The 55,424-nt window shown below is 74.8% G+C and carries 48 protein-coding genes and 1 pseudogene (2 of these 49 running past the window's edge); 22 read left to right on the plus strand and 27 right to left on the minus strand.

Going from position 1 to position 55,424, the window contains the following annotated elements:
- A protein-coding gene (locus tag ACIQ9P_RS17950) for a MaoC family dehydratase (RefSeq protein WP_030311871.1) crosses the window boundary here: on the plus strand, window positions 1–257 show its 3' portion. The gene continues 196 nt to the left of window position 1, outside the view; only the last 257 of its 453 coding nucleotides appear in the window; the start codon falls outside the window, past its left edge; its stop codon occupies window positions 255–257.
- Window positions 258–513: 256 nt separating this feature from the next.
- Window positions 514–1,728, plus strand: a complete 1,215-nt coding sequence (locus tag ACIQ9P_RS17955; RefSeq protein WP_402357006.1) for an MBL fold metallo-hydrolase — start codon at window positions 514–516, stop codon at window positions 1,726–1,728.
- 25 nt (window positions 1,729–1,753) lie between these two features.
- Here the strand turns inward: ACIQ9P_RS17955 and ACIQ9P_RS17960 are convergent, their stop codons facing one another.
- From ACIQ9P_RS17960 to ACIQ9P_RS17970, 3 genes are all read right to left on the minus strand, one after another.
- Window positions 1,754–2,713, minus strand: coding sequence for a DUF389 domain-containing protein (locus tag ACIQ9P_RS17960; protein WP_402357009.1), 960 nt, complete (start codon window positions 2,711–2,713; stop codon window positions 1,754–1,756).
- 180 nt (window positions 2,714–2,893) lie between these two features.
- On the minus strand, window positions 2,894–5,710 hold the full coding sequence (locus ACIQ9P_RS17965) for a DUF6493 family protein (RefSeq protein ID WP_402356264.1): 2,817 nt from the start codon (window positions 5,708–5,710) through the stop codon (window positions 2,894–2,896).
- Window positions 5,707–7,146, minus strand: a complete 1,440-nt coding sequence (locus ACIQ9P_RS17970; RefSeq protein ID WP_402356267.1) for an SWIM zinc finger family protein — start codon at window positions 7,144–7,146, stop codon at window positions 5,707–5,709. The genes ACIQ9P_RS17965 and ACIQ9P_RS17970 overlap by 4 nt, the downstream gene beginning before the upstream one ends.
- 204 nt (window positions 7,147–7,350) lie before the next feature.
- Here ACIQ9P_RS17970 and ACIQ9P_RS17975 point away from each other — a divergent pair, with 204 nt between their 5' ends.
- From ACIQ9P_RS17975 to ACIQ9P_RS18000, 6 genes are all read left to right on the plus strand, one after another.
- A complete protein-coding gene (locus tag ACIQ9P_RS17975; protein WP_402356270.1) occupies window positions 7,351–8,259 on the plus strand; it encodes an acyl-CoA thioesterase in 909 nt (302 codons plus the stop codon).
- 159 nt (window positions 8,260–8,418) lie between these two features.
- Window positions 8,419–9,072, plus strand: coding sequence for a TetR/AcrR family transcriptional regulator (locus ACIQ9P_RS17980; RefSeq protein WP_402356273.1), 654 nt, complete (start codon window positions 8,419–8,421; stop codon window positions 9,070–9,072).
- A gap of 192 nt (window positions 9,073–9,264) precedes the next feature.
- Window positions 9,265–10,089, plus strand: coding sequence for an alpha/beta fold hydrolase (locus tag ACIQ9P_RS17985; RefSeq protein WP_402356276.1), 825 nt, complete (start codon window positions 9,265–9,267; stop codon window positions 10,087–10,089).
- A gap of 111 nt (window positions 10,090–10,200) precedes the next feature.
- Window positions 10,201–10,608 carry a MerR family transcriptional regulator gene (locus ACIQ9P_RS17990; protein ID WP_402356279.1) on the plus strand — a complete coding sequence of 136 codons (408 nt, stop codon included), beginning with the start codon at window positions 10,201–10,203 and terminating at the stop codon, window positions 10,606–10,608.
- 148 nt (window positions 10,609–10,756) lie between these two features.
- Window positions 10,757–12,403 (plus strand): BCCT family transporter, encoded by a 1,647-nt coding sequence (locus tag ACIQ9P_RS17995; protein ID WP_402356282.1) that lies wholly within the window; start codon window positions 10,757–10,759, stop codon window positions 12,401–12,403.
- A 150-nt stretch (window positions 12,404–12,553) separates the two neighbouring features.
- Window positions 12,554–12,739 carry a hypothetical protein gene (locus tag ACIQ9P_RS18000; RefSeq protein WP_402356285.1) on the plus strand — a complete coding sequence of 62 codons (186 nt, stop codon included), beginning with the start codon at window positions 12,554–12,556 and terminating at the stop codon, window positions 12,737–12,739.
- 1,256 nt (window positions 12,740–13,995) lie between these two features.
- On the opposite strand, the gene ACIQ9P_RS18005 is transcribed toward ACIQ9P_RS18000, so the two are convergent.
- Window positions 13,996–15,813 carry a DUF2398 family protein gene (locus ACIQ9P_RS18005; RefSeq protein WP_402356287.1) on the minus strand — a complete coding sequence of 606 codons (1,818 nt, stop codon included), beginning with the start codon at window positions 15,811–15,813 and terminating at the stop codon, window positions 13,996–13,998.
- A 324-nt stretch (window positions 15,814–16,137) separates the two neighbouring features.
- On the opposite strand from ACIQ9P_RS18005, the gene ACIQ9P_RS18010 reads away from it, so the two are divergent.
- On the plus strand, window positions 16,138–16,911 hold the full coding sequence (locus tag ACIQ9P_RS18010; RefSeq protein ID WP_402356290.1) for a lysoplasmalogenase: 774 nt from the start codon (window positions 16,138–16,140) through the stop codon (window positions 16,909–16,911).
- A 178-nt stretch (window positions 16,912–17,089) separates the two neighbouring features.
- Here the strand turns inward: ACIQ9P_RS18010 and ACIQ9P_RS18015 are convergent, their stop codons facing one another.
- The 3 genes from ACIQ9P_RS18015 to ggt all read right to left on the minus strand — a co-directional run bounded on the left by ACIQ9P_RS18015 (window position 17,090) and on the right by ggt (window position 20,576).
- On the minus strand, window positions 17,090–17,701 hold the full coding sequence (locus tag ACIQ9P_RS18015; protein ID WP_402356293.1) for a hypothetical protein: 612 nt from the start codon (window positions 17,699–17,701) through the stop codon (window positions 17,090–17,092).
- Window positions 17,702–17,871: 170 nt separating this feature from the next.
- The gene (locus tag ACIQ9P_RS18020) at window positions 17,872–18,675 is read right to left on the minus strand and encodes an exodeoxyribonuclease III (protein ID WP_375963594.1); all 804 of its coding nucleotides are present in this window, start codon (window positions 18,673–18,675) and stop codon (window positions 17,872–17,874) included.
- Window positions 18,676–18,782: 107 nt separating this feature from the next.
- Window positions 18,783–20,576: a gamma-glutamyltransferase gene (gene ggt / locus ACIQ9P_RS18025; protein ID WP_402356297.1), complete on the minus strand. Its 1,794-nt coding sequence runs from the start codon at window positions 20,574–20,576 to the stop codon at window positions 18,783–18,785.
- Between the two features lie 350 nt (window positions 20,577–20,926).
- Here ggt and ACIQ9P_RS18030 point away from each other — a divergent pair, with 350 nt between their 5' ends.
- Both ACIQ9P_RS18030 and ACIQ9P_RS18035 read left to right on the plus strand, forming a co-directional pair.
- Entirely contained in the window at window positions 20,927–21,214 is a 288-nt protein-coding gene (locus tag ACIQ9P_RS18030) for a hypothetical protein (protein WP_402356300.1), read from the plus strand.
- Entirely contained in the window at window positions 21,214–21,537 is a 324-nt protein-coding gene (locus ACIQ9P_RS18035) for a hypothetical protein (protein WP_402356303.1), read from the plus strand. Before ACIQ9P_RS18030 ends, ACIQ9P_RS18035 begins: the two co-directional genes overlap by 1 nt.
- A gap of 83 nt (window positions 21,538–21,620) precedes the next feature.
- Here ACIQ9P_RS18035 and ACIQ9P_RS18040 read toward each other — a convergent pair whose 3' ends face one another.
- The 4 genes from ACIQ9P_RS18040 to ACIQ9P_RS18055 are packed head-to-tail and all read right to left on the minus strand — an operon-like array spanning window position 21,621 to window position 25,649.
- Window positions 21,621–22,727: an ROK family glucokinase gene (locus tag ACIQ9P_RS18040; protein WP_402356306.1), complete on the minus strand. Its 1,107-nt coding sequence runs from the start codon at window positions 22,725–22,727 to the stop codon at window positions 21,621–21,623.
- Window positions 22,724–23,590 (minus strand): ATP-binding cassette domain-containing protein, encoded by an 867-nt coding sequence (locus tag ACIQ9P_RS18045; protein ID WP_402356309.1) that lies wholly within the window; start codon window positions 23,588–23,590, stop codon window positions 22,724–22,726. Before ACIQ9P_RS18045 ends, ACIQ9P_RS18040 begins: the two co-directional genes overlap by 4 nt.
- A complete protein-coding gene (locus tag ACIQ9P_RS18050) occupies window positions 23,587–24,624 on the minus strand; it encodes an ABC transporter permease (RefSeq protein WP_402356312.1) in 1,038 nt (345 codons plus the stop codon). Before ACIQ9P_RS18050 ends, ACIQ9P_RS18045 begins: the two co-directional genes overlap by 4 nt.
- On the minus strand, window positions 24,621–25,649 hold the full coding sequence (locus ACIQ9P_RS18055; RefSeq protein ID WP_402356315.1) for a substrate-binding domain-containing protein: 1,029 nt from the start codon (window positions 25,647–25,649) through the stop codon (window positions 24,621–24,623). The genes ACIQ9P_RS18050 and ACIQ9P_RS18055 overlap by 4 nt, the downstream gene beginning before the upstream one ends.
- A gap of 312 nt (window positions 25,650–25,961) precedes the next feature.
- Here ACIQ9P_RS18055 and ACIQ9P_RS18060 point away from each other — a divergent pair, with 312 nt between their 5' ends.
- The gene (locus tag ACIQ9P_RS18060; RefSeq protein WP_402356318.1) at window positions 25,962–27,125 is read left to right on the plus strand and encodes an alpha/beta hydrolase; all 1,164 of its coding nucleotides are present in this window, start codon (window positions 25,962–25,964) and stop codon (window positions 27,123–27,125) included.
- Window positions 27,126–27,272: 147 nt separating this feature from the next.
- On the opposite strand, the gene ACIQ9P_RS18065 is transcribed toward ACIQ9P_RS18060, so the two are convergent.
- A complete protein-coding gene (locus tag ACIQ9P_RS18065; protein ID WP_402356321.1) occupies window positions 27,273–28,865 on the minus strand; it encodes a PucR family transcriptional regulator in 1,593 nt (530 codons plus the stop codon).
- A gap of 437 nt (window positions 28,866–29,302) precedes the next feature.
- Between ACIQ9P_RS18065 and ACIQ9P_RS18070 the strand changes: the two genes are divergently transcribed.
- The 5 genes from ACIQ9P_RS18070 to ACIQ9P_RS18090 all read left to right on the plus strand — a co-directional run bounded on the left by ACIQ9P_RS18070 (window position 29,303) and on the right by ACIQ9P_RS18090 (window position 36,413).
- The gene (locus ACIQ9P_RS18070) at window positions 29,303–30,190 is read left to right on the plus strand and encodes an FAD binding domain-containing protein (RefSeq protein WP_402356324.1); all 888 of its coding nucleotides are present in this window, start codon (window positions 29,303–29,305) and stop codon (window positions 30,188–30,190) included.
- Entirely contained in the window at window positions 30,187–30,684 is a 498-nt protein-coding gene (locus tag ACIQ9P_RS18075) for a (2Fe-2S)-binding protein (protein WP_402356327.1), read from the plus strand. Before ACIQ9P_RS18070 ends, ACIQ9P_RS18075 begins: the two co-directional genes overlap by 4 nt.
- The gene (gene pucD / locus ACIQ9P_RS18080; protein ID WP_402356330.1) at window positions 30,681–33,125 is read left to right on the plus strand and encodes a xanthine dehydrogenase subunit D; all 2,445 of its coding nucleotides are present in this window, start codon (window positions 30,681–30,683) and stop codon (window positions 33,123–33,125) included. The genes ACIQ9P_RS18075 and pucD overlap by 4 nt, the downstream gene beginning before the upstream one ends.
- Before the next feature lie 337 nt (window positions 33,126–33,462).
- Window positions 33,463–34,959, plus strand: coding sequence for an NCS2 family permease (locus ACIQ9P_RS18085; RefSeq protein WP_402356333.1), 1,497 nt, complete (start codon window positions 33,463–33,465; stop codon window positions 34,957–34,959).
- A gap of 239 nt (window positions 34,960–35,198) precedes the next feature.
- Window positions 35,199–36,413, plus strand: coding sequence for an XdhC family protein (locus tag ACIQ9P_RS18090; RefSeq protein ID WP_402356336.1), 1,215 nt, complete (start codon window positions 35,199–35,201; stop codon window positions 36,411–36,413).
- Window positions 36,414–36,430: 17 nt separating this feature from the next.
- On the opposite strand, the gene ACIQ9P_RS18095 is transcribed toward ACIQ9P_RS18090, so the two are convergent.
- A complete protein-coding gene (locus ACIQ9P_RS18095; protein WP_402356339.1) occupies window positions 36,431–36,727 on the minus strand; it encodes a hypothetical protein in 297 nt (98 codons plus the stop codon).
- Window positions 36,728–36,945: 218 nt separating this feature from the next.
- Between ACIQ9P_RS18095 and ACIQ9P_RS18100 the strand changes: the two genes are divergently transcribed.
- Window positions 36,946–37,248 carry a hypothetical protein gene (locus ACIQ9P_RS18100; RefSeq protein WP_402356341.1) on the plus strand — a complete coding sequence of 101 codons (303 nt, stop codon included), beginning with the start codon at window positions 36,946–36,948 and terminating at the stop codon, window positions 37,246–37,248.
- A gap of 79 nt (window positions 37,249–37,327) precedes the next feature.
- Here the strand turns inward: ACIQ9P_RS18100 and ACIQ9P_RS18105 are convergent, their stop codons facing one another.
- Together ACIQ9P_RS18105 and ACIQ9P_RS18110 are read right to left on the minus strand one after the other, a co-directional pair.
- Window positions 37,328–37,960 carry a LysE family translocator gene (locus tag ACIQ9P_RS18105; protein ID WP_402356344.1) on the minus strand — a complete coding sequence of 211 codons (633 nt, stop codon included), beginning with the start codon at window positions 37,958–37,960 and terminating at the stop codon, window positions 37,328–37,330.
- A gap of 83 nt (window positions 37,961–38,043) precedes the next feature.
- Entirely contained in the window at window positions 38,044–38,256 is a 213-nt protein-coding gene (locus ACIQ9P_RS18110; protein WP_402356347.1) for a cold-shock protein, read from the minus strand.
- A gap of 118 nt (window positions 38,257–38,374) precedes the next feature.
- On the opposite strand from ACIQ9P_RS18110, the gene ACIQ9P_RS18115 reads away from it, so the two are divergent.
- The gene (locus ACIQ9P_RS18115; RefSeq protein WP_402356350.1) at window positions 38,375–39,379 is read left to right on the plus strand and encodes a helix-turn-helix transcriptional regulator; all 1,005 of its coding nucleotides are present in this window, start codon (window positions 38,375–38,377) and stop codon (window positions 39,377–39,379) included.
- On the opposite strand, the gene ACIQ9P_RS18120 is transcribed toward ACIQ9P_RS18115, so the two are convergent.
- Complete coding sequence (locus ACIQ9P_RS18120; protein ID WP_402356353.1) at window positions 39,370–40,287, minus strand: SDR family oxidoreductase; 918 nt, start codon at window positions 40,285–40,287, stop codon at window positions 39,370–39,372. The genes ACIQ9P_RS18115 and ACIQ9P_RS18120 overlap by 10 nt on opposite strands.
- A gap of 131 nt (window positions 40,288–40,418) precedes the next feature.
- Between ACIQ9P_RS18120 and ACIQ9P_RS18125 the strand changes: the two genes are divergently transcribed.
- Both ACIQ9P_RS18125 and ACIQ9P_RS18130 read left to right on the plus strand, forming a co-directional pair.
- On the plus strand, window positions 40,419–40,697 hold the full coding sequence (locus tag ACIQ9P_RS18125; protein WP_402356356.1) for a CopG family transcriptional regulator: 279 nt from the start codon (window positions 40,419–40,421) through the stop codon (window positions 40,695–40,697).
- Window positions 40,694–41,134: a PIN domain-containing protein gene (locus ACIQ9P_RS18130; RefSeq protein WP_093859568.1), complete on the plus strand. Its 441-nt coding sequence runs from the start codon at window positions 40,694–40,696 to the stop codon at window positions 41,132–41,134. The genes ACIQ9P_RS18125 and ACIQ9P_RS18130 overlap by 4 nt, the downstream gene beginning before the upstream one ends.
- A 57-nt stretch (window positions 41,135–41,191) precedes the next feature.
- Here the strand turns inward: ACIQ9P_RS18130 and ACIQ9P_RS18135 are convergent, their stop codons facing one another.
- The 11 genes and pseudogenes from ACIQ9P_RS18135 to ACIQ9P_RS18185 all read right to left on the minus strand — a co-directional run bounded on the left by ACIQ9P_RS18135 (window position 41,192) and on the right by ACIQ9P_RS18185 (window position 55,134).
- On the minus strand, window positions 41,192–42,928 hold the full coding sequence (locus tag ACIQ9P_RS18135) for an SDR family oxidoreductase (RefSeq protein ID WP_402356360.1): 1,737 nt from the start codon (window positions 42,926–42,928) through the stop codon (window positions 41,192–41,194).
- Window positions 42,925–43,809: a M24 family metallopeptidase gene (locus tag ACIQ9P_RS18140; protein WP_402356363.1), complete on the minus strand. Its 885-nt coding sequence runs from the start codon at window positions 43,807–43,809 to the stop codon at window positions 42,925–42,927. The genes ACIQ9P_RS18135 and ACIQ9P_RS18140 overlap by 4 nt, the downstream gene beginning before the upstream one ends.
- 32 nt (window positions 43,810–43,841) lie before the next feature.
- Window positions 43,842–44,939, minus strand: coding sequence for a PDR/VanB family oxidoreductase (locus tag ACIQ9P_RS18145; RefSeq protein ID WP_402356366.1), 1,098 nt, complete (start codon window positions 44,937–44,939; stop codon window positions 43,842–43,844).
- A gap of 119 nt (window positions 44,940–45,058) precedes the next feature.
- Complete coding sequence (locus ACIQ9P_RS18150) at window positions 45,059–45,973, minus strand: metal-dependent hydrolase (protein ID WP_402356369.1); 915 nt, start codon at window positions 45,971–45,973, stop codon at window positions 45,059–45,061.
- A 246-nt stretch (window positions 45,974–46,219) separates the two neighbouring features.
- A complete protein-coding gene (locus ACIQ9P_RS18155; protein ID WP_402356372.1) occupies window positions 46,220–46,999 on the minus strand; it encodes an IclR family transcriptional regulator in 780 nt (259 codons plus the stop codon).
- A 329-nt stretch (window positions 47,000–47,328) separates the two neighbouring features.
- Entirely contained in the window at window positions 47,329–48,789 is a 1,461-nt protein-coding gene (locus tag ACIQ9P_RS18160) for a catalase (protein ID WP_402356375.1), read from the minus strand.
- Window positions 48,790–49,082: 293 nt separating this feature from the next.
- A pseudogene (gene alc / locus ACIQ9P_RS18165) lies at window positions 49,083–50,201 on the minus strand (allantoicase); the annotation flags it as partial.
- Window positions 50,198–51,574, minus strand: a complete 1,377-nt coding sequence (gene allB, locus ACIQ9P_RS18170) for an allantoinase AllB (RefSeq protein WP_402356378.1) — start codon at window positions 51,572–51,574, stop codon at window positions 50,198–50,200. The gene allB and the pseudogene alc, both read right to left, overlap by 4 nt.
- Before the next feature lie 167 nt (window positions 51,575–51,741).
- Complete coding sequence (locus ACIQ9P_RS18175; RefSeq protein ID WP_402356381.1) at window positions 51,742–52,884, minus strand: glycerate kinase; 1,143 nt, start codon at window positions 52,882–52,884, stop codon at window positions 51,742–51,744.
- 393 nt (window positions 52,885–53,277) lie between these two features.
- The gene (locus ACIQ9P_RS18180; protein ID WP_402356383.1) at window positions 53,278–54,165 is read right to left on the minus strand and encodes a 2-hydroxy-3-oxopropionate reductase; all 888 of its coding nucleotides are present in this window, start codon (window positions 54,163–54,165) and stop codon (window positions 53,278–53,280) included.
- 117 nt (window positions 54,166–54,282) lie between these two features.
- Complete coding sequence (locus ACIQ9P_RS18185) at window positions 54,283–55,134, minus strand: TIM barrel protein (RefSeq protein ID WP_402356386.1); 852 nt, start codon at window positions 55,132–55,134, stop codon at window positions 54,283–54,285.
- A 250-nt stretch (window positions 55,135–55,384) separates the two neighbouring features.
- On the opposite strand from ACIQ9P_RS18185, the gene ACIQ9P_RS18190 reads away from it, so the two are divergent.
- Window positions 55,385–55,424, plus strand: partial view of a thiamine-binding protein gene (locus tag ACIQ9P_RS18190; RefSeq protein ID WP_402357011.1) — the 5' end (the start) only. It continues 278 nt past the right edge of the window; only the first 40 of its 318 coding nucleotides appear in the window; its start codon is at window positions 55,385–55,387; its stop codon lies beyond the right edge, outside the window.

A 55,424-nucleotide genomic window follows, 5' to 3' on the forward strand; every position in this document is an offset into this window, starting at 1 on the left:
CGATGTCGATGATCCCGGTGCTGGCCAAGGAGTGCTACGGCGTCGAAGGCGTCCGGATGGCACTGAACTACGGTTCGGAGAAGGTCCGCTTCCCCGCCCCGGTGCCGGTCGGCACGGCGATCCGGGCGACCGCCGAGCTCGTCTCGGCCACCGAGGTGTCCGGCGGGGTGCAGGCCGTGGTCCGGTTCACCATCACCAGCGCGGAGAGCGCCAAGCCGCACTGCGTCGCCGAGACGATCACCCGTTTCTACTCCTGATCGCCGGGGAAGGCCCCTGGTCGGCGGACGGCGGCCGCCGCTCGCCGGGTCCGGAGGGCCGAGCACGAGTAACCTCCGACGAGATGGCTGTCGTACCGGACCGGTGTCCCCGCCGACGGTGCGCGCCCCGGCATGCCAGGTATCCGTCGCCGCCCTTGGAGGTGCCGTGCCCCGCCCAGCCGCCCCGTGGTACTCCCGCGTCCCCGGCCTGTCCTCCGCGCTCACCGCGCCCCCGGACCGGACCGGGCCGCCCAGCCTGGCCGGGCTGCCCCGGGCGGCCTGGCACCGGGTCCGGGCGGACGCCTTCGGCGCCGAGCCGCGGGGCGAGCGGCTGGCCCGGATCCGCCGCTCCCCGCAGTTCGCCGACGGCGCCTTCCGCAACCCGGTACCGACCCGTCGGCTGGTCTACGAGCGCAGCCCGCTGGAGATCACCCGCGCCCAGCTGGCGGCCGACCGGGTCCGCCGGCTGCCGGCCGCCGCCGTACCGCTGCACCGGCTGCTCCCGGCCGACCTCGCCGAACCGCCCGCCTCGGGCCTGCGGCTGACCTGGCTCGGCCACGCCACCGTGCTCGCCGAGATCGGCGGCCGCCGGGTGCTGTTCGACCCGGTCTGGGGCGAACGCTGCTCCCCCTTCGCCTGGACCGGCCCCAAACGGCTCCACCCGGTGCCGCTGCCGCTCTCCGAACTCGACGGGGTGGATGTCGTGGTCGTCTCCCACGACCACTACGACCACCTCGACATGGGCACCGTCCGGGCCCTGATCGGCACCGGCGCGACCTTCGCCGTGCCGCTCGGGGTCGGGGCGCACCTGGAGCACTGGGGCGTCCCGGCGGAGCGGATCGTCGAGCTCGACTGGTGGGAGTCGGCCGAGGTGGCCGGACTGACCCTGACCGCCACCCCCGCCCGGCACTACTGCAGCCGCGGCCCGCGCACCAGCCCGCTGTTCCTGTGGGCGTCCTGGGTGGTGGCCGGCGGCGGCCGCACCGTGTTCCACAGCGGGGACACCGGGTACTTCGCCGGCTTCGCCGAGATCGGCCGCCGACTGGGCCCGTTCGACGCGACGATGGTGCAGGTCGGCGCCTACAGCGACTTCTGGCCCGAGGTGCACATGACGCCCGAGGAGGGCGTCCTGGCCCACCTCGACCTCGGCGGTGAGGTGCTGCTGCCGATCCACTGGTGCACCTTCAACCTCGCCCCGCATCCGTGGGAGGAGCCCGCCGAGCGGGTGGTCGCCGCCGCGCGGGCGCGGGGTGCCCGGCTGGTGGTGCCGCGGCCCGGCAAACCCTTCGAACCGGTCGACCCGCCGGCGCTGCGGCGCTGGTGGCGGGCGGTGGCCGCGCCGCCCGGGGACGGCACTCCGCTGGTGGTGCCGGACGCCCCGGCGGAGGCGACGGCCGACCCGGTGTCGCCCGGCCCGGAGGGATCGCGCCGACCGCGGCGGGCGGCCGAGGACGACGGCGTCCCGGTCTGAGCCGCCGTCCGGCCCCCGGCCGGGCTCAGCCTGCCTCGCGCCGCCGCCGGACCCGGCGGGCCCGGCGGCGGATCCGCTCCCAGGCGCCCTGCTGCACCAGCAGGGTGAGCAGCCCGGCCAGCACGATCCCGGCCATGTTCAGCAGCAGTTGCAGGCTGGAACCCCAGAACTGCCGGAAGTCCCCGTACCCGAGCGCCACCGCCGCGTTGGCCGCGGCCGGCACGGTGGTGACCGAGATCGCCACCCCGACCATCATCCCGGCCTTCGCCGAGGTCAACGAGAGCAGTCCGGCGATGCCCGCCAGGAAGGCCACCACGAACGAGGTGGCGTCCGGCTGCCAGATGAACGAGGTGTTCGGCCGCACCGCGTCGAACTCCTCCTGGGTGAAGAGCCCGAGGCCGTCCATCACCAGCGTGAACAGGACGGTCGACGCCATCGCCACCGCGAATCCGGTGACCAGCGCGTTCAGCGAGCGCAGCGCGGGGCGCGCCCGGCGCTGCACCAGCGCGACGCAGAGCCCGGCCAGCGGGCCGAACTCGGGGCCCACCGCCATCGCACCGACCACCAGGATCGCGCTGTCCAGCACCGCCCCGCAGGCCGCCAGCATCGTCGCCACGGTGAGGAAGGCCAGGTAGACGCCGGTGAGGGTGGACTCCTCGTGGGTGATCTCGGAGACCGCCTCCCACACCAGCGCGTCCGCGCCCTCCCCGGGGGCGAGCCGCTCGGCCTCGTCGGCGGCCGCCGAGATCGTCAGCCCGATCTCCTGCACGTCGATCGCACCGCGCTCGGGCAGACCCGTCCCGCGCAGACCGGCCAGCACCTCGTCCGCCGACTCCCGGGCGACGTCGCACAGCACCACGTGCCCCGCCGGACGTACGGCCGCGTCGGGGAGGAGGACCACGTGGGTCACCCCGACGCAGTCGTCCAGACAGGCCAGGACGGGATCGCGCAGATCGGCGGGGACGATGAGACGCAGGTGAAGCACAGTCACTCCGGGCAGGCGTGGCGGCGGGTCCCGCTCACCCTAGACGGGCGGCCATCGGCCCGACCGACCGGCCGGACCGCCCGGCTCCGCTCCGCTCCGGGGAGGGCGCGACCGGACCGGGCCGCGACCGCCGGGATCGGGCACATCGCGCTCCGGTACCCCGGACAGGCGCCGTCGTGCTCAAGCGCGCGCCAGGACGTCGCGCAGCGCGCGGGCCTCCTTGACCAGCCGGGCGGCGCCGGGGCGGGCCGCGGTGGCGGTCACCTCCTCGACCGGGCCGCGGGCCCCCGAACGGCGGGCGGCGTCGGTCGCGACCGCCAGCACATCGGCGGTGCCCCGCAGGGCCTCGCCGCCGAGCAGCGCGGGCAGGGCGGGCAGCAGCACCGACCAGACGGTGGTGTAGGCCCCGGTGTCGGCGGCGGTGCCCAGCGCGTGGGCGAGCCGGTTCGGCTTCACCGTCCCGAGCGTGACCAGCTCGCCCAGCTCGCGGCCGAGCAGGGCGCCGTCCAGGTCGCCCCGGGCGGCCAGCACGAGCAGCGCGTCCACGGCGGCGGTGCGGTCCTCGGGGAACCGCGCGCCGAGGCAGTAGGCCAGTGCCAGGTGCAGCGCCAGCCCGGCCCGGCCACCGGCCTCGGCGAGCACGACCAGCATCCGGGCCGGACCGCGCCGTTCCCGGTCGGCGGAGTCGGCGAACCGGTCCAGCCAGCGGGCCGCCAGCTCCTCCCGGTGGTGCGGGAGCATCGCGGCCCAGTGCTCGGTGGGCTCGAACAGCCACTCGTCGTTCTTCCGGGCCCGGGCCACGCTGGGCTCGGTGCCCTCCAGCAGGGCCCGGAAGTCCGGGCCGAGCCGCTCGCCCGCGGGCCCGGCCGGGCCCGTCCCGGCGCCGCCCTGGGCGACGGCGAGCCGCTTCACCGTCTCCCACCAGCGGTCCCAGTACCCCCGGCCGGGCCGGGACTCGGGGCCGGGTGCGAAGAGCACCCGCTCCGAGCGCTGGGCCGGCAGGCCGCCCTCGCCCAGCCAGGCGGCCACCCGCCGCCCGGCCGGCGAGGTCAGCCGAGCGGCGGCGGCCAGCACCTCCGGGTCCGTGGTGGGGGTGACCCGGAGCAGCGCGGCGTCCAGATCGGCCCGGCCGGCCGCGGCGTCGAGGGCCTCGTACTCGGCGATCCGCGCGACCAGCGCGGCCCCGGCGATCGCGCCGGTCGCGTCGGTCGGTGTGGCGAGCAGCAGCGGCGCCGGGTCGGTGGTGATCCGCTTGGCCGCCTCGGAGATCCGGTCGGCCAGCACCGTGCCGTACACGGTGTTGTGCTCGCCGCGCAGCGGGTGCCGGCCCTGCTTCCGGAAGACGTGGCCGGAGCGGTGCGGGTCCGCCCGGCCGGCCACCACGGCCGCGAGGAAGAGGACGTCGGCCGGGCCGCAGTCCTGCCAGCGGCCGACGTTCTGCCAGGGGTGGACCCGCAGGACCGGCTCCAGGGCGCCGACCAGGGCCGGGCGGTCGCGGTGGGCGTGCCGGACCAGGCCGTCCAGGACTCGTTCGAACACCGCGACGCCGGGCCGGCCGTCGGCCAGCAGCACGGCAAGCTCCTCGGCGACCTCCGCCGGGGTGGCGAGCGGCTCGCCGAGCGGGGCGGGCTCGGGAACCGGCGGCAGCAGCTCGTCCCAGGCCGTGTCGTCCTCCCCCGAGCCGCCGAGGTCCGCGCCGAGCAGCGCGCCCGCCCGGGCGTGGTGGACGGGGTCGAGCACCTCGGCGGCGAGGCGCAGCTCCGGCAGGACGGCCTCGCCGGCGGCCTTCAACCGGCGGGCGACCAGGTTGAGCGCCCGCTCCTGGACGGCGCTGTCGGGGTGGCCGAAGGCTTCCGCCGCCGCGAGCGCGACCGGCCCGGAGCGCTCCGGGGAGCGCCGCGCGGCCTGCTCCAGCCAGGCGAGCTGGGCCCGCACCAGCTTCTTCTCGGCCCGGAACAGCACCACCGAGGAGGTCTCGGTGACCAGCTCCGGCTCGACCAGCCCGGCCTCGTCCAGCCCGGCGAGCACCTGCTGGGCGTGCCCGGCCACCACCGACAGCCCGTCGAGCAGCGCCACCAGGTCGCGGACCCGGGCCGCGTACTCCTGCGGTGTGGGCGCGAGCGCGGTCAGGACTCCCAGGAACGCCCGCTGGTCGGCGGACCTGCCGCCGCGCACCAGCCGGCCGAGGCAGCGGTCGACCAGCTCCGCGCGCCCGACCGGGCCCTCCTCGGCCAGCCCGGCGAGGGCCGAGGCCCAGGAGTCCCCGGGGCGGGGGGTGAAGCTCTGCTCCAGCACCCAGCCGACGTCGTCGAGCTCGAAGACCCGGGGCAGCAGGACCGGGGTGAAGGCGTCCTTCCGCAGCCGTTCCAGCAGGGTGGTGGCGTTGCCGCGCGGGCTGTTCTCCGCCCCCGCCGCCGAACGCAGCCACTCGGCGGTGAACTCGTCGGAGGCCGGCACCGCGCAGCCGGTGCGCCGCACCACCCGCTCGATCAGCGGGAAGAGGTCCCAGCTGAACCCGGAGCCGCGCTTGGCGGCGAGCCGGCCCACCACCTCGATCTGCCACTCGACCGGCTGGGCCTCGACGACCTCGGTCAGGGCGGGGTGGCGGGCCCAGGAGCGGCCGGTGAAGTCCCGGGAGCCGATCCAGGTGGCGGCGCCGGCCGCGCCGGGGTGGCAGCCGGCACCGGCGACCAGCAGCGCGCCCATCCGCTGGTTGGCCTGCTTCGTCCACTCGCCGCGGTTCGCCCGGCGCAGTTCCTTGAGCGCCGGGACGCAGGACCGCCGCTCGGCCGGCCCGAGCGCGGCCAGCAGCCGGGGCAGCCGGCCGGTCGCACCCTCGTCGACCGCCGCCAGCAGCGCCGCCACGGCTGCGGAGCCACCGGCGGCCGCGGCGCCGGGCGCCGAGCCCGTCGTCCCGCTCGCCGCCCCGCCCGTCGTCTCCCCCGGCGCGGTGCTCGTCGTCGCGTCCATCGTGGTGCCGCTCGTCGTGCTGCTCATCGTGCCCCCTCCTGGACCGCACTGTCCTGCGGCCGCGCCTGTGCCCCGATCCGATCCCCGGCCCCGCCCCCGGCCCGCGCCTCGCGGACCATGCCGACCGCCAGCACGTGCTTGCACGGTCCGCGCCCGCCCCGGTACTTCGCCCACCAGAGGCAGGTGCAGCCGACCGCGCCCGCCGCGTCCGTCCGCACCCGCTGGATGTGGTCGTCCACCGTGACCACCGCCGTCGCGCCGCCCTCCTCCAGCCGAACGGCGCCGGCCGCGACCAGTGCCCGGGCGGCCTTCAGCCGGGGGTTGGCCGACTCCGCCCGCCCCGCCAGGTACGGGAGCCGGCGGTGGAAGTACGCCGCCTCGGCCACGTCGTAGCCGATCTGCCCGGCGGTGCCGAGCCTGGTCAGCGCGGCCCGCACCCGGGCCGGGGTGAGGCCGGACTGCTCGGCGAGTTCGGCGACCTCGATCCTCGGCTCCCAGGCGAGCAGCGCCGCGACCAGGTCGGCGTCCGGCTCGGCGGTGCCGGTCGCCAGCGCCCCGAGGACGCCGCCCTCGCCGCTGAAGCCCCGTGAGGCGTCCGGCGAGAGGGTGAGGGTGAGCCGCATCCCGGGCAGCTCGACCTCCCAGGCGGAGGCCGTCGGGCCGTCGCCGGTGACCGGCGGGCCGTAGATCCGCAGCGCCCGGGCGTGCCGCAGCACCCGCTGCAGCGCGGCCAGCCGCTCCGGCCCCGGCAGGCAGACCGCGCCGGCCACCGGCCTGGTGGTCGGCCGCAGCGTCCGCCCGGCCAGGACCACCCACTGGACCGTCCTGGCGCCGGCCCGGCCCCCGCGGGGCAGCGAGCGGAGGAAGCGGACCGCCTCGGCCGCGGGCAGCTCGGCCCGCAGGTCGAAGCCGGCGGCGGTCACCTGCGTCTCGGCGAAGCCGCGCAGCCAGCGCTCCGGCAGCGGGACCTTCTTCTCGACGACCGGCCCGTCGAAGGTGGTGACCTCCAGGGCGTCCGGACCCACGGCGAGGTGCAGCGGCTCGGCCGGAGCGATCCGGGTGAGTGCTTCTCGCAACGGATTGTTGACGTCGACATTGGTGGTGCCGTGGCCGATCGCGTCGCCGTCCAGACCGGCGGCGAGCACGTCCAGGCGGGCGTAGACGCCGCAGCAGCCGGAGAAGGACTCGAACCGGAGCCGGTCGCCGTTGGCGGTGACCACCGGGTCGAGCGAGGCACGCAGCAGGGGCTGGTAGTAGCGGGCGGCCGCGACGTCGGCCACGGCGAGCAGCGCGGCGGCGGCCGGTGCCGGCTCGGCCAGGAAACCCGCGAAGAAGCGCGGGTGGGCGGCGTCCCCGAGCGGGGTGGCGCCGCCGGAGGTCTCCAGGGCGAGGCTCCGGCCGGCCGTGCCGTCGAGGACGGCGGACGGGCGCAGATAGGCGTACGCGTGTGCGGATTGCGACATGCCGATGACGCTAGGTCAGGGCACTGACAATCGGCCTTCCCGGCTTCCGGCACCGCCCGTCCGACCGTCGGCCGACCGCCCCCGGAGCCCCGGTCCGCCGCCCGCCGGAACCGAGGGAATGAAACACGTTCTAGCAAGCGTGTTCGCCCGGACGGGTTACCCACGTCACACCGGAGGGCCGTCCCGGTCTGCCACTATGGGCCCGTGACAGAGCTGACCGAACAGGACAGACGGGCGATCGACACGGTCGGACCGTTCGCCGAGCTGCTGCGGATCGAGTCCCTCGACGAGAACACGTTCCGCGGCCGCTGCCATGCCGGGGCGCCGATGCGCGCGTTCGGCGGCCAGGTCGCCGCGCAGGCCCTGGTGGCGGCCGGGCGGACCATCGGGGCCGACCGCTCGGTGCACTCGCTGCACGGCTACTTCCTGATGCCCGGCAACCCGGGCCGCCCGATCGAGTACCGGGTCGACCGGGTTCGCCAGGGCACCTCCTACGCCACCCGGCGGGTGACGGCGGTCCAGGGGGACGAGACCGTCTTCTCGCTCTCGGCGTCCTTCAAGCGCCCCGAGCCGGCCGCCGACCGGCACCGCGAGATCCCCGCGCTGCCCGGCCCCGAGGAACTGCCGGACGCCTTCGCGCACTGGGACGACGAGGCCCGGGCCGCGCTGGCCGCCAGCGGCTTCGGCGCCCTGGAGCTGCGCTTCGTCCCGCCGGACGCGCCGGGCGTGCCGCCGGCCGTGCCCGGCATGCCGCAGCAGTTCGTCTGGCTGCGCGCCGGCTCCCCGCTGCCCGCCGACGACCCGCTGCTGCACGTCTGCGCCCTCACCTACCTCTCGGACCTCACCCTCGCCTCCACCGCGGGGCTGCACGTCCAGCCGAACTTCTTCCAGCGCACCGAGCCGCCCCGGCTGCTGATGGCCTCGTTGGACCACGCGATGTGGTTCCACCGGCCGTTCCGGGCCGACGACTGGCTGCTGTTCGCCCAGCGCAGCCCGTCCTCCTCGGACGGCCGGGGACTGGCGCTGGGCGAGTTCTACGACCGCGGGGGCCGACTGGTGGCCTCCGCCGTCCAGGAGGCGCTGATCCGCGAGCGCCTCGTCGCACCCCGCTGACCACCCGGTCCGCCCGGACGCACCGGCCGGCCGGCCCCCTCACGGCCGCCGGCCACCGGCCGTTCACCGACCCGCCCGCCCCGGGTGACCGACGGGCGAACGGGGAGCGGCCGGTCGGCGTCATATTCCTGAGCGGCCCCGGCCCGTATCATGGTGCGGGTGACCAAGGTTGACCTGTCACCACGACCGGTGGAGGCGATGTCTCCGCGTCAGCTCGAACGCCGCGAAAGCCTGATCGCGGCCGCGCTCGCCCTGGTGAACGAGATCGGCGTCGAGCGGCTGCAGATGAAGCAGGTCTGCGAGCGCTCCGGAGTCGCCCTGGGGACGGCGTACCGCTACTTCTCCTCCAAGGACCATCTGCTGGCGGCGGCGATCGCCGACTGGCACGGGCTGCTGCTCGCCGACCTGGTGGCGGAGCTGCGCGGACCGCGGGCCGGCCTGGGGGCCACCGACCGGGTGGCGCGGTTCGTCCGCGGCGGTATGCGCGCCTACCAGCGGCAACCCGAACTCGCCCGGCTGCGGGTGGCCGTCGCCGCCTCCACCGACCCCTTCGCCAGCGAGACGCTCCAGGGCATGGCCCGGGCCGACAGCACGGCGCTCGGGGCGGTGATGGCCGACGAGGTGCCGGCCGCGGCCAGCGATCTGGTGCGGCACATCGTCGGCCATGCCTGGCAGGGCGAGCTGACCGCCTGGGTGACCGGCCGCACCACGCTGGGCGACGCCCGGCGGCGGCTGGAGGACGTGGTGCGGCTGGTACTGACCCCGTACGAGACGCCCGACCCGGTCCCGTACGAGGTCACCTCCACGGCCTGAGGCCCGGCCCGACGCGGTCCCGGCCCGGACGGGTCGGGCCCGTGACCCGTCGTGCCCGGACGCGGGCCCGGACGGGGCGGGGCGGGCGGGCGGACTTGACCTTCACACCGGTGTGAACTCCTAGCGTGCGGAGCGACCCGCCCGACCGGCCCCGCCCGGCCGGCCCCGCTCGACCAGCCCAGGAGCACCGCCATGACCGCCCCGCCCACCATCCCCTCCTCCCCCACCGCCACCACCCCCTCCGCCGCGCCGCTCGCCCGGATCGTGCGGGGCAGCGGCCCCGGACTGCTGCTCGCCCACGGCGCCGGCGGCAGCGCACGCGACAACTGGGGCCCGCTGCTCGACGACCTCGTCACCCGCCGCACGGTCGTCGCCCCCGACTTCCCCGGCTCCGGCGACAGCCCCGCCGAACCGGGCGAGCTCTCCCTCGACGATCTGGCCGACCGCCTGGTGGCCGCCGCCGACGCGGCCGGACTCGACACCTTCGACCTGGCCGGCTACTCGCTCGGCGCCGCCGTCGCCGTCCGGGCCACCACCCGCCACCCCGGACGGGTCCGCTCGCTGCTGCTGCTCGCCGGGCTGGCCGGCGGCTCGCAGCGGTTCCGGCTGCTCGCCGATCAGGCGGCCGCCCTCGCCGAACACCCCGAGCTGATGGCCCGCCAGCTGCTGACCGTGGTGTTCGGCCGGACCTGGGTGGACGCGCTGCCCGCCGGACGGCTCGCCGAGTTGCGCGCCACCCTGGCCGCCGCGCCGCTCCCGGCCGGGTTCCACGCCCAGTTCGACCTCGCCGCCCGGGCCGACGTCCGTGCCGAGCTGGCCCGGATCGAGGCGCCGACCCTGGTCGTCAGCACCACCGAGGACGCCCTGGTGGCACCGGAGCAGCACCGCGCCCTGGCCGAGGGCATCCCCGGGGCCCGACTGGTCGAGCTGACGGCCGGCCATCTGCCGATGGTGGAGCGGCTGCCCGAGCTGCGGGAGCTGCTGCTCGGGTTCCTGGCCGAGCACCCCGACCGCTGACCGCCGTCCGACCGCTGACTGCCGCCGTCCGACCGCCGCCGCGCCGCGCCCCGCGCCGGGCCGGTCCGGCCCGGCGGGAACACCCCGCCGGGCGGTGGCGTTCGCCCGGTCATGCGCATCGGAGAACTCGCCCGCCTGACCGGGGTGTCCACCCGCCTGCTGCGGTACTACGAGGAGCAGGGCCTGCTCCGGCCCGCCCGCTCGACCGGGGGCTATCGCGAGTACGGCGAGGGCGACACGGTTCGGGTGCGGCAGATCCGGAGCCTGCTGGCGGCGGGCCTGCCCACCCGGGTGATCGCCGGGATCCTCCCCTGCGCGAGCGGGCCGGTCCCCGCCCTGGAGTCCTGCCCGGACCTGCTGGCCACGCTGCGCGGCGAGCTGGCCGAACTGGACTCCCGGATCGGCGAACTGACCCGCAGCCGGAACGCGCTGGCCGGCTACCTGGACACCGCCGGACCGGCGGACCCGCCGTCGGCCGCCCCGGCCGCCCCGGCGGCGCCTCTCCCCGTCGCGGCCTGAGGCTACTGACGGCCTCTCAGGTCACTGGCTCCCGGCGCGCCGCCCCGACTCTCCCGGGGGAACTGGACATAGTACGACATGTATCCCTTTCAGATCATGTCGCCGAGGCATGCCGTCGGCCCGCCAGTTACGCAGTGAGAGGTACCCCATGACCAGTCAGCCCGCCGGGCCGCCGCCCGACGAACCCGCCGCCACCCTTCCCGTCGACCGGGTGGTCTTCGGGGTCGGCGGGGTCGCGGTGCTCGGGGTCGTCGCCTGGGGCATCTTCGCCGAGGACTCCCTCGGCCGGACCTCCAGCACCGCCCTCGGCTGGGTCCTGCACAACTTCGGCTGGCTCTTCGTCGTCGCCGCCGACGTCTTCCTCGTCCTCACCGTGCTGCTCGCGTTCAGCCGCTTCGGACGGATCCGGCTCGGCCGGGACGACGACGAACCGGAGTTCTCCACCCTCGCCTGGGTGGCCATGATGTTCAGCGCGGGCATGGGCATCGGCCTGATGTTCTACGGCGTCGGCGAACCGCTCCAGCTCTTCGCCGCCCCGCAGCCCGGCTCCGGACTCGAACCGCAGTCCGCCGCCGCGGCCCAGCAGGCACTGGAGTTCTCCCTCTTCCACTGGACCCTGCACCCGTGGGCGATCTACGCGATCGCCGGACTCGCCCTCGCCTACACCACCTTCCGCAAGGGCCGCGGCAACCGGATCTCCGCCGCGTTCGTCCCCCTGATCGGCGAACGCGGCGCCGACGGCTGGCCGGGCCGGGCGATCGACCTGCTCGCCGTCTTCGCGACCGTCTTCGGCTCGGCCACCAGCCTCGGCCTCGGCGCGCTCCAGGTCGCCGACGGCCTCGGCTACATCTCCGACGTCAGCAACACCGAGCGCACCCAGCTGGTGATCATCGCCTCGCTGAGCGCCGCCTTCGTGTTGTCCGCCTTCTCCGGCGTGCACAAGGGCGTGAAGTGGCTCTCCACCGCGAACGTGGTGATGGCCTCGCTGATCATGCTGTTCGTGTTCGTGGTCGGCCCGACGGTCTTCGTCCTCGACTCGGTCCCCTCCACCGTCGGCGGCTACCTGTCCGACCTGCTCGCGATGTCCACCCAGACCGGCGCCTTCACGGACGAGAGCTGGCTCGGCACCTGGACCATCTTCTACTGGGCCTGGTGGCTGTCCTGGGCGCCCTTCGTCGGCACCTTCATCGCCCGCATCTCGCGCGGCCGTACCGTGCGGCAGTTCCTGATCGGCGTGCTGCTGGTGCCCAGCGGGGCCACCGTGATCTGGTTCTGCGTCATGGGCGGCACCGCGATCCGGCTCGACAGCACCGGCGCCGTCGACCTCGTCGAGACCATCCCGCAGGGCGCCGAAGCCTCCCTCTTCGAGATGCTGCGCTCGCTCCCCGCCGGCGCCGTCACCAGCGTGATCGCGGTCCTGCTGGTGATGACCTTCTTCATCACCAGCGCCGACTCCGCCTCGCTCGTCCTCGGCTCGCTCTCCAGCCGGGGCTCGCTCCACCCCCGCACCTGGCTGGTGGTGGTGTGGGGCGTGCTGATGGGCGGGGTCGCCGCCGCGCTGCTGCTGGCCGGCGGGCTCACCGCACTGCAGAACGCCACCATCCTGGTCGCGCTGCCGTTCGTCGGGGTGATGCTGCTGCTGTGCGTGGCGCTGGTGAAGGAGCTGCGCACCGACCCCGCCGCCGGACCGTCCCGCTTCCACGCCGCGCACGGCCTGCGGGACGCCGTCCGGGTCGCCGTCGGCGAGGCCATGGCCGACGCCCGACGCGGGAACCGGCGTCCCCCGACCGGGTGAACCGCCCCTCCCCGGGGCGGGCCGGCACCCGCCCCGGGGCACGGGCGTGACCTGCGGCGTTGCACCCGTCGCCCAAGCCGACGCCCACCCCCCATCCGGACTTCACCCGCACGTAGCGATCGTTAACACCGCCCTGGAAACCTCTCTGCCATGAACGCCATCCCTCCGGCGACCTCCCAGGAACCGCGCTTCCCCATGCCCAAGCGCCACCGACGCTTCCTGGCCGGCTCCGCCGTCCTCGCCTCCATCGCCCTGGGCACCCTCGGCGTCGGCGCCACCGTCGAAACCGTCCAGCACGGGACCGTCGCGACCGCCACCGCCACCGTCCGGAAGTAGTCCCGCCCCGACACCGGCACCGGCGGAGACCGGCGCCACGACCCACCACCGCCCGCCCCGCCCCGCTGCGGCGCGGGCTTCCCCGTACCCGGCCCGCCCGGGGCCGCCGGGATCCGGAACCGGCACCACCCGCCAGCGCCGACCGGCGGCGCGGCGGCAGTACCCCGAACCGGCACCACTCGCCCTGCCCGCGCTCCGGGTCTCCCCTGCTCCACCCGGGCACCGGACGACGGATGGCACGGGGCCCACCAGGTCGACCGACTTCGGAAGCGACCAGGACACCACCCCCGGACTGCCCACCACCACACACTGCCAATCGTCCGGCCGCGGCGCGGGCTCCCCCACCCCTGCCCCGCCCGGGGCCGCCGGGATCCGCGATCGGCGCCACCACCCCCGAGCACCGACCGACCAGCGGCGCGGCGGCAGCCGGGCCGGCCGACAGCGCGAGCGGCGGAGTCGGCACCCGCCGACCGGCGCCACCAGCCGCCTCGCCTCGGCACGGGCCTGCCCCCTGAGCAGCCCGGGCGCCCGGCGCCGGGGCCGACTCGGCAACCCGACCGGCGAGGGCACGGGCCGAGCGGACCGGCCGACCCGGGGAGGCCGCAGGTGAGAGTCGGGGACCAGCGCCACGCCCCCCATGCGGCGGGGGCGGCGGCGAACCCGCCCTCACCCGAAGGCCGGATGCGGGCGGGACGGGAGGACAGCGGGTCGGCCCACCCGGGACGCGGAGCACCGTGTCGGCCCAGGCGGCCGACCGGGGACGGGCGGGCCGGCCAGGGAGGGGGGCGCGGACGCGCTCGCCGGGGCACGGGACAAGGAACGGCGGCCGCGGGACGGCGATGCACAGGCCGGGTTCGACGCGCCGGCCGAGGAGGTGCGGGCCGCGCCGGCCTGGACCGCCGACCGCCCGGAACGGCGGCCCGACGCCCGCCGGCTCGCCCTCGGCCTCGCCGGGCCGGCCTTCGAGAACCAGCCGCTCGGCGAGACCCAGCAGCACCTGGAACAGGCCGCCGCCCTCTCCCACGACTCCCCCGCGACGCCCGCGCCCGACGCCGGGGACCGGCTCGGGGCCGCCCGCGACCCGACCGGGGTCATGCCGACCAAGGCGGCCGACCGCGAGCTCAGGCCCCAGGCCCGCCCGGAGGGTCGGCCGCCCCGGCCGCCCCGGGGGACACAGTCCACATGCCGACCCAGGCCGCAGGACCGGGCAGGTGGGCCGACCCGCGCGGGGCTGACCCAGGCGGCAGGCCGCCGGGTCAGGCGGGCTGGCCGGCGCGGGGGGTGGTGGGGGTGGGATCGGGACGGGAGTGGCGGCCGGTGCCCGGGGCGAGGAGGAGGTCGGGGGCCGGCGCGTAGCGGGCGGCGGGGGCCCGGAGCAGCCAGCCCGGGGGGCGGGTGCCGCGCGGGGCCGGGGTGATCAGGCCCATCCGGTGGAGCAGGTCCAGTGCGTCGCGGCGCAGCGCGGTGCGGTCGGCGAGGTAGTCGCGGCGCCAGCCGGAGGGCAGGCCGTACTCGTCGGCGATGTCGCCGAGCACGCCGTCTATCAGCGCGTCGGGGACCGGCACATCGGTGCCCGCGGTCTCGCCCGGGAGCGGCCGGACCTCCTCGACCAGGCGCTCGACCAGCAGCAGTGCCGCCTGGGCGGCCGTGTCGGCACCGGGCAGGGCGAGGTCGGTGAGTTCCTCGGCCGGGTCGAGCAGGGCGACGCCCTCGGCCCGCAGTTCCGCCTCCAGGCCGAGGAAGTCGGCGAGCGCGGCCGGACCGGTGCGGCCGTGGTCGCGCAGCCAGGCGCGCTGGTCCTCGGGCAGGTCGGCGGCGAGCACGGCCGGGGTCTCGGCGAGGCGGCGGCGGACGGCGGTGCCGGGTTCGGCCTCGGCGGCACGGCGGATGAGGTCGGTGGCGTCGTCGGCGAGCGCGGGCGGGCCGACCGGGACGGCGCGGGCGAGCTCCCGGTCGACCGTCAGCACGGTGGGACCGGCGGCGGCCGGGTCGGCGAGGGCGGCGGCGGGGAGGTCGATGAGCACCTGCCAGTCGGCGAGCACGGCGAACGCCATCGCGAGGTCGGCCCGGTCCGTCGGCGGCGCGGCCGGGGCTGGGCCCGGGTGGACGGCGTCCATCGCGGCGAGCAGGCCGTCGAGCGGGAGGTGTTCGGGGGCGTCGACCAGCAGGGCCAGGGCAAGGGCCAGTTGGGCGTAGCCGCCGGGAGTGAACGGGACGCCGGTGGCGGGGTGTTCGAGGCGCCGGGCGGCGCCGGGGCCGAGTCCGGCCTTGTGCAGCCGGGCGTGCCAGGGGCCGACCACCAGACGGTAGCCGAGCAGGGTGTCGAAGCGTTCGGCGAGCCAGTCGCGGTGACGGCGGATCAGCGGGAAGCCGTCGGCGTGCGGCCCGGAGGCGGTCACCAGCGGGTGGGCGACGAGCAGCCGGGCGGCGATCCGGCGCTCGGCGGCGGTGGTCGCGGCGGAACGATCCTGCGGGACGGTGCCGGTACTCCGGGAGCGCTCGGGCTTGCGGTGGCGGCCGGGCTGGCCCGGCTTGGCGCCCGAGAGCACGACGGGCAGCGCGGCGGCGTCCCGGCGGGCGCGCCGCAGGCCGCCGGTCGGGCGCGGCTCGCGGGCTCGCAGCGGCGTGGGGATGTGCGCGGTGGGGCCGTGCCACCAGCTGACCTCGGTGGTGAGCGGCGCGGCGGCGGCCGGGTCGGCGGCGGGACCGGCGGTCGTGGGTCCGGCGACCGGCCCGGCCGGGGTGCCGAAATGGCGGGCCGGATAGAGGCCGAGGGACGCGGCGCAGAGGTCGTCGGCGGTGCCGGGCTCGGCCTCGGCGAACCAGCGTGCGAGCCGGAGCAGCCCCGGGTCCGGCGAGAGCCCGGCGGCGGAGGAGACGGGGCCGCGGTCCGGCGCGGCGCCCTGCGGGGCGTCAGCTCCGGTGCCGGGGGCCACCCGGGAGCCGTGACCGGGGCCGGATCCGCGTACGACGACGACGGCGTCGGTGGCACCCCGCCCCGCCCCGCCCGTGCGCCCGTCCGACCTGCCACCGGCCGTCCGCGCGGCGCCGGTCGCGTACTCCTGCTGCTCCATGTCGGGGACCAGACTAGACGGTGGGCGCGTCCCTCGCTGGCAGCCGCCCGGCTCCCGACGACATCCGGCCGCCGGGTGGCCGGACCGCGACGGGAGGAGCGCCGGCGGCCGGGCGGGCGCCGGACGGGGGTCCGGCGGGCGACACGTCACCCCGGTTGCGCGGCCGGACCTACGCACCGGTAACAATCTCTTCCACGCCCCCTGCCGGTCGCTCGCGCCGGTCGGCAGGACGGCGCGCCCGGCACGGACGCGCCCGCCCGCACCGCCCGCACCCCGCTGCCCGCCCCACCGCCCGCACCCCCATTGCCCGGAGGACACCGCCGCATGAGCATCCGTACCACCACCCGCGCCGTTCTCGGCGGCCGGCTGCGCTCCGCCGGCGGTCTGCTCACCGGCTACGCCACCACCTCGGCGGCCCACCTGGGGGCGCTGCTGACGGGCACGCCCGCGCTGCGCCACGCCACCAAGCCCGCGCTGATGCCACTGCTCGCCGCACACAGCGTCACCCGGGCCACCGAGGCTGGCCGGCGCCCGCCGAAGCTGCTCGCGCCCGCGCTGCTGCTGAGCGCGGGTGGGGACGTGCTGCTCCAGCTCGGCGACGAGACCGCGTTCCTGGCCGGAATGGGATCCTTCGCGGCGGCGCACGTCTGCTACGTGACGATGTTCGTCGGCCAGGGCGCGCTGACCGACCGGCGGCGCACCGCCGTGGTCGCGGCGGCGTACGCGACGGCGTGGGTGACGATGGTGGGCCGGCTCTGGCCCGATCTCGGGGACCTGCGGATGCCGGTGGCCGGCTACAGCCTGCTGCTCGCCTCGACGGCGGTCGCCTCGGCCGGACTCGGGGCCCGGGGCGGGCTGGGCGGGGCGCTGTTCCTGCTCTCGGACACGCTGATCGCCACCAAGCTGGCGAAGTGGCGGGAGCTGCCGGGACACGATTTCTGGATCATGGCCACGTACCTCCTGGCGCAGTACCTGCTGGCGAGCGGCGCGCTGCGGGCCGCAGAGGAGCGGGAGGCCGGGGAGACCGAGACCGGCGGACCGACGGCGGCCGGGGTGCCGACGGCCACCGGGCCGGGCACCGCACCGGCCTGGGCGTGACGGCGGCCCCACCCCGGCCCGGCCCGCACTCGCACCCGCACCCGCACCCGCACCCGCACCCGCACCCGGGCGAACGCGCGCAGGTGCCGTCGGACCCTCCGTCCGACGGCACCTGCGCGACCTTGTCCCGCCCCGCTTCTACCCCGACCCCTACCTCTACCTCCGCAGAAACGTTCCGTCAGACCGGCCCGGCACCGGCCGACCGTCGCCGCAGCAGCCAGACACCGCCGATCCCGCCCACCATCAGCAGCGCGCCGCCCGCCAGCTCCACGGGGTCGGCCGCCACCGAGCCGCCCAGACCGGTCTTCACCGCACCGTGCGGGGCGACCTGCTGACTGCCGGCACCGGACTGCCCGAGCGAACCCGCCCACTCCCCGGCCGCCTCGCTCCAGCCGCCCAGACCCGAGGGCGCGGAGCCACCGGTGGACACCGAGACCGTGGTCACCGTGACGTTGGTGGTGAAGGCGCCGCCGTCCGGGCAGCTGCCGTCGATCTTGCTCTCACCGCTGTTCTTGCCCGCCAGCCGGGCGGAGCCGGTGTGCTTGCCGTCGGACCCGAGCGTGAGGGTGGCCGGGCCGCCCTCGAACGCGGGCGAGTTGGCGGTGATGGTCTTGGCATTGGGCTTGTCGGACTTCTCGCAGGCGACCGTGACCGTCACGGTCTGGCCCGGTGCGGCCTGGGACGGGCTGACCGAGGCCGCGCCGTCCTTGGCCAGCGCGAGGGGGGCCGTCAGGCCGGTCAGCACCGTCGCGCCGATCAAGGCGGCGGCGGCCGTACGCGTGGGGCGCATACCGGAACCTCCGGGTTCTCTCGGGCGCAGCCGGGGACTCCGAAGTCCACGTGATCGAACAACTACACCCGGTCACTCCCCGACAGTAGGTACACCCTCCGCGCCCGGCCACCGCTCTGGCCCGTTCGGGGGGCCTGTCACCGTCCGTGACCGGCCCGGCCGGAGGACTCTCAGAGGTCCAGGTCGACGACCACCGGGGCGTGGTCCGAGGTGCCCTTGCCCTTGCGCGCCTCGCGGTCGACGTAGCTGTCGGTGACCGCGTCCACGAAGGGCTTGTTGGCGTAGGTGAGGTCGATCCGCATGCCCCGGTTCTTCGGGAAGGCCAGCTGGCGGTAGTCCCAGTAGGTGTAGGGGCGGTCGTACTTGAGCGGGCGGGGCAGCACGTCGTGCAGGCCCGCGGCGTCCAGGGCGGCGAGGGCGGCGCGCTCGGCGGGGGTGACGTGGGTCAGACCCTCGAAGGCGGCCAGGTCGAAGACGTCCTCGTCGGTCGGCGCGATGTTGAAGTCCCCGAGGACGGCGAACGGGCGCTCGCCGGCGGCGTCCTCCAGCGAGGCCACCCGCAGTGCCTCCAGCCACTCCAGCTTGTAGCGGTAGTGGGCGTGGTCGACCTCGCGCCCGTTGGGCACGTAGACCGACCAGACTCGGACCGGGCCGCAGGTGGCGGCGATCGCGCGCGGCTCGACATCGGGCAGCAGGGCGTCGTCGGCGAGGTAGCCGGGCTGCCCGGGCAGATCGCGGACGACGTCGTCGAGACCGATCCGGGAGAGGATCGCCACGCCGTTCCACCGGCCGTTGCCGTGTGCGGCCGTCTCGTAGCCGAGCTCGCGGACGGGCTCGTACGGGAAGGCGTCGGCGGCGCACTTCAGCTCCTGGAGGCAGAGCACGTCCGGCTTGGCGCTCTCCAGCCATTCGAGCAGCTTGGGCAGCCGCGCGGTGACGGAGTTGATGTTCCAGGTGGCGATGCGGACGGTCACGGCGGGCGGCCTTCCCGGTGGTTCGGCACGGACGGGGTGGGCGCCCCGGTCCCCCGGACGACGCCCACCCCGAATCTACCGAACGGCACCGACAAACCGGTCCGGCCTCACGGCTCGGGCCGGACCACCGCCGCCGAGCCGCCGCCGCGGCGCACCGGTTCGGCCGCGGCGACCCAGCGGCCGTCCGGCAGCCGCTCGACGCCGGTCGCCGCCCCGATCTCCGGCGTACTGGCGAACACGTGGCCGAGCGCCTCCAGCCGCGCCCGTTCCGGCAGCGCCAGGAACGCGGGCTCGGCCTGGGTGGCGACCGTGTTGCGCTGGCTGGCGCGCGGCGCGGCGATCGCCTGCTCCAGGCTCAGCCCCCGGTCGAGGCGGCCCAGCAGCACCTGGAGGGTGGTGGTGATGATGGTCGCGCCGCCGGGCGAACCGGCCGCCAGCACGGGCTCGCCGTCGCGCAGCACGATGGTCGGCGAGAGCGAGGAACGCGGCCGCTTGCCCGGGCCGGGCAGGTTGGGGTCGGGCACGCCCGGCACCAGCGGGGTGAAGCTGAAGTCGGTCAGCTCGTTGTTGAGCAGGAAACCCCGGCCGGGGACGGTGATGCCGCTGCCCCCGGTCTGCTCCAGGGTCAGGGTGTAGGACACGACGTTGCCCCAGCGGTCGGCCACGGTGAGGTGGCTGGTGCTCAGGCCCTCGTACGGCTCGGCGGCCGGCGCCGGGCCCGCGCTCGCGCAGGCGGCGGGGTGGCGCGGGTCGCCGGGGGCGATCGGGCTGGTCAGCGCGCGGTCGGGGCTGATCAGGCAGGCCCGGGAGGCCGCGTACCGGGCGGAGAGCAGCTCCTTCACCGGCACGTCGTTGAACGCCGGGTCGCCCACCCAGCGGTTGCGGTCCGCGAACGAGAGCCGCGACGCCTCCAGGAAGTGGTGGTAGTACTGCGTCGCGTCGTAGTCGGCGACCTCGCCGTCCTCCAGGATGCCGAGCGCCTCGCCGACGGTGGTGCCGCCGGAGCTGGACGGGGCGATCGAGTAGAGGTCGTAGTCCCGGTAGGCGACGTGGGTGGGCTGCTGGCGGCGCACCCGGTAGTCGGCCAGGTCCTGGGCGTCCACCTTGCCGGGACGGGCGACCCGGCCGGACGCCGGGTCCACCGGCGGGTGCTGGACGGCGCGGACGATGTCCTCGCCGATGGCGCCCCGGTAGAGCGCCTCGGTGCCCTCCTGGCCGAGCTGCCGGTACGTCGCGGCGAGGTCGGGATTGCGGAAGGTGGAACCGACCGCGGGGAGCGCGCCGCCGGGCAGGAAGAGCCGGGCGGTGTCGGGAAAGTCCTTGAACCGGGCCTGGTTCAGCGCGGTCTGGTCCTGGAAGGTCTGGTCGACGGTGAAGCCCCGCTCGGCGATCCGCCGGGCGGGGTCGAGCGCCTCCGCGAAGCTGCGCCGGCCCCAGAGCCCGACGGCGGTCTCCCAGGTGGCCGAGGAACCGGGCACACCGACGGACAGGCCGCTGGTGACGGCGTCGGCGAAGGGCAGCGGCTGACCGTTCTCCAGGAACAGCGAGGAGTCGGCGGTCCGGGAGGCGGTCTCCCGGCCGTCGATGGTGTGCACCCGGCCGGTGGCGTGGTCGTAGTAGACGAAGTACCCACCGCCGCCGATCCCGGCCGAGTACGGCTCGGTGACCCCGAGCGCCGCCGCCACCGCGACCGCCGCGTCCACGGCGTTGCCGCCCTTGCGCAGCACCTCGATCCCGGCCGCCGTGGCATCGGCGTCCACACTGGCGACCGCCCCGCCCCGGCCGACCGCCTCGGGCACCTTGGCCGGGGGCGCCGCGGCCCCGACCGGTCCGGCGGCGACGGTGCAGACCAGGGCCGTGGCGAGCAGCAACGGCGGTGCGATTCGTGCCAGCGCTCTCATCCGGGGTCCTCCAGATTGTCCGAGTTGACGTCAACTCCGTTGTTTCACAGGAGCCATGACCGCGACAACAGCGCCTCGGCGCTACCAACGGGTAGTTGACACGAGGCAATTCCCCCGGCCGGACGATCGGGCGCCGGAGCGCACAGCGACGGCGTACCGCACCGGCCGTCGCCTCGGCCCGACCCGCCCCGGGACCACGACCCTCCCGCTCCGGGGACGGTTCCGACCGAGGGCGGCACGAACCCGCGGCGAGGGCGGATCGCCCCCGCGCATGCGGGGATGGTACGACGCCGTTCAGGCGCGGTACGGTGGCATTGGCTCCACCGGCACATACCAGGCGAGGAGGTTCCTTGAGCGCCCAGCCTCATCACTACTCCAGCGAACCCCCCGGCATCCGACGGACGCCCGACGGGATCGCCGCCGCGCTGACCCCGGCGCGCCGGATGCAGTTCCGGGCGGAACTGGGCCGGATCTCCAACGGCGCCGCGTTCGAGCGCCTGCTGGACATCTGGGTCTGCCGAGCCCGCCTGGACCAGCGCCCCGATCGGGCGGAGCGGGTCCGCGCGGCCCGTGCCGGTACACTACGGACCGTCGCATGGGACGAGATCCAGCGCGGGCGGGACGCCAAGGGGGCTTAGTGGAACGGGAGTTCGACCCCGAGGAGCTCTGGCGGGTCGAAGCTTCCCTGGAGGTCGGGGAGCTCATCCTCAATGCCCCTCCCGACCTGTACCAGGCGTTTCTGGGCCTCCACCTACGGCTGAACCGTGACCCGTGGCACCCCGACAGCGTGGCGATCAACGGCGACGACCTCCACCGTGACATCCCGCTCGAGGGCTTCGCCGTCGTCGTCGAGTACGTCATCGTGCCCGAACCGCCCCGGCACCGCCATGTCCTTCTCCTCGCCGCCGAGTGGCATCACGTCCAGGACGACCCGCCGGGCGCCTACGGCACCTTCTTCTGACCTGCGGGCCGGGATCCGGACCGGGACGAGCCTCGGCGGGGGAGGCCGGCCGAGCCTGGCCTCCCCCGCCATGAGGCGTCCCGCTACGGCACCGCGCGTTCCACGCGGCGGCGCTTGATGGTGCGGAAGCGGCGGGCGACCTGGCGGGCGAGGTCGGCGGCGCCGACGAGGCCGGCCTCGTTGCCGAGGGCGGCGTGGACGATGGTCGACTCGGGGCGGAAGCCGCGGCCGGTGAGGGTGCGGCGGAAGGTGTCGCGGGCCGGGGTGAGGAGGAGGTCGCCGGCCTCGGAGACGCCGCCGCCGATGACGAACCGGCCCGGGTCGAGGGCCGCCGCCAGGTTGGCGATGCCGACGCCGAGCCAGGTGCCCACGTCGTAGAGCAGTTCGGTGGCGGTCGGGTCGCCGGCCCGGGCGGCCTCGGTGACCAGCGGGCCGGTGATGCCCTCGACGGCGCCGCCGGCCCGGGCCAGCAGGGCCTGGACCACCGGGGACTCCTCGGCGACCAGCTCGCGGGCGTCCCGCACCAGCGCGTTGCCGGAGGAGTACTGCTCCCAGCAGCCCCGGTTGCCGCACGGGCAGCGGTGGCCGCCGGGCACCACCTGCATGTGCCCGAACTCGCCGGCCAGCCCGTACTTGCCCCGGTCCACGTATCCGTCGCGGACGACGGCGCCGCCGATGCCGGTGCCCAGGGTGAGCATCACCATGTGCTCCTCGCCCCGGCCGGCGCCGAAGCGCCACTCGGCCCAGGCGGCGGCGTTGGCGTCGTTCTCGACGATGACCGGGAAGCGCAGCCGGGAGCTGAGCGCGTCCCGGAGCGGTTCGCCGCGCCAGTTGAGGTGCGGGGCGAAGAGCACGGTGGAGCGTTCGGCGTCGACCCAGCCGGCCGCGCCGATGCCGACCGCGTGGACGTCGTGCCGGTCGGCGAGCTCCAGCACCAGTTCGACGATGACGTCCTCGACCACCTTGGCGCTCTTGGACTTGTCGGGCGTGTCGGTGCGCAGCTTCTCCAGGACCTTGCCCTCGCCGTCGACCACGCCCGCGACCACCTTGGTGCCGCCGATGTCGACGCCGATGGTCGGCAGCCGGAGCAGGCCGGCCGGCAGGGCCCGGCGGCGGCGCTCGGCGCGCGGCCCGAGACCGAGCAGGGTGGGCAGGACCGGCGGACGGTTGCCGCCGTGGGGGCTGGTCACGGCTGGGGACGCTCCTCGGCAGGATCGACGGGGTGAGGACCGGCGGGGTGAGCGGGGTCGGCGGGAGCGGCCGAGGGGCCGGTCCCGGGCGTGGGCCGGCCCAGCTCGTGCGAGAGCTCGGCCAGGTCGGAACCGCCCGCCATCTCGGTGGTGAGCTGCTCCAGACCGATCTCCGCCCGCGCGTGGCTGCCCGCCACGCGGCCGCGCTTCAGCAGGGTGAAGTGGTCGCCGACCAGGTAGGCGTGGTGCGGGTTGTGGGTGATCAGGACGACGCCGAGGCCGGCGTCCCGGGCGGCGGTGACGTACTTGAGCACCACCCCGGACTGCTTGACGCCGAGCGCGGCGGTCGGCTCGTCCAGGACGAGCACCTTGGCGCCGAAGTGGACGGCGCGGGCGATGGCCACGCACTGGCGCTGGCCGCCGGACAGGGTGCCGATCGGGCGGTCCACGTCGGGCAGGTCGATGCCCATGTCCGCGAGCGCCCGGCGGGTGGTGGCCCGCATGCCGTCGGCGTCGATCCGCAGGCCGCCCCAGCGCTTGTGGCCCTGTTCGGAACCGAGGAAGAAGTTCCGCCAGACGGGCATCAGCGGGACGACGGCGAGGTCCTGGTAGACGGTGGCGATGCCCAGGTCCAGGGCCTGGCGCGGGGAGTCGAGCCGGACCTCCTCGCCGCCGACGGTGAAGGTGCCCTCGTCGTGCCGGTGCAGCCCGGCGATGATCTTGATCAGGGTGGACTTGCCGGCGCCGTTGTCGCCGAGCACGCAGCTGATCTCGCCGGACCGCAGGGTCAGCGAGACGTCCTCCAGGGCGCGCACGGTGCCGTAGGTCTTCCCGACCCCGGTGAGGGAGAGCAGTTCGGTCATCGGGGCCCCCGTTCGGCGCGGCGCTTGACCCAGGAGTTCAGCAGGGCGGCGAGCAACAGCATCCCGCCGAGGAAGAACTTGAACCAGTCGGGGTTCCACTGGGCGTAGATGATGCCCTTGCTGACCATGCCGAAGATCAGCGCGCCCAGCGCGGAGCCGACCACCGAGCCGTAGCCGCCGGTGATCAGGCAGCCGCCGATGACGGCCGCGACGATGTAGATGAGCTCGTTGCCGACGCCCTCGCCGGACTGCACCGTGTCGAAGGAGAACAGCAGGTGCTGGCCCAGCACCCAGGCGCCGAAGCCGACGAACAGGTAGAGCACGGTCTTCGTCCGGCCGACCGGGACACCGACCGCCCGGGCCGCGGCGGCGTCGCCGCCGACCGCGAAGACCCAGTTGCCGAAGCGGGTGCGCAGCAGCACCCAGCTGCCGGCCAGCAGCAGGCCGAGCCACCACCAGACGGTCGCCTTGACCGTCAGCCCGCCGACGGTCACCTCGGACGCGAACAGCCAGCGGCAGGAGGCGAAGCCCTCCATGTCGGAGATCGGCTTGGTGGAGACCGTGCCGGAGACCAGCTTGGTGACGCCGAGGTTGGCGCCGGTCAGCATCAGGAAGGTGCCGAGGGTGACGATGAAGCTCGGCAGCTTGGTGCGCGAGAGCATCCAGCCGTTGAACAGGCCGACCGCCAGCGTGACGGCCAGCGAGACCAGCACGCCGACCCAGGTCACCGCGGTGAGCTGGTAGGAGACCATCGACGAGGTCAGCGCGGCGGTGGTGACCAGGACACCGGCGGACAGGTCGAATTCGCCGCCGATCATCAGCAGCGAGACCGGTACCGCCATGATCCCGATGGTGGAGGCCGCGTACAGCACGGTGCCGAGCGAGGAGACCCGCAGGAAGGGCTCGGCGACGGCGGCGAAGACCAGGAAGACCGCGACGGCGGCGATCAGCGCGCCGAGCTCGGGCCGGCCGGCCAGGCGGCGCAGCGCGGCCGGGCGCTCGCGGTCCTGGACGAGGAGGTCCGGGGAACTCACCTGGTCCCCCTCGCCACGTACTCGGCGAGGGCGTCCGCATCGTCCTTGGTCAGGATCTGCGGGCCGGTGGCGACCGGCTTTCCGCCGCCGAGCATGTCCAGGTTGGAGCGGTAGAGCCAGAGCAGGTCGACGCCCTCGTAGCCCTGGAGGTACGGCTGCTGGTCGACCGCGAAGCCGACGGTGCCGGCCTTGAGGCCGGACACCACCTGCGTGCCCAGGTCGAAGGTGTCCAGCTCGACCGGGCGGCGGGCGTCCTGGATCGCCTGGAGGCCGGTGGCGGCCATCGGGCCGGAGAGGGTGAGCACGGTGTCGATCGCCGGGTCCGCCTGGAGCTTGGCGGAGACCGCCGCGCGGGCGTCGGGCATGTTGACGCCGTCGACGTACAGCACCTGGAAGGCGCCGCCGGCGGTGCCCCGGGCGCCGCCGCAGCGCTGCTCCTGGCCGACGTTGCCCTGCTCGTGGATGACGCAGAGGACGTTCTTGCGGCCGCGGGCGGCCAGCTCGGTGCCGGCCGCCTGGCCGGCGGTGCTCTCGTCCTGGCCGATGTGGGTCAGCGCGCCGAAGCGGGCGGAGAACTCCTGGCCGGAGTTGATCGTGATGACCGGGATGCCGGCGGCCTCGGCCTTGCCGAGCACCTCGGCCATCGCGTCGCCCTTGGCGAGGGTGACCAGCAGGCCGTCGACCTTCTGGTCGATCGCGGCCTGGACGAGCTGGACCTGGTTCTGGGTCTGCGCGTCGTTGGAGTACAGGAACGTGATGTTGTCCTTGGCGGCGGCCTGCTCGGCGCCCTTGCGCACGGTGTCCCAGAAGGCGTCGCCCGCCCCGGCGTGGGTCACCATGGCGACCTTCCAGCGCGGGGTGGTGACGGCGCTGCCGCCGGTGGCGGCGGCCTTGGCCCGGGCCTCCTCGGCGCGTCTGCCTCCGGTGCTGCTGCAGCCGGCGACGGCGACCGTCAGGGCCAGGACGGCCAGCGCCGCGGCGACGGGCCGGAGCCGGCGGGTGGGAATCGTGCGGGTTGTGCTCATCCCCATAGTCTCGCCTCCCGGCGGACGGGCGTTCGCACCGCCTCGCCCGGCGGGCCGATCCGTCCGGACGGTATCGTGCCCTGCGGGGGGATTCCTGGGAGTCCGCTGGACGCGAGGTCCGGGCAGGGTCTGCCAGGGTGGCAGACTGGGGCGGACCCGAAAAGGGAACTTCACGGAAACGTGATGTTCCTCTCAGGTTCCGCACAGATTCGGACGGCAACCGATCCCCGTTACGGGCCGTCTGATGCCATGAGGTGGCGTTCCGGGCGAGTGGGGCCCGGGCGGCTTCGAACCCGGATACGAGAAACATTCATGCAACTGACAGGTACGCCGTTCTTCGTCTGCACGGTCGTTCTCGTGCCGATCTCCATCGCCGTGGCGATGTGGGCCTGGGCCCGGGTCAAGGGGCCCGAGCCCGTGCGCGTCCTGTCCAGGCTCGCCATGATCGTCTTCTGCCAGGCCACCGCGGTGGTCATGGTCTTCGTGATGGTCAACAACGCCAACCTGATCTACGGCAACTGGGACGACCTGCTCGGGACCGGCAAGCACGTGCGCGCGGTGCCGGTCGTGCCGCCGGCCGACCCGGCCGCGGGGACCGGCCAGGGCGCCTCCCCGGCCCCGGGCGCCGCCCCGGCGGGCGACGCGGCGCACCCTCCGGCCAACAAGGTCCAGCAGGCGTTCCGCGGCGTCGACGACCCGAAGGTGCCGAACGACGTCCAGAAGACCGACCTCAAGGGCCAGCTGTCGGGCGTCGACGGCGAGGTGCTGGTCTGGCTGCCGCCGCAGTACAACGACCCCGCGTACAAGGACAAGAAGTTCCCGGTGGTCGAGCTGATCCCCGGCTTCCCGGGCTCCTCCTCCACCTGGTACGGCACGCTGAAGGTCTCCGAGCAGCTCAAGCCGCTGATGCAGCAGGGCAAGGTCGCCCCGTTCATCCTGGTCTCGCCGCGCACCCTGCTGCTGGGCAACCGCACCGACGCCGGCTGCACCGACGTACCGGGCAAGGTCAACGCGGACACCTGGCTCACCCGGGACGTCCCGCAGATGATCCTGGACAACTTCCGGGCCGACCCCTCCGCCGACCGCTGGGCGGTCGCCGGCTACTCGGCCGGCGCCCACTGCGCCACCAAGCTGTCGCTGGCCCACCCCAACCGCTACCGGGCCGGCGTCAGCCTCTCCGGCTACAACGACCCGGCGAAGGAGCCGGACTCGCTGGTCGGCAAGGACGCGAAGCTGCGCGAGGCCAACAACCCGGTCACCATCGTGAAGGCCGCGCCCCAGCCGCCGAAGGTCTCGCTCTACGTCTCCGGCAACAAGGGCGACGGCTACGAGGACGGCCAGGCCATCGCCGGTGCCGCCAAGGCGCCGACCACCGTCCAGGTGGTCGAGACCACCGGCCCGCACTCCAGCGATGTGTGGAAGGACATGGTGCCGGGCGTCTTCGAGTGGCTGACCGGCATCATCCCGGCCCACTGACGCGCGCACCGCGAACGGCGGCCCCGGAGCACGGTGCTCCGGGGCCGCCGTTCCGTTCCGTGCTCTTCCGTTCCGTGCTCTTCCGTTCCGTGCTCTTCCGTTCCGTGCTGTTCCGCGCACTCCGTGCCGTTCTGCGCCGCGAGCGCCTCAGGCGAGTTCGAGGGCCAGGTAGAAATCCACCCGGTCCTCCAGCCGGGACAGGTCACGGCCGGTCAACTCCTCGATGCGGCCGATCCGGTACCGCAGGGTGTTGACGTGGACGTGCAGCTGCGCGGCGCACCTGGTCCACGAGCCGTCCGAACGCAGGAACGCCTCCAGCGTGCGGACCAGGTCCGCCTGGTGCTCGATGTCGTAGGCGATCACGGTGTCCAGCAGCCTGCTGCGGAAGGCCCGGCGCACCTCGTCCGGGACGGCCGCGAGCAGCAGCACGTGCGAGGCCAGCTCCTCCGGGCCGGCCACGCAGACCCGGCCGACCCTGGCGGCGGCGATCCGGCGGGCGTGCCGGGCCTCCTCCAGCGCGCCGCGCAGTCCGACCGCCTCCTTCGCGGGGGCCGAGACACCGAGGGTGATCCGGCCCTCCGAACCGAGCCCGGCCTCCAGCGGGGCGAGCAGGTCGCGCAGGGTGTCGGCGGGCACCGGGCTGTCCAGCGCCGGCAGCACCACCACCGCCCCGGCCCCGGCCCCGGCGACCAGCGCCCGGTCACTGGTACCGCCCAGGGCCTCCTCCAGGATCGCCCGCACCGCGCCCTCGGGCAGACCGGTGCCCTCGGCGCTGAGCACCAGCCAGGAGCCCTCCGCCGCCTGCGGCTTCGGCTCGCGGCTCTCGTAGCGGGCGGCCATCGCCGAGGACGCGTACAGGGTGCGGCTGATCTCGGCCGGGTCCGCGTCGCGCTGCAGCAGGGTGAGCACCTCGTCGGCGAGGCGGCGGCGCAGCCGGCGACCCTCGTCCCGGCGCTGGCGTTCGGCCGCGACCAGCCGGGCCAGGTTCTCGGCGAGCTGCTGGCGCTTGCCGGTCCACTCGGTGACGTCGCCGGCGACCGCGAGCACCCAGTCGGCGAGCGGCGACTCGGCCTCGGGCGTGGCCGAGGCGGGCAGCAGCGAGTAGGCGCCGGCCGCGAGGCGGGCCCGGTGCGGGGGGCGGCGGCGCTGGCGCTGGGCGGCGAGGTGGGCGCGGACCAGCTGGTCGCGGTCGGCGGGCGGGAGCCGGTCGGCGGGGCCGGCGATCACCGAGCCGGTCGGGGTGAGCACCCAGCAGTCGAGGTCGAGGTCGCCGCCGAGCAGGTCGAGCACGGCGTCCAGACCGCCGCCGCCGGCCGCCGAGACCAGCTGCCGGTGCCGGTCGACCAGGGCCGCCAGGTCGGCGGCCCGGTCGGCGGAGACCTGGCGGCCGACGAACTCGGTGACGGTGCCGAAGGCGATGTCGTCGGGAACGGCCAGCAGTGGCATCCGGTGCCGGCGGCACGCCTCGACGAGGTCCTCGGGGACGGGGCCGACCTCGGCCTCGCCGGCCGCCAGGGCGACCGCGCCACCGGCCACGATGGTGCGCACGAAGCGCTCCGAGTCGGCCGGGGCGGTGCGCCACAGCATGCCGGTGAGGACCAGCTCGCCGCCGTGCAGATAGCGCCCCGGGTCGTGCAGGTCGGTCGTCATCACACCGCTGACCTGCCGGTCCAGCTCCTCCTCGGCCGCGAGCAGACGCAGGCGCGGGGCGCCGGGGGCGAGCAGGTCACGGACACGCATCCGGAGGCTCCTAACGGGCTGGCGGTGGGGGTGGGACGGCCCGAGGGCGCGGTCCGGGGTGACAGTGTGCCCGAACATCCGTGCTCGGCGTTACGTCCCAACGGGTGCCCGGCGCCGTGGGTCGTGGCTCGGGAATCACGGCCGGATTACGGTCGTAGGTGCGGCCCGGCCGACGGCTGGGCTGCGGGATCGTCCTTCTTAGAGGAACGTACAGGATGCCGGGCGGGACCACAGCCGGGGCTTCATGCCATCGGTGACTGCCAGTGGCCCCCGTCACAGCGGTTCACTGGCCACACGCCGCCGGACACACCCCGGTGACCGGAATCCGACGCGGAGGCGACGACGCGGAGGTCCCGGTCCGAACAGCGGACCCCGGGCGACCGGGCCGGGCACTGTGCCCACCCGTCCGGACGGCAACGACTTGAGGAGACACCCGCATGGAGTTCCTTCGGCCCGCCACCTGGGACGAGGCGCTCGCGGCGAAGGCCGAACACCCGACCGCGCTGCCCATCTCGGGCGGTACGGACGTCATGGTCGAGATGAACTTCGACGTGCACCGGCCACCCGCGATTCTCGACCTGAACCGCGTCACCGAGCTCACCGAGTGGTCGAACGACGGCGAGGTGGTCCGACTCGGCGCAGCCGTCCCCTACAGCCGGATCATCGACGAGCTGTCCGGCCCGCTGCCCGGCCTCGCGCTGGCCGCCCACACCGTCGGATCCCCGCAGATCCGCAACCGGGGCGGCGTCGGCGGCAACCTGGGGGCGGCCTCGCCGGCCGGTGACTCCCACCCGGCGCTGCTGGCGGCCGGGCGCGACGTCCTGGTCGAGGCGGCATCGGTCCGCGGCACCCGGCTGATCCCGATCGACGACTTCTACGTCGGGGTGAAGCGCAACTGCCTGGAGCCGGACGAGCTGATCCGCGCCGTCCGGATCCCGGTCGCGGACGGCCCGCAGCAGTTCTCCAAGATCGGCACCCGCAACGCGATGGTGATCGCGGTCTGCGCGTTCGGCTTCGCGCTGCACCCGCGCAGCGGCACCGTCGGCACCGGCATCGGCTCGGCCGCCCCCACCCCGCGCCGCGCCGTCGAGGCCGAGGAGTACCTGCGGGAGGTGCTCGCCGAACGCGGGCTGTGGGAGAGCGGCGAGCTGCTGGGCGCCGAGGTGGTCCAGCGGTTCGGCGAGCTGGTCAAGGCCGCCGCCTCCCCGATCGACGACGTCCGGGGCACCGCCGACTACCGGCGGCACGCGCTCGCCGTGATGGCGCGGCGCACGCTCACCTGGACCTGGAACGACTACCGCAAGCAGATCAGGAGCGCGGCATGAGGGTCACGTTCACCGCCAACGGCAGGCCGGTCGAGGCCGACGACGTGTGGGAGGGCGAGAGCCTGCTCTACGTCCTGCGCGAACGCGTCGGTCTGCCCGGTTCGAAGAACGCCTGCGAGCAGGGCGAGTGCGGTTCCTGCACCGTCTACCTGGACGGGGTGCCGGTCTGTTCCTGTCTGGTCGCGGCCGGCCAGGTGCAGGACCGCGAGGTGCGCACGGTCGAGGGGCTCGGCGACGAGGACGGCGGGCTGGGCCTGGTCCAGCAGGCGTTCGTGGACGCGGGCGCCGTGCAGTGCGGCTTCTGCACCCCCGGCCTGCTGGTGCAGACCGACGCGCTGCTGGAGCAGGACGCCCAGCCGTCGGACGCGGACATCCGCGAGGCCCTGTCGGGCAACCTGTGCCGGTGCACCGGCTACGAGAAGATCATGGACGCGGTGCGGCTGGCTTCCGCCCGCAAGTGCGCCGGCCACGCCGGCGGGGCGGTGACGGAATGAACGCGCGGACGAGCGACCGGGGCGGGGCCCCCGAAGACACCGGAAGCGGGGCCGTGAACGGGGCCCGCAGCAGCACCCGGACCATCCAGGGCCAGAAGAACCTCCAGGACATCCGGCAGTCCAGCAAGGACGGCATCGGCGGCTCGCCGCTGCGCCCGGACGGCACCCTGAAGGTGCGCGGCGAGTTCGCGTACTCCTCCGACCTGTGGCACGAGGACATGCTCTGGGGCATGGCGCTGCGCTCGCCGCACCCCCGGGCGAACATCCTCTCCGTGGACACCTCCGAGGCGCTCGCCGTGCCCGGCGTGTACGCGGTGCTCACCCACGAGGACATCCCCGGCGCCAAGTACTACGGCCTGGAGATCGCCGACCAGCCGGCCCTCGCGATCGACAGGATCCGCTACCACGGCGAGTCGATCGCCCTGGTCGCCGCCGACCATCCGGAGACAGCCCGGCGCGCGGTGAAGAAGATCAAGGTCGAGTACGAGGTGCTCACCCCGATCGTCACCGAGGAGCAGTGCCTCGACCCGGAGACCCACGGCTACGTCCACGAGCCGCACGAGTACAAGTCGCACGCGTACGGCAACATCTGCCACGAGCAGCGGCTGGTCTCCGGCCTCGGCGTGACCGACGAGGTGCGGGCCCTGGCGGACGTCGTGGTCAGCGGCACCTACGAGGTCGGCATGCAGGACCAGGCGTTCCTGGGCCCGGAGTCCGGTCTGGCGGTGCCGGCCGAGGACGGCGGCATCGACCTCTACATCGCCACCCAGTGGCTGCACGTGGACCGCCAGCAGATCGCGCCGGTGCTCGGACTGCCGGAGGAGAAGGTCCGGCTCACCCTGGCCGGCGTCGGCGGGGCCTTCGGCGGCCGCGAGGACCTCTCGATGCAGATCCACGCCTGCCTGCTGGCCCAGCGCACCAACAAGCCGGTCAAGATCGTCTACGCCCGGGACGAGTCCTTCTTCGGCCATGTGCACCGCCACCCGGCGAAGATGTACTACGAGCACGGCGCCACCAGGGACGGCAGGCTGGTCTACGCCGACGCCCGGATCGTGCTGGACGGCGGCGCGTACGCCTCCGCCTCGCCCGCCGTGGTCGGCAACGCGGCCTCGCTCGGCCACGGCCCCTACGTGATCCCGAACGTGCGGATGCACGCCATCGCGCTGTACAGCAACAACCCGTCCTGCGGGGCGATGCGCGGCTTCGGCGCGGTGCAGGCGGCGTTCGGCTACGAGACCCAGATGGACCGGCTGGCCGCCGAACTCGGCATGGACCCGGTCGAGTTGCGCCAGCTCAACGCCATGCAGCAGGGCGACCTGATGCCCACCGGCCAGGAGATCGACTCGCCCGCGCCGGTCGCCGAACTGCTGCGCCGGGTCAAGGACATGCCGCTGCCGCCGCCGCTCGACACCGACGACCTGGACGTGCGGCTGCTGCCCGGCGCGCTGTCCAACACCTCGCACGGCGAAGGCATCGTGCGCGGCGTCGGCTACTCGGTCGGCATCAAGAACGTCGGCTTCTCCGAGGGTTTCGACGACTACTCCACCGCCCGGGTGCGGCTGGAGGTGATCGGCGGCGAGCCGGTCGCCCTGGTGCACACCGCGATGGCCGAGGTCGGCCAGGGCGGTGTCACCGTGCACGCCCAGATCGCGCGGACCGAGCTGGGCGTCGAGCAGGTGACCATCCACCCGGCCAACACCGAGGTCGGCTCGGCCGGTTCGACCTCCGCCTCGCGCCAGACCTACATGACGGGCGGCGCGGTCAAGCTGGCCGCCGAGGCGGTCAAGCGCGAGCTGATCGAGAAGGGCCGGCGCCGCTACGGCTGGACCCAGCAGGACCTCACCCTGGCCGGCGGCAAGGTCGTCTCCGAGTCGGCCGGCGCGCTGGTCTCCATGGTCGACCTGCTCGGCGACGACGCGATCGACCTCACCCGCGAGCACCACCACCGTCCGACCGTCCCGTTCGACAAGGAGACCGGCCAGGGCTTCGGCCACGTCCAGTACACCTTCTGCGCCAACCGCGCGGTGGTCGACGTGGACGTCGAACTCGGCCTGGTCAAGGTGGTCGAGCTGACCGCCGTCCAGGACGTCGGCAAGGCGCTCAACCCGCTGTCGGTGGTGGGCCAGATCCAGGGCGGCTGCACCCAGGCGCTCGGGCTCGCGGTGATGGAGGAGATCATCGTCCGGGACGGCAAGGTGCGCAACGCCTCCTTCACCGACTACCTCATCCCCACCATCCTGGACACCCCGCCGATCCCGGTGGAGATCCTCGAACTCCCCGATCCGCACGCCCCGTACGGGCTGCGCGGGGTGGGCGAGGCGCCGACCGTCTCGGCGACGCCGTCCATCGTGGCCGCCATCCGCAACGCCACCGGCCTGGCGCTGCGCCGGATCCCGGTCCGGCCCGAGCACCTCACCACCGAGCGGCCCGGGGAGCTGTAACCGGCTTCCGCACCCCCACGACTCCCCGGGGCGGCGACCGGTCTTCCCCGCCGCCCCGGGGCCGAGCACGGCCCGTACCACCCGTACCGTCCGTGCCGTCCGCACCACGTGTACGACCTGCGTGATCCGCACGAACCGCACGACCTGCACGGAAGCACTTGGCATCACCACAGCACCGCCACCGCACCAGGACCGCCGCCCGCCCACGCCGGGGCCCGGCAGCGGCCCGTCCCACCCGTGCAACGTGAGTCGAATCGTCCCCCTGTGCCACGCCTTCGTCGCCTGGCTGCCAGGTCGGCTCGCCCACCCCAACCCCCTTTGACACTTGGGAGTGGACATGACCAGGATCCCCACGGAGCCCGGCACCACTGCAGACAGACCCACCGAGGCCGACGAGGCCACCGGGAACGACGCCCCCACGTCGCCCCCGGCCGCGCCCAGGAACGCCCTGGACGCCTACTTCAAGATCTCCGCCCGCGGATCGACCCTCGCCAACGAACTCCGGGGTGGTCTCACCACCTTCATGGCGATGGCCTACATCATCCTGCTCAACCCGCTGATCCTCAGCGGCGCCGACGTCACCGGTGTCAAGCTGGACCACGCGGCCCTCACCACCGCCACCGCGCTCGCCGCGGCCGTCACCACGATCCTGATGGGCGTGGTCGGCAACGTGCCGCTGGCCCTCGCGGCCGGCCTCTCCGTCTCCGGCGCCGTCTCGGCCCTGGTGGTACCGCACACCACCTGGCCGCAGGCGATGGGCCTGTGCGTCATCTACGGCCTGCTGATCGTGCTGCTGGTGGTCTCCGGCCTGCGCGAGAAGATCATGAACGGCATACCCCTGCCGCTCAAGCACGCCATCACCATCGGCATCGGCCTGTTCGTCACCGTGATCGGCCTCTTCAAGGCCGGCGTCATGCACACCGGCGGTCCCACCCCGCTCTCGCTCGGCCCGGCCGGCGAACTCGCCGGCTGGCCGGTCCTGATCTTCTGCCTCACCCTGCTCGCGATCTTCGTGCTGATGGCCCGCAATGTGCGCGGCGCGATCCTCATCGGCATCGCCGGCGGCACCGTGGTCGCGATCGTCGTCAACAAGCTCGCCGACGTGCCCGCCGAAGCCTGGCGCAACTCCGCGCCGGTCTGGCCCGGTTCGCCGGTCGCCGCACCCGACTTCAGCCTGTTCGGCGACGTCGACCTGTTCGGCGCCTTCGGTGGCCAGGGCCTGGGCGCGATCAGCGCCTCGGTCGCGGTCTTCACCCTCGTCCTGGCCGGCTTCTTCGACGCGATGGCCACCATCATCGGCGTCGGCACCGAGGCCGGACTCGCCGACAAGCGCGGCCGGATGCCCGGCCTGTCCAAGGCCCTGTTCATCGACGGCGCCGGCGGCGCGGTCGGCGGCCTGGCCGGCGCCTCCGGGCAGACCGTGTTCGTCGAGTCCGCGACCGGCGTCGGCGACGGCGCCCGCACCGGACTCGCCTCCACCGTCACCGGCGCGATGTTCGCCCTGATGCTGTTCTTCTCGCCGCTGGCCGCCATCGTGCCGGTCGAGGTGGCCTCGGCGGCGCTCGTCGTCATCGGCTCGATGATGATGAGTCAGGCCCGCCACATCGACTGGTCCGACCGCGAGGTGGCCATCCCGGCCTTCCTCACCTGCACCCTGATGCCGTTCACCTACAGCATCACCGCCGGGGTCGCGGCCGGCGTGATCTCCTACACGGTGATCAAGGCCGGCCGGGGCCGGTGGCGCGAGCCCGGGGCGCTGATGTGGATCCTCACCGGCGTGTTCGTCGTGTACTTCGCGCTCGGCCCGGTCAAGTCCTGGCTCGGCGTGCACTGACCGGCGCGGCCCGACCGGCCCGCACTGACCGGCGCGGCCCGACCGGCCCGCACTGACCGGTGCGGCCCGTCCGGCCGAGCCCGCTCCCGAAGTGCCCGCCGCCGTACGGGATCGTTCTCCCGTACGGCGGCGGGGCCGCCACTTCTCGACCTCCTCGTCGGCCTCGACCGACCTGTCCGACCCGACCGCCCCCTCAGCCTCCGATTGACTACCCTCGAAAGCGCAAAGGAGCTTCCGTCATGCAGGACATCGCCGAGCAGCTGCTGGCCTGGCACACGTCCGGCCGCTCCTTCGCCGTGGCCACCGTCGTCGGGGTCACCGGCAGCGCTCCGCGCGACCCGGGCGCCGCGCTCGCCGTCGACGCGGACGGCGAGGCCGTCGGCAGCGTCTCCGGCGGCTGCGTCGAGGGCGCCGTCTACGAGCTGTGCCGGGCCGCGATCGAGTCCGGCGAACCGGTCCTGGAGCGGTTCGGCTACAGCGACGAGGACGCCTTCGCCGTCGGCCTGACCTGCGGCGGAGTCCTGGACGTCTTCGTCCAGCCGGTACGCCCCGGGGCCGACCCGGCCCTCGACACCGGTCTCGCGCTGATCGCCGACGGCACCCCCGTGGCCCTCGCCCGGGTCGTCGCCGGACCGGCCGGGCTGCTCGGCGCCACCGTCGCCGTCACCGCCGACGCCCACCACGGCCGGCTCTCCCCCGCACCCTCCGTGGCCGCCCCGCTGGAGCGGTCGGTCGTCGCCGAGGCCCGGGCCATGCTCGACGCCGGCCGCACCGGCCGGCTCGTCCTCGGCCTGGACGGACGCCCCTGCGACGAGCACGGGCACGGCACCGTCACCCTCTTCGTGGAGTCGTACGTGCCCGCGCCGCGGATGCTGGTGTTCGGGGCGATCGACTTCGCCGCCGCCGTGGTGCGGATCGGCAAGTTCCTCGGCTACGACGTCACCGTCTGCGACGCCCGGCCCGTCTTCGCCACCGAACGGCGCTTCCCCGAGGCCGACCGGGTGGTCGTCGACTGGCCGCACCGCTACCTGGACACCCAGCTGGACCGGCTGGACGGCCGGAGCGTGCTCTGCGTGCTCACCCACGACGCCAAGTTCGACCTCCCGCTGCTGGAGCGCGCGCTGCGGCTGCCGGTCGGCTACGTCGGCGCGATGGGCTCGCGCCGCACCCACCGCGAGCGCGAGGCCGGACTGCGCGAGGCCGGACTCACCGAGGCCGAGATCGGGCGGCTGCGCTCCCCCATCGGCCTCGACCTCGGCGCCCGCACCCCCGAGGAGACGGCCGTCTCCGTCGCCGCCGAGATCGTCGCCCACCGGCGCGGCGGCAGCTGCCTCCCGCTGAGCGCCGGCACCGGGCCGATCCACCACGATCCGGCCCGGGACCCGGGCGGGGCCGACGCCGACGACACCCGGGAGACCCCGGCCCGCCTGGACCGCAAGCCGCACGCCGCCTGACGACTCCGCCGGGGCGGTCAGCGCACCACGTTGTACGCCTCGCAGATCATCGGCGCGCCGCCCGCCATCCCCAGCTCACGGAGGATCGGCAGCAGCACCGCCGCGAAGTGCTCGAACGCCTCCCGGGACTCCCAGACCTCGGTCACGTGCCAGCCCGCGTCGTCCGGCAGCGGGCCGGCCGCGTGCGTCAGCAGGCCGCGCACCGGCCAGTCCTCGGGCCGGTTCAGCCCTGACCCGCCGGTCAGCCGGTCCACCGACTCCTCGTACTGCTCCCGGCTGACCCCGGGAAGGTCGAACACCACGATGACCGCCATCGGGAGACTCCTGTCCTGCGCTGCCCGCGGGTCCTGCGCCGCCGCGCTCCGGGGCAGCGTCCGATCACCACCCGGCCGCCTCCCAGTGCAGCCCGCGGACCGCCCCGACGGCCACCCGGTACCGCCGACCGGGTGAATTGCGGGCCCCACGGGACCGGAGGACGCTGGAACCGAGGACTCGTCCGGGCCCTCGCCCGCGCCCGGGAAGGGGCACCGCCATGCGCGCCCTGCTGGAGATCGAACTCGACACCCGGACGGCCAACCAGGCCGTCACCGACGGCGCCATGATGACGAGGTTCAACCAGATCATGGCCGACCTGAGGCCCGAGGCCGCCTACGCCTTCCCGCGCAACGGCCGGCGCTGCCAGATCGTGGTCGTCGACGTCGCCGACGAGGCCGCCGTGGTCGCGATCTGCGAGCCGTTCTGGCTGGAGTTCAACGCCCACATCGACATGCACATCTGCATGAACGCGGACGACCTCCGCGAGGGCCTCGGCCGCGTGGGGCGCTCGGCGGGCTGAGCGACCCGAAGGGTCCGAGCGGCCCTTCCGGGCTGGTCGGACCGGTCGGACGGGTCGGAGGTCCGGACCGGTCGGAGAGCTAGTCGGAGACCGCCAGCTTCACGCCGAAGCCGACCACGGCCAGGCCCGTCACCCGGTCCATCGCCCGGCGCGTGGCCGGACGGCGCAGCCAGCCGCGCAGCGCCTGCGCGAAGCCCACCAGCACCGTCGACCAGAGCAGGCCCTCGACCACGTGCACGCAGGTCAGCGCCACCCCGGCGGCGAAGTGCGGGGCCCCCGCGGGGATGAACTGCGGCAGCACCGCCACGTAGAAGACGCCCACCTTGGGGTTGAGCAGATTGGTCAGCGCACCGCGCCGCCAGCCCGAGGCCAGGCCGCCCGCCCGGGCGCCCGCCGCGGCCGGTCCGTCCTCGGGCTCCGCGTGCGCGCGGGAGCGGAGCATCCCCACGCCCATCCACACCAGGTACGCGGCCCCCGCCCAGCGGAGTACCTCGTAGCCCAGTCGCGAGGCGGTGAGCAGCGCCGTCACACCGGCCGAGGTGAGCGCCCCCCAGAGCAGCGTGCCGGTCTGGATGCCGAGCACCACGCCCCACGCCTGCCGCCGGTCGCCGAGCGCCGAGGTGCGGAGGATCAGGGCGGTGTCCAGCCCGGGGGTGAGCGTCAGCAGGCCCACGACGAGGGCGAAGGACCACAGGGCGGTCGTCATCTCCATGGCCCACGATCCTAGGGCGCCGCCCGCGAGGAGGTGCGGGCCCGTGCCACCCGGCGGCCGGGGGGGCGGGGCCGCACCGGGCGTCACGCCGGGCGGCGCACCCGCTCGGCCACCCGGCGGCCCTCCTGCTCGGTCGGGTCGAACTCCACCCGCTGGCCCTCGACCAGCGTCCGGTCGCCGCCGTCCGCCGCCACGATCGAGTCGTAGTACACGTAGAGCGCCGGTCCGTCGTCGTCGGGGGTGATCAGGCCGTACCCATGGTCGGCCTGGTAGGACTGCACTGTGCCGGTGGCCATCGGGGTCTCCTCGGGTCCGTGGTCGGCCCGCGGGCCGCGACCTTCCCCCTCGCCATCCATGATCGGTGCAGAACCCGCCGGGCGCACGCCCCCGGCTCGAACAGGAGGACGACGACGGATGCGGACGGCCCGCGCGCTCTCGCTGCTCCTGCTGCTCCAGACCCGCCGCAGCATGACCGGCGCCGAACTCGCCGCCGAGCTGGAGGTCTCCGAGCGCACCGTGCAGCGCGACGTCCTGGCGCTGGCCGAGGCCGGGGTCCCGGTGTACGCGGACCGGGGGCGGGCCGGCGGCTACCGGCTGCTCGACGGCTACCGCACCCGGCTGACCGGGCTGGACCGGGCCGAGGCCGAGGTCCTGCTGCTGGCCGGACTGCCCGGGCCGCTCCAGGACATGGGCCTCGCCGATCCGGCGCTCGCCGCCCGGCTCAAGGTGACCGGCGAGCTGGGCGGGGCCCCGGCCGACGGGGCGCGGCGGTTCCACCTGGACGCGCCCGGCTGGTTCCGCGACGCCCCCGTGCCGCCGCTGCTGGCCGAGGTCGCGCGGGCGGTGTGGGGCGGGCGGCTGCTGCGGGCGCGCTACCGGCGGCGGCCGGAGGCGGACCCGGTCGAGCGCGTCCTGCGGCCGGCCGGTCTGGTGCTGAAGGCGGGCACCTGGTACCTGGTCGCCCGGCCGGACGACCAGGACGGTGCGCACCGGGTGTACCGGGTGGACCGGCTGCTCGCCGCCGAGCCGTCGGAGCGGCCGTTCACCCCCGACGGGGCCGACGCGGACTTCGACCTGGCCGCGTTCTGGGAGGCCCGGGCGGCCGGGTTCGCCCGCTCGCTGCTCCGGGAGACGGTCACCCTGCGGCTGACCCCGCTCGGCCTGGAGCGGCTCCCGCGACTGCTCGAACCGCTCGCCGCAGGGGAGGCGCTGGCGAGCGCCGGGGAGCCCGACGGGCAGGGGCGGGTGACCGTGCGGCTGCCCGTCGAGTCGCTGGACGTCGGCTACGAGGAGGTGCTGCGGCTCGGGCCGGAGGCCGAGGTGCTGGAGCCCCCGGCCCTGCGGCAGCGGTTCGCGGAGGCGGCGGCGCGCGCCGCCGCCCTGTACGGCGCTCCGCCCGCCGGACGGCCTCAGCGATAGCCCGCCGGGTCCACCGGGCCGTCCGCGCCCTCGATGTCCACCAGGTAGCGCCAGGCGTCCGGGCGGCTCCCGTCCAGGTCGGTGAAGCCGTACTCCAGGGCCAGGCCGCCGCTGGACAGCGAGGTGCCGTTGAACCGCGCCCGGTCGGGATCGGCGGCCAGCGCGACCACCGCGCGGCCCACGTACGCCGGGGACTCCGAGATGCCGAACTGCGGTTCGGCCGCCGTCGCCTCCCGCCACGTCGCCTCGGTGACGCCGAAGTGCTCCAGCATCATCTCCGAGCGCATCCAGCCCGGGGTGAGCGCCACCGCCGTCGCCCCGCGCGGGCCCAGCTCGTGCCCCAGCGCGAAGGCCATCCGCAGTACTGCGGCCTTGGCGATGTCGTAGAAGAAGGAGTTCCGGTAGCGGGTCGCGTTGTACTCGGCGGTGCCGTCGGTCATCTCGACCACCAGCCCGCCGGGGCGGCGCAGCAGCAGGGGCAGCAGGTGGTGGCTGGTGACGGCGTGCGTCTCGACGGCGAGGCGCAGCAACCGCAGCCCCTGGTCGAGGTCGTGCTCCCAGACCGGGACGTTCCAGCCGAACAGCTGCTCGCCGCCCCAGATGTCGTTCACCAGGATGTCCAGCCCGCCCTGCTCGGCCTCGATCCGGGCGGCCACCGCCGCGACGTCGGCCGGGACCAGGTGGTCGGCGCGCACCGCGATGCCCCGCCCGCCGGCGGCCGTCACCAGCTCCGCCGTCTCCTCCAGGGTCTCCGCCCGCCCGTACTCCCCCCGGTGTCCCTCGGCGCTGCGCCCCGTCCCGTACACCGTCGCCCCGGCGGCGCCCAGCGCCACCGCGATCCCCCGCCCGGCCCCCCGGGTGGCTCCCGCCACCAGTGCGACCCGGCCCTTCAGCGGCTGCTCGGTCATGCCTCGCCCTTTCTCACGTGCCACGGTGTCTCCACCCGTCACCCACGATGCTCCCCGGGAATCCCGACACCTCCTGTCGGGATTCCGGACAGGAACCACGGACAGACGTATGGCGGCGGTACCATACCCATATGACTCTCAAGCGCACCACTGTCTACGTCGAAGCCGAGGATCTCGCCGTGATCAAAGAGGCGGCGGCCAGAGAAGGGATAGCGGAAGCGGAGATCATCCGGGAAGGGATCCACCTCGCGGCCATGTCCCGGCGCACCTGGGACGAACCGTTCTTCAGTCGGACCTACAAGCCGATCGGCGAAGCGACCGCGGACGACGTCTGGGCCGACAAGGCAGCGGCCTACGAGGGGACGAAGCAGGCCGACGTCTCGCCCGAACGAGAGCAGGGCGCCGCGTGATCGTCGTGGTGGCGGACACCTCCGGCCTGCTCGCGGCCCTCGACGAGGACCACTCGGCCGGACCCGCAGCACGGGAGGTCCTGGACCGCTCGGGCCTCCTGGTGGTCTCCCCTGTGCTGCTGAGCGAACTCGACCACCTGGCCCGGCGGATCCTGGGATTCGACGCGGCTGTCGACGCGGTGAACGACATCCTGCACCGGGTCAGGTCCGGACGGGCGGTGATGCCCGAGATCACCGCCGAAATCCTGGAAGCCGCGCAGGCCGTTCGAGCCAGGCATCTTGGCCTTCGCCTCGACATCGCGGACGCCGTCAACATCGCCCTGGCCGCGCAGTTCCGCACGGACGCGATTCTGACACTCGATCAACGTGACTTTCGAGCGGTCCGCCCTCTGACGGCCGAGCACAAGGCTTTCCGGGTACTGCCCTTCGACCTCTGAATCGTCTTCCCGGCCCGGGGTGCGGTGTCACCGTGCCCCGGGCATCGGCGGCTCTGCTCAGGTGACGTTCAGCCGTGCCGCCAGGCGGAGGAGGCCGGGGGCGAGACGGCTGAGGAAACGGGCGGCCTTGGCCTCGGGGGTGACGGGGACGATCGGGCGGCCGGTGCGGACGGCGGCGAGGATGGCGGTGGCGACCTTCTCCGGCGGGAAGCCGCGGCGGGCGTAGAGGCGGGCGGCGCGGGCCTGCTTGGCGGCCTGTTCGTCGGCGGTGGTCGCGGAGAAGGTGGAGGTCCGGGTGATGTTGGTGTTGACCAGGCCCGGGCAGACGGTGGAGACGCCGATGCCGTGGCCGGCGAGTTCGGCGCGCAGGCAGTCCGAGAGCATGAAGACCGCGGCCTTGCTGGTGGCGTAGGCGGTGAGGGCCTTCGAGGGCAGGTAGGCGGCGGCGGAGGAGAGGTTGACGATGTGGCCGCCCTCGCCGCGGTCGGCCATCAGGGTGCCGAAGGCGCGGCAGCCGTGGATGACGCCCCAGAGGTTGACGTCCAGGACCCGCTGCCACTCCTTCTCGGTGGTCTCGAGGAAGGTGCCGGAGTGGCCGATGCCGGCGTTGTTGACGAGCACGTCGGGCACGCCGTGCTCGGCGGCGACCCGCTCGGCGAAGGCGTCGACGGCGGCGCCGTCGCTGACGTCGACCCGGTAGGCGTGGGCGGGCGGGCCGATCAGGGCGGCGAGTTCGGCGGTGCGGCGGGCCGCGTCGAGGTCGAGGTCGCAGACCACCACCCGGGCGCCCTCGGCGGCGAAGGCGATCGCGGTGGCCCGGCCGATGCCGCTGCCGCCGCCGGTGACGACGACGAGCCGGCCGTCGTCGGGGGTGCCGGACGGAGCGGTGTCCGCCCCGGTCCCGGTGCGGGCGACGTGCTCACGGACCAGTCCGGCCACGGTGGTTCCCTTCTCCAGCAGTGCGGACCAGTGGCTGGCGCGCAGGGTCCGACGGGTCAGCCTGGGGACCCAGCGCTCCAGGCCCTCGGACAGGTAGGTGCCGACGTAGTGGTCCTCGGTGAGGGTGATCAGCTGGACCGGCACCTCGGTGGGGCGCTCGCGCGGGTGGCGCAGGGCGGGCCGCATGTTGGCGCGGTAGAGCTCGATGCCGCGCACGGCGTCGCGGCGCAGGGTGGGCTGCGGGTGGTCGGCGCGCGGGGTGACGCCCTCCAGGTCGCGCAGCACCCGGGGCCAGGCACGGGCCAGGCCGAGCCGCCAGACGCCGGGGGCGAGGAAGGGCAGGTGGAAGGCGGTGATGTACCAGGAGTGGGCGCCCTGGGCGAGGAGTTGGCGGAGGTGGCGCGGGGTGGGGCGGCGCAGGCGGTCGCGCAGCCAGAAGCCCATGTGGTCGAGACAGGGCCCGGACATGGTGGTGTAGGAGGCGAGGCGGTCCTCGGCGCCGGGGGCGGTGACGGCCTCCCAGGCTTGCAGCGAGCCCCAGTCGTGGGCGACGACGTGCACCGGACGGTCCGGGCTGACGGCGTCGGCGACGGCGAACAGGTCGGCCGCGAGCCGCTCCAGGCGGTAGCCGGCGCGGTCGGCGGGGACGCCGGAGGCGCCGGCGCCGCGCACGTCGTAGCGGACCACGTGGTGGTCGCGGGCGAGGTCGGCGGCGACGTCGTCCCAGACCGCGTGGGTGTCGGGGTAACCGTGGACGAGCAGCACGGTGGGGTCGGCCGGGTCGCCCTGTTCGAAGACCGCGAGCGCGAGGCCGCCGGAGTGGACGGTGCGGGGGCGGGTGGCGCGGGCGCTCATCGGGCGGCTCCCTCGGGGGTGGTGGCGGATGTGACGGCGGCCGGTTCGCCGGCGGCGGCGGTCCAGCGGCGGACGTGCGGGAGGTCGTCGTCCAGCCAGTAGGCGTCGTCCTCGGTCACCACCAGCAGTTCCTCGAACTTGATGCCGACCTCGCGGAAGCCGATGTGCGGTTCCACCGCCCACAGACCGGGGGTGGGCGCGTGCCGGGAGGAGCGGCCGTCCGCCCAGAGCGGGGAGCGGCCGTGCAGGCGCTCGCTGACCAGCTCGCGGCCGAGGGTCTGGAGGGTCCGCACGCCGAAGCCGAGGACGTTCACCCCGGCCGGACCGCGGGCCGTCGTCCTGGTCACCTGGTGGCCGATCACCCGGCCGGGGTAGACGCGGTGGCGGTTGTCGTATCCGTGCGCCTCGATCTGGGCGTCGACGGCGGCGTACACCTCGGCGAGCGGCTTGCGGGCGCGGACCTCGGCGAGGATCAGCTCGCGGTAGACCTGGAGGTCGGCGGCGAGGCGGTCCCAGACGCGGTTCTCGCCGACCTTGCCGCCGTAGCCGATGTCGGCGGTGTAGCCGTCCACGACGGGGGCGCAGTCCAGCACGTACGGCATGCCCTCCTGGAGGCGGCGGTTGCCGGCGAAGAACTGCAGCGGGGTGTGGAACTGCCGGAAGGCCGTCCGGTCCCCGAACCAGGCGAACGGGATGTGGAAGAAGTCCTGCACACCGGCGGCGACCAGGCGGCGGCGCAACTGGGCGGTGGTCTGGCGCTCGGTGACGCCGGGTTCGATCCAGGCGGCGACCTGTTCGGCGCAGTCGTAGGCGAGCTGCTGGGTCTCCCGGAAGCGGGCGAGGTCGCGCTCGGTGAACGGGAAGGCGGGAGTGCGCGGCACGGTGGGGGCTCCTTCTGGTCCGTGAGCGGAATCTAGAGGTCCAGCACGAGGGTCTCGCCCTCGGCGGCGCGGGACACGCAGGGCAGCAGGGCGCCGTCGGCCCGGCGTTCGGGGGTGAGGCGGCGGTCACGGTGGTCGGGGGTGCCGGCCAGCAGCCGGACCTCGCAGGTGCCGCAGAAGCCCTGCTTGCAGGAGTACGGGAGCCCGGGGCGGGCCTCGCGGAGCACGTCCAGGGCGGAGCGGTCGGCGGGGACGGGCAGTTCGGGGCCGTCGGCGCCGAGGCGGAGCGTGAACGCCTCGCCGTCGGTGACCGGGGCCGCGCCGAACCGTTCGAAGTGCAGGGAGGCGGCGGGCGAGGCGTCCAGGGCGCGCTGGACGGCGGTGAGCATCGGGGCCGGGCCGCAGCAGTAGACGGCGGCTCCGCGCGGGGCGTGGGCGAGGAGTTCGGCGCCGGTGGGCGGGCCGCCGTGCTCGTCGTCGGTGCGCAGGTGGACCCGGTCCGGGTCGAGGGCACGCAGTTCGGCGGCGAACGGGAGGGTGTCGGCGCTGCGGCCGGTGTGGACGAGGTGCCAGTCCAGGCCGTTGCGGCGGGCCTCGCGGACCATCGGGAGCAGGGGGGTGATGCCGATGCCGCCGGCCAGGAGCAGGACGGCCGGTTCGGCGCAGAAGGCGAAGCCGTTGCGCGGGCGGCGGGCGGAGAGCCGGGTGCCGGGGTGGAGGGTGTCGTGGACCTCCGCGGAACCGCCGCCGCCGTCGGGAAGCCGGCGGACGGCGATCCGGTAGGCGCAGCGCTCGGCCGGGTCGGCGGGGTCGCCGCAGAGCGAGTAGTGGCGTTCGCGGCCGGAGGGGAGGCCGAGGCGCAGGTGGGCGCCGGGCTGCCAGGCGGGGAGGGGGCCGCCGGAGGGGTCGGCGAGGGTGAGTTCGACGACGTCGGCGGCGACCGGGCGACGGGCGGTGACCACCAGTCGCAGGGCCTCGGTGGGGCGGCTGTAGGGGCGGCGCGGGTTGCGGCGCAGCAGCGGGCTGCCGAGGGCGGGGCTGTAGCGGTCGCCGAAGGCGGTGAGGAAGCGGAAGAAGGTGTCGGCGCGCGGGCGGCCGTAGAGGTCGGGGGGCGGGGTGCTCAGGTCCATCCGGCGGGGTCCTCGGGTCCGGTGCGGCCGACGGCGGGGCGCCGTCGGTCGGCGGCTGGCGGGTTTCGGGCGGGGCGGGCGGCGGCCGCGCCGGGTGCGCGGCGCCGTCGCCCGGGGGCTCACCGCCCGGCGGCGGCGCGGGCGGCCGGGGAGGTGGCGAGGTAGCCGAGGGCCTGGCTGGAGGACCCCTCCTGGGTGGGGTGGTAGCCGGGCCGCAGGTAGCGCAGGCCGGAGCGGATCGACCGGACCGGGTCGGGCAGCAGACCGCGCCGGGCGATCCGGCCGGTCTCGCGCCAGGTGGGCTTGAGCCGCCCGTCGAGGGTGGGGTCGGCCGCCAGCAGGAAGCGGGCACCGCGGATCCAGAGGTGGACCAGCAGCGGGCCGGAGACGAGCATGCCGCGGATCCGGCGGGCGTAGCCGGGGTCGAGGTGGACCATCAGGTCGAAGGCGACGCTGCGGTGCTCGACCTCCTCGGCGCCGTGCCAGCGCAGCAGGTCGAGCATCGTCGGGTCGGCCTGGGCGCGGTCCAGGCCCGGGGAGTTGAGCGCCCAGTTGCCGAGGAAGGCGGTGAAGTGCTCGATCGCGGCGACGAAGGCGACCCGTTCGATGAGGTTCTCGCGCTGCCGGGCCGGGCTGAGGCCGGGCTTGTCGCCGAGGACGCGCTGGAACAGCCAGGAGACCTGGCGGACGTAGGGGCGCGGGTCGAGGCCCTGGCCGAGCAGGTGGTCCAGGACCTCCTGGTGCGCCTCGGCGTGGATGGCCTCCTGGCCGATGAACCCGAGGACCTCCTCGTGGAGCTGCTCGTCGCGGATCAGCGGGAGGGCGTCCTTGAACACCTTGACGAACCAGCGCTCGCCCTCGGGGAGGAGCAGGTGCAGCACGTTGATGACGTGAGTGGCCATCGGCTCGTCGGGGATCCAGTGCAGCGGCAGCCGGGCCCAGTCGAAGCGGACGTCGCGGGGCTCCAGGACGAGGCTCTCGTGCACCCGGGCGGCGGGCGCGGCGAGGGCGGGGACGGGGGTGGGGCTGGGCATGGGAGGGCCCTCCTGACCTGCGGGTGGCGGCTCGACCCGGCAAAACGTACTCGCGGGTAGCCCGCGCCACAAGGGGTTCGGCACGGCTTATCGACATCGAGTCTAATAAGTGATGTGCACCGCGCGGACCCTCGGGAAACGCGGGTGCGCGGGAACACCGGAACACCGGAACGCGGGAACACCGGAACGCGGGCCCGCGAAAACGCGAGGACCCCGCCGGAGCGGGGTCCCGTGGTGCGCGGCGCGTCAGACCGCCATCGCCAGCATCAGCGGCGCGGCCCGTGCGGCCAGCAGTTCGGCGGCCGCCTTCAACCGGTGCGCGTCGCCGACCGGCATCGAGGTGGCCAGGCACCCGACCGTGCTGCCGGCGGTCACCGGGACGGCCGCGCAGACCGTGCCGACGGCGTACTCCTGGATGTCCAGCACCGGCACCGTGGCGGGCTGCCGCTCCAGCCGGTGCATCAGCTGGTCGGCGTCGGTGACCGTCCTGGACGTCAGCCGGGCCACCGGGTGGCGGGACAGGTGGTCCCGCCGGCCGTCGTGGTCGAGCTGACCGAGCAGACACTTGCCGATCGCGCTGGCGTGCGCGGTGGCCCGGAAGTCCACCCACTCCTGCACCGCCGGCGCCAGGTCGGAGGCCGAGACCGCCACCACCGACAACTCCCCGTCGTGGTAACGGCCGAAGTACACCGCCGCGCCCAACTCCTCGCGCAGCTCGTCGAGTTTGCGGTCCATCCGGGCGCGCACCAGCTGCTCCCGGTTGTACTGGCCGAGCAGCGCGAAGGTGCCGCCGAGCACCCAACCGCCGTCCTGGCAGTCGAGATAGCCCTCGACCTCCAGGATCTCGGCGAGCCGGCGGACCGTCGGGAGGCCCAGCGAGGTCTCCCGGGCGAGGGTCACCAGGGTGGCACCGCCGGGATGCCGGTCGACGGCCTCCAGCAGTCTGAGGGCGTGTCGCAAGGAGGTGAACTGACCGGGCGCCCCCTGCTCCGGTACGGCGTGACGGCCCGGGGCTGGTGTCGACATGTCGTCCCCTTCCGATCTCCACCCGCCAGGTGACCCGCGGGTAGGTCCACCCTATCCACCACCCGCCGCCGGCATCTCCCCCTCGTGGAATATTCGGGCGGACACGGTGAATCGCTTGACTGGCATATGCCCCGCCGTGCACCCGCTCACTCCCGCGCGACGCCGGGGCTCCACCGGAGTCCGGGCCGCGCCACCGGAGGCCGTCGCGCCGTGCCGCCGGAGGCCGGACCCCCGGGGCACGCCGCCGGGCCGCTCCCCCACTGCCACGGGGGAACGGCCCGGTCGGGAAGGGCGTCCGGCGTGCGGGGCCGGCCGCCCTGGAACGGGGGTCAGGACTCGTCGACGGCCCGCAGCTTCGCCACCGCGGCCTCCAGCCGGGAGCCGTACTCCTCGTCCGCCGCGTGGAAGTGGGCGAGGTTCTTCTCCACGATGTCGTCCCGGGTGACCTGGGCCAGCGAGCCGGCCAGGTTGGCGATCAGACGGCCCTTCTCGCCGTCCGACATCAGCCGGTAGAGCTCCCCGGCCTGGAGGAAGTCGTCGTCCTTGGTGTGGGCCGGCGTGGTCCAGGTGCCGGTCCAGCCGGACAGCGCGGTCGGGGCGGAGAGCGCCGCGTCGGTCTGCGCCGGGCCGTCGTAGGAGTTGGGCTCGTAGTTCCGGCCCCGGCCGGCCGGGTTGAGCGCGCTGTAACCGTCGCGGCCGTAGTTGGCCGCCTCGGTGGCGCGGGGCGCGTTGACCGGCAGCTGGGTGTGGTTGACACCGAGGCGGTAGCGCTGGGCGTCCGCGTAGGCGAACAGCCGGCCCTGGAGCATCTTGTCCGGGGACGGGCCGATGCCGGGCACGAAGTTGTTCGGGGAGAAGGCCGACTGCTCGACCTCGGCGAAGACGTTCTCCGGGTTGCGGTTGAGCACCAGGCGGCCGACCTTGACCAGCGGGTAGTCGGCGTGCGGCCACACCTTGGTGAGGTCGAACGGGTTGAAGCGGTAGTCCGCCGCCTCGGCGACCGGCATCAGCTGCACGTAGAGCGTCCAGGTCGGGAACACCCCGCGCTCGATGGCCTGGTGGAGGTCGCGCTGGTGGCTGTCGGCGTCGCCGCCGACCGCCTCGGCGGCCTGCCCGGCGTCCAGCGAGCGGATGCCCTGGTTGGTCTTGAAGTGGTACTTCACCCAGAACGCCTCGCCCTGCTCGTTGACCCACTGGTAGGTGTGCGAGCCGTAGCCGTTCATGTGCCGGTAGGAGGCGGGGATGCCCCGGTCGCCGAACAGCCAGGTGATCTGGTGCGTCGAGGCCGGCGAGTGCGCCCAGAAGTCCCAGACGTTGTCGGCCTCCTGGACGCCGGTGAACGGGTCGCGCTTCTGCGAGTGGATGAAGTCCGGGAACTTCAGCGGGTCCTTGATGAAGAAGACCGGGGTGTTGTTGCCGACGAGGTCGTAGTTCCCCTCCTCGGTGTAGAACTTGACCGCGAAGCCGCGCGGGTCGCGGACGGCGTCGTTGGAGCCCAGGTTGCCCGCGACGGTGGAGAAGCGCAGGAACAGCTCGGTGCGCCGGCCGACCTCGCCGAGGAACGCGGCGCGGGTGTACCGCGACACGTCGTCGGTGACCTCGAAGTAGCCGTACGCGCCGGAGCCCCGGGCGTGCACGACGCGCTCCGGCACGCGCTCGCGGTTGAACCGGGCGAGCTTCTCCAGCAGGTGCTGGTCCTGGATCAGCAGCGGGCCGTACGCGCCGGCCGAGGCCGAGTTCTGGTTGTCGGCGACCGGGGCGCCGGACTCCGTGGTCAGGATCTTGGGCATGACGGGTCCTTCGGTGTCGATAAGGGTCTTACGCGGAGAGGGGGACGAGGTGGCGTCCGGTCCGGCGCGGCGCCGCCGGATCAGATGCCGAGCAGACGCCAGGCGGCCGAGCGGCGGCGGGAGGAGTGCTCGCCGTCGGGACCGTCGGACGGGCCGAGTCCGGCGACGGCGGCCCGGGCCGCGACCGGTCCGCCCAGCGGGCGGGCCGCGGTGAGCTCGGCGGCCTCGGCGGCGGTCAGGCCCGCCCCGGTGAGCGCGGCGGCGGCCTCGTCGGCCGGGACGGCGTCGAACCAGCGCAGGGCGAGCGCGGCCCGGCCCGCCTCGGTGAGGCGACCGGTGACCCGGAGGCGGGCGAGGCCGCCGTCCGGGTGGACGTCGATCCGCACATGGGTCACCGGGCGGCCCGGGGTCAGCCGCAGCCGGTGCCGGGTGTCGGGCTGGAGGCGGGTGCGCGGCAGCAGCGGGAACCAGCCGTCCGCGTCGTTCGCCGGGTCCCCGCCGGCGGAGGCGTCGTAGCCGACCAGGTCGGCCCAGCCGGGGGCATTGGCGACGAAGTGGGTGGTGTCCACCTCGACGGCCAGGGCCTCACCGCCCCCGGCCAGGGCGATCCGCACCCAGTCGTTGGCCTTGTCGCGCCGACGCCGGGTCTCCCAGCCCTCGCCCATGACGGAGGCGCGGCCGGGAGCGTTGAGGTTGTGCGGGGAGGAGTAGAAGCGGTCGGAGGCGGCCTCGGCGACACCGCCGTGCTCCTGGGCCGCCAGGTCGAAGGTGAGGCCGTCCAGCTCGCGCGGGTCGGGCAGGACCTCGCCGTGGACGCGGAGCCGGGCCACCCCGCCGTCGGGGAAGATGTTGAGCCGGACGTGGGTGAACCGGGCCGGGGAGTCGACCGGGAACTCGTGGGCGGTGTCGCCCCGCAGCGGGGTGCGCGGCAGGACCTCCACCCACCGCGCGGCGGCGACCTCGGCCGGCGAGGGGTGGCCGGGTATCGAGGCGGCCTCGACGGAGGCGCTCTCCGGGTAGTTGCCGGTGAAGTGCGCGGTGTCGACGACCAGTCCGCGGATCACCCCGGCGGCGCCGAGCCGGACCACCGCCCAGTCGTGGTCCTCGTCGGTGGGGTGCGGCTGCCCGGCGCTCGCGCCGCGGCGGCGGCGGGACTCCCAGCCGTCCATGATCTGGCCCTTGTGGCCGAAGGTGTGCGGGCGGAACTCGGCGGGCGCGGCGACCAGCAGGTTCTCGGCGTCCGCGAAGGTGTCCTCGTTGGTGGCGACGACGCCGGCGCCGAGGGCGCGGGAGGCGAGGTCCACCAGCTCGGTGAACGGCGCGCGGGCGGGGGCGGCGGGGGCCTGAGCGGTGCCGGCGGCCTCGGCGGCGGTGCCGGCGGCGGGGACGCTCTGGGCGGGGACCGTGGTCACGGGGACTCCTCGGACGGGGTGCGGGGGCGGGTGAGCTGGACGCCGAACGGTTCGCCGCCCGGGTCGACGACCCGGCCGCGCAGCCAGGTCGTGCGCACGGCGCCGGTGAGCGTCCGGCCCGCGTACGGGGTGACGGGGTTGCGGTGGTGCAGTTCGGCGGCGTGGACGGCGAAGGCGCCGTCGGGGTCGAAGGCCACCAGGTCGGCGTCGTGGCCGACCGCGATGGCGCCCTTGCGCCCGTCGAGGCCGACCAGCCGGGCCGGACCGGCCGACATCCAGCCGACCACCTCGGCCAGGCCGTGGCCGCGTCGGCGGGCCTCGGTCCAGATCGCGGGCAGGCCGAGCTGGAGCGAGGCTATGCCGCCCCAGGCCGCCGCGAAGTCCCCGCTGCCGCCGTGCTCGGGCAGCAGCTTGAGGTCCGGGGTGGACGGCGAGTGGTCGGACACGACGGCGATGAACTCGCCCGCCGCCAGGGCCTCCCAGAGCGCGTCGCGGTTGGCCTCGTCGCGGATCGGCGGGCAGCACTTGTAGGCGGTGCCACCGTCCGGGACCTGTTCGGCGGTGAGGGTCAGGTAGTGCGGGCAGGTCTCGGCCGTGACCCGGACGCCGTCCGCCCTGGCCCGGCGCAGCAGCGGCAGCACGGCCGCCGAGGACACGTGCAGCACGTGCACCCGGGCGCCGGTGCGGCGGGCGGTGTCCAGCAGCCGGGCGACGGCGGCGGTCTCCGCGTCGGCGGGTCGGGAGGCGAGGAAGTCCCGGTAGTGGACGCCGGGTTGCTGCGGTGCGGCGGCCAGGACGGCCGGGTCCTCGGCGTGGATGATGGCGAGTGCCCCGAGCCGGGCCTGCTCGGCCAGCGCGGCCTCCAGTCCGGCCGCTTCGAGGTGCGGGAACTCGTCGACGCCACTGGGCGCCAGGAACGACTTGAAGCCGAACACGCCTGCCCGGTGCAGGGGTTCGAGGTCGGCGAGGTTGTCGGGGACGGCGCCGCCCCAGAAGCCGAGGTCGACCCACGCCTGGCCGTCGGCGGTCTTCCGCTTGGCTTCGAGCCCGGCGAGGGTGGTGGTGGGGGGCACCGAGTTGAGCGGCATGTCGACGATGGTGGTGACACCGCCGGCGGCGGCGGCCCGGGTGGCGGTGGCGAAGCCCTCCCACTCGGTGCGGCCGGGTTCGTTGACGTGCACGTGGGTGTCGACCAGGCCGGGGAGCAGGGCGGTGCCGCCGAGGTCGGTCACCCGGTGGCCGTCGGCCGGGAGGGTGCCGTGGGCGGCGATCCGCGCGATCTTCCCGTCCCGGACCAGCACGTCCGCGGGTCGCTCGCCGTCGGGCAGGACCACCCGGCGGGAACGGATCACCTCGGTGTCACTGAGGGGCATGGGGGACCTCCGAAGCCTGATGAGGGGGTGGCCGGACGAGGGGGTGCGCCGAAGGATGGCCCGGAGCCTAGGCCCGCCTTCAACAAAACGTCAATGGATGAATGTACGAGCGGTTCGGCCGAAGGGTGCCGGGACCGGTGGCCCGGGGAGCGGAACCCGGGCGGGGTTCAGCCGCGCAGGAGGTCGGCGGCGAGCCGCTCCCCCGCGACCTCGGCCAGCTCCCCGGCCCTGGTCATGCCCTCGCCCGGGGTCTCGCCCAACTCGGCGAGCGCGTAGGCCGCGACGAAGCCGGCCGACCGCCACTCCCGTTCGGAGAGCTCGACCCGCCCCGCGACGGCGGCCACCCGGACCCCGGCCCGGGCGGCCGCCGCGGCGACTCCGGCGGGGGCCTTGCCGTGGAGCGTCTGCGCGTCCAGGCAGCCCTCGCCGGTGACGACGAGGCGTGCCCCACGCACCGCCCCGTCGAAACCCAGCAGATCGAGCAGCAGCTCGATGCCGGGTCGCATGGTGGCGCCGAGCAGGGCCAGCGCGGCGAAGCCGACCCCACCCGCGGCCCCGGCGCCGGGGGCCTCGCGGACGTCGCGGCCGACGGCGGCGGCGACCACGTCGGCGAACCGGGTCAGACCTTCCTCCAGGACCAGCAGGTCCTCGCCGTTCGCGCCCTTCTGCGGGCCGTAGACGGCGGCGGCCCCGCGCGGGCCGAGCAGCGGGTTGTCGACGTCGCAGGCGACGACCACCTCGACCCCGTCCAGGACCCGGCCCGAGGTGCCGAGGTCGATCCGGGCCAGCCGACGCAACGACGCTCCGCCCGGCGGGAGTTCCACGCCGTCGGAGTCGAGCAGCGAGACCCCGAGGGCCTGCAGCATGCCCGCCCCGCCGTCGGTGCCGGCGCTGCCGCCGAGGCCGAGGACGATCCGCCGGGCCCCCTGGGCGACCGCCCGGGCGATCAGCTGGCCGACACCGTAGGAGCCGGCCGCGAGCGGGGCGGTCCGGCCGCCGGGGAGCCGGGACAGGCCGGAAGCCTGGGCCAGCTCGACCACGGCGGTGGAGCCCCGGACGGCGAGCGCGGCGTCCACCGGCAGGCCGGTCGGGCCGGCCACCTTGGCGGCGACCCGGGTGAAGCCGGCCGCGAGGGCGGCGGCCAGGGTGCCTTCGCCGCCGTCGGCGACGGGCAGTTCGCGAACCTCGGTGCCGGGCGCGGCACGCCGGATGCCGGCGGCGATCCGGGCCGCCGCCTCGGCGCCTTCGAGGGTGCCCTTGAACTTGTCGGGAGCTACGACCACATGGCCCTGGTGGGGGGTGGCGGGCATGGCGTGGGCCTCACTTCCGGGCTGGTCTGGCAATGGTTCGTCAAGCATGGGCCCCGGGCGGCCCGGGAAGCCGGAGTGTGCGCCGGGGCGGCTCCCTCCCCGCCGTTCCCCTCGTCCCGCTTCCGACAGTGACGAGGGGCTCCCCTCGGTGAGGGAGGGAGCCGGTGCGACGCGCCGGGTGCACGACCGAAGTGCCCCGGTGAGGGTGGGCGCGTCGCGGTCTGGATCGATCGACGGGCGGGCGGATGAGCCCCGGCCCGCCCGCCGATCGGGTCTGGAGTCGGCCGGCGGCCGACGAACGTCGTCGGCCGACGGCCGCCGGTCGGCCTCCCGGTGGCGCGGGCACGACCGGACAGGTCACGCCACCGGGAGGAGCTCTGGGGGCCGGCGGGGCTACTTCACCTCGCGGCCGGAGAGCCGCTCGACGCCGCGCAGCAGCGCCGAGTGGTCGAGGGAGCCGTCGCCGTTGGCGCGGGCGGAGGCGACCAGCTGGGCGACGACGGCGCCGACCGGAAGCGCCGCGCCCACGGCCCGGGCGGCGTCGGTGACGATGCCCATGTCCTTGTGGTGCAGGTCGATCCGGAAGCCGGGGGCGAACTCGCGGTCCAGCATGTTGGCCTTCTTGCGGTTCAGCACCGTCGAGCCGGCCAGGCCGCCGCCGAGCACGTCCAGCGCGGCGGCGAGGTCCACGCCCGCGTTCTCCAGGAAGACCACGGCCTCCGCCAGTACCTGGATGTTGACCGCGACGATCAGCTGGTTGGCGGCCTTCACGGTCTGGCCGGCGCCGGCCGGGCCGACGTGGACCACGGTGGTGCCGAGCGCGGCGAACAGCGGCTCGGCCTCGGCGAAGTCCTCGGCGGCGCCGCCGACCATGATCGACAACACGGCCTCGACCGCGCCCGCCTCACCGCCGGAGACCGGGGCGTCCAGGGTCCGGACGCCCTTCTCCTTCGCGGCGGCCGCGACCTTGATGGAGGTCTGCGGGGTGATGCTCGACATGTCGATGAGGAGCGTGCCCGGACGGGCGCTCTCCAGGACGCCGCCCTCGCCCAGCACGGCCTGCTCGACGTGCGGGTCCGCCGGGACCATGGTGATCACGACCTCGGCGTCCTTCACCGCGTCGGCGATGCTGTCGGCGCCGTGGCCGCCGACCGCGACCAGGGCGTCGATCTGCGGCCGGGTGAGGTTGAAGCCGGTGACGTGGTGGCCGGCCCGGACCAGGTTGGCGGCCATCGGGCTGCCCATGATGCCGAGGCCGATGAAGGCGATCTTGCGGCTCATCGCGTCGTTCCTTCTGTTGCGTGCGAGTGCGTGCGAGTGCGTGGATGCGCGTGCGTGGTGCGTGGTGCACATGCGCGGTGCGCGTGCGTGCGGGGGAAGCGGGGGGTGGGGAGGGGATCAGAACGCCGCCGCGCGGTGCTCCCGCGCGAGCCACTCGAAGCTGTCGGCGCTGACGCCGGTGGACGGCCGGTACTCCAGGCCGATCCGGCCGGTGTAACCGGCGGCGGTGAGGCGGGCGAACAGGTCCTCGAAGTCGAGCCCGCCGGTGCCCGGCTCGTTGCGGGCGGGGGTGTCGGCGATCTGCACGTGGCCGATCCGGTCGGCGTAGGTGTCGATGACCGCGGCCAGGTCCTCGCCGTTGCGGGCCAGGTGGTAGAGGTCGCAGAGGAACTTCGCGTTGCCCAGGCCGGTGGCGGCGTTGACCTTGTCCACCACCTCGACCGCGGCGGCGGCGGAGACCAGCGGGTAGTCCGGGGACTCCGGCCGGTTCAGCGCCTCGACCAGCAGGATCGCGCCGATCCCGTGGGCGGCCCGGGCGGCGAGAACGAGGTTCTCCAGGGCGAGCGCGTCCTGCTCGGCCGGGTCGGCGCCCTCGACGCGGTTGCCGTAGAGGGCGTTCAGCGCCGGGGTGCCGAGCGAGGCGGCGAGCGCCGCGGTGACGGGCACATTGGCCCGGAAGCGGTCGCGCTCCGCGGGCACCGAGACGGTGCCCCGGGCGCCGAGGGACAGGTCGTCGAGGAAGTTGAGACCGGTGAGACGGACGCCGGCGTCGGTGAACGCCTTGCGCAGCGCGTCGAGTTCGGCCTCGGACGGGTCGTGCTCGGCGCCGAACGGCCACCACAGCTCGGCGGCGGTGAAGCCGGCGGCGGCCGCCGCGGCCGGGCGCTCCAGCAGCGGGAGCTCGCCGAACAGGATCGACAGGTTGACCGTGAAGCTGTGCCGGGAGGCGGCGCTCGGTTCGGCGGCCATGTCCATCACCTCGTACTCTCTCTTCCGACATCCGCAACTTCCACGATCCGGAAGAGGGATTCTGTCTGGTGGAAGCATGTCCGGGCCATCGAGCGACTGTCAAGGCATCTGCAACAAATTGTTGAAGCCCCGTGCCACCTCCCGCGTCCGACCCGCGCCCGACCCGGGGAGCGACCGGGGCGAGCCAGGAGCACCCCGAGGACCGGCCCACCGCCGCACACCCGCTCGCTAGAGTGGGCGGGTGCGATTGATGGTGGAGTTCACGACAGAACCGTTCGAACTGGACACGT

The organism is Kitasatospora sp. NPDC094019, assembly GCF_044764505.1.
Classification (GTDB): domain Bacteria; phylum Actinomycetota; class Actinomycetes; order Streptomycetales; family Streptomycetaceae; genus Kitasatospora.

What these genes read in the sequence shown, in the direction of transcription:
- ACIQ9P_RS17965 (WP_402356264.1), bottom strand. Translation starts at nt 5,710, where the DNA reads ATGAGCAGCACGACGAGCGGCACCACGATGGACGCGACGACGAGCACC.
- ACIQ9P_RS17970 (WP_402356267.1), bottom strand. Translation starts at nt 7,146, where the DNA reads ATGTCGCAATCCGCACACGCGTACGCCTATCTGCGCCCGTCCGCCGTC.
- ACIQ9P_RS17985 (WP_402356276.1), top strand. Translation starts at nt 9,265, where the DNA reads ATGACCGCCCCGCCCACCATCCCCTCCTCCCCCACCGCCACCACCCCC.
- ACIQ9P_RS17990 (WP_402356279.1), top strand. Translation starts at nt 10,201, where the DNA reads ATGCGCATCGGAGAACTCGCCCGCCTGACCGGGGTGTCCACCCGCCTG.
- ACIQ9P_RS17995 (WP_402356282.1), top strand. Translation starts at nt 10,757, where the DNA reads ATGACCAGTCAGCCCGCCGGGCCGCCGCCCGACGAACCCGCCGCCACC.
- ACIQ9P_RS18000 (WP_402356285.1), top strand. Translation starts at nt 12,554, where the DNA reads ATGAACGCCATCCCTCCGGCGACCTCCCAGGAACCGCGCTTCCCCATG.
- ACIQ9P_RS18005 (WP_402356287.1), bottom strand. Translation starts at nt 15,813, where the DNA reads ATGGAGCAGCAGGAGTACGCGACCGGCGCCGCGCGGACGGCCGGTGGC.
- ACIQ9P_RS18010 (WP_402356290.1), top strand. Translation starts at nt 16,138, where the DNA reads ATGAGCATCCGTACCACCACCCGCGCCGTTCTCGGCGGCCGGCTGCGC.
- ACIQ9P_RS18015 (WP_402356293.1), bottom strand. Translation starts at nt 17,701, where the DNA reads ATGCGCCCCACGCGTACGGCCGCCGCCGCCTTGATCGGCGCGACGGTG.
- ggt (WP_402356297.1), bottom strand. Translation starts at nt 20,576, where the DNA reads ATGAGAGCGCTGGCACGAATCGCACCGCCGTTGCTGCTCGCCACGGCC.
- ACIQ9P_RS18045 (WP_402356309.1), bottom strand. Translation starts at nt 23,590, where the DNA reads ATGACCGAACTGCTCTCCCTCACCGGGGTCGGGAAGACCTACGGCACC.
- ACIQ9P_RS18055 (WP_402356315.1), bottom strand. Translation starts at nt 25,649, where the DNA reads ATGAGCACAACCCGCACGATTCCCACCCGCCGGCTCCGGCCCGTCGCC.
- ACIQ9P_RS18060 (WP_402356318.1), top strand. Translation starts at nt 25,962, where the DNA reads ATGCAACTGACAGGTACGCCGTTCTTCGTCTGCACGGTCGTTCTCGTG.
- ACIQ9P_RS18065 (WP_402356321.1), bottom strand. Translation starts at nt 28,865, where the DNA reads ATGCGTGTCCGTGACCTGCTCGCCCCCGGCGCCCCGCGCCTGCGTCTG.
- ACIQ9P_RS18070 (WP_402356324.1), top strand. Translation starts at nt 29,303, where the DNA reads ATGGAGTTCCTTCGGCCCGCCACCTGGGACGAGGCGCTCGCGGCGAAG.
- ACIQ9P_RS18075 (WP_402356327.1), top strand. Translation starts at nt 30,187, where the DNA reads ATGAGGGTCACGTTCACCGCCAACGGCAGGCCGGTCGAGGCCGACGAC.
- pucD (WP_402356330.1), top strand. Translation starts at nt 30,681, where the DNA reads ATGAACGCGCGGACGAGCGACCGGGGCGGGGCCCCCGAAGACACCGGA.
- ACIQ9P_RS18085 (WP_402356333.1), top strand. Translation starts at nt 33,463, where the DNA reads ATGACCAGGATCCCCACGGAGCCCGGCACCACTGCAGACAGACCCACC.
- ACIQ9P_RS18090 (WP_402356336.1), top strand. Translation starts at nt 35,199, where the DNA reads ATGCAGGACATCGCCGAGCAGCTGCTGGCCTGGCACACGTCCGGCCGC.
- ACIQ9P_RS18095 (WP_402356339.1), bottom strand. Translation starts at nt 36,727, where the DNA reads ATGGCGGTCATCGTGGTGTTCGACCTTCCCGGGGTCAGCCGGGAGCAG.
- ACIQ9P_RS18100 (WP_402356341.1), top strand. Translation starts at nt 36,946, where the DNA reads ATGCGCGCCCTGCTGGAGATCGAACTCGACACCCGGACGGCCAACCAG.
- ACIQ9P_RS18105 (WP_402356344.1), bottom strand. Translation starts at nt 37,960, where the DNA reads ATGGAGATGACGACCGCCCTGTGGTCCTTCGCCCTCGTCGTGGGCCTG.
- ACIQ9P_RS18110 (WP_402356347.1), bottom strand. Translation starts at nt 38,256, where the DNA reads ATGGCCACCGGCACAGTGCAGTCCTACCAGGCCGACCATGGGTACGGC.
- ACIQ9P_RS18115 (WP_402356350.1), top strand. Translation starts at nt 38,375, where the DNA reads ATGCGGACGGCCCGCGCGCTCTCGCTGCTCCTGCTGCTCCAGACCCGC.
- ACIQ9P_RS18120 (WP_402356353.1), bottom strand. Translation starts at nt 40,287, where the DNA reads ATGACCGAGCAGCCGCTGAAGGGCCGGGTCGCACTGGTGGCGGGAGCC.
- ACIQ9P_RS18125 (WP_402356356.1), top strand. Translation starts at nt 40,419, where the DNA reads ATGACTCTCAAGCGCACCACTGTCTACGTCGAAGCCGAGGATCTCGCC.
- ACIQ9P_RS18135 (WP_402356360.1), bottom strand. Translation starts at nt 42,928, where the DNA reads ATGAGCGCCCGCGCCACCCGCCCCCGCACCGTCCACTCCGGCGGCCTC.
- ACIQ9P_RS18145 (WP_402356366.1), bottom strand. Translation starts at nt 44,939, where the DNA reads ATGGACCTGAGCACCCCGCCCCCCGACCTCTACGGCCGCCCGCGCGCC.
- ACIQ9P_RS18150 (WP_402356369.1), bottom strand. Translation starts at nt 45,973, where the DNA reads ATGCCCAGCCCCACCCCCGTCCCCGCCCTCGCCGCGCCCGCCGCCCGG.
- ACIQ9P_RS18155 (WP_402356372.1), bottom strand. Translation starts at nt 46,999, where the DNA reads ATGTCGACACCAGCCCCGGGCCGTCACGCCGTACCGGAGCAGGGGGCG.
- ACIQ9P_RS18160 (WP_402356375.1), bottom strand. Translation starts at nt 48,789, where the DNA reads ATGCCCAAGATCCTGACCACGGAGTCCGGCGCCCCGGTCGCCGACAAC.
- allB (WP_402356378.1), bottom strand. Translation starts at nt 51,574, where the DNA reads ATGCCCCTCAGTGACACCGAGGTGATCCGTTCCCGCCGGGTGGTCCTG.
- ACIQ9P_RS18175 (WP_402356381.1), bottom strand. Translation starts at nt 52,884, where the DNA reads ATGCCCGCCACCCCCCACCAGGGCCATGTGGTCGTAGCTCCCGACAAG.
- ACIQ9P_RS18180 (WP_402356383.1), bottom strand. Translation starts at nt 54,165, where the DNA reads ATGAGCCGCAAGATCGCCTTCATCGGCCTCGGCATCATGGGCAGCCCG.
- ACIQ9P_RS18185 (WP_402356386.1), bottom strand. Translation starts at nt 55,134, where the DNA reads ATGGCCGCCGAACCGAGCGCCGCCTCCCGGCACAGCTTCACGGTCAAC.